This window comes from Streptosporangium sp. H16, from assembly GCF_051918855.1.
Taxonomy (GTDB): domain Bacteria; phylum Actinomycetota; class Actinomycetes; order Streptosporangiales; family Streptosporangiaceae; genus Streptosporangium.
On sequence record NZ_JBPXMD010000016.1, the window covers coordinates 1 to 56,929 of the forward strand.

50 protein-coding genes (1 of these 50 cut by a window edge) are annotated in these 56,929 nt (G+C 72.0%); 35 read left to right on the top strand and 15 right to left on the bottom strand.

Features of this window, described 5'->3' with window-relative positions; all coding sequences use genetic code 11:
* On the top strand, positions 1–873 hold an 873-nt coding region (locus ACTOQ2_RS25260; protein ID WP_440102735.1), incomplete at its 5' end, for an RNA-guided endonuclease TnpB family protein.
* A gap of 22 nt (positions 874–895) precedes the next feature.
* On the opposite strand, the gene ACTOQ2_RS25265 is transcribed toward ACTOQ2_RS25260, so the two are convergent.
* Both ACTOQ2_RS25265 and ACTOQ2_RS25270 read right to left on the bottom strand, forming a co-directional pair.
* Entirely contained in the window at positions 896–1,339 is a 444-nt protein-coding gene (locus ACTOQ2_RS25265; RefSeq protein ID WP_440102736.1) for a DUF5925 domain-containing protein, read from the bottom strand.
* A 108-nt stretch (positions 1,340–1,447) separates the two neighbouring features.
* Entirely contained in the window at positions 1,448–2,068 is a 621-nt protein-coding gene (locus ACTOQ2_RS25270) for a TIGR03086 family metal-binding protein (protein ID WP_440102737.1), read from the bottom strand.
* Positions 2,069–2,166: 98 nt separating this feature from the next.
* Here ACTOQ2_RS25270 and ACTOQ2_RS25275 point away from each other — a divergent pair, with 98 nt between their 5' ends.
* The gene (locus ACTOQ2_RS25275; protein ID WP_440102739.1) at positions 2,167–3,129 is read left to right on the top strand and encodes a helix-turn-helix transcriptional regulator; all 963 of its coding nucleotides are present in this window, start codon (positions 2,167–2,169) and stop codon (positions 3,127–3,129) included.
* Between the two features lie 130 nt (positions 3,130–3,259).
* Here ACTOQ2_RS25275 and ACTOQ2_RS25280 read toward each other — a convergent pair whose 3' ends face one another.
* Positions 3,260–4,153, bottom strand: coding sequence for a LysR family transcriptional regulator (locus ACTOQ2_RS25280; protein ID WP_440102740.1), 894 nt, complete (start codon positions 4,151–4,153; stop codon positions 3,260–3,262).
* A gap of 70 nt (positions 4,154–4,223) precedes the next feature.
* On the opposite strand from ACTOQ2_RS25280, the gene ACTOQ2_RS25285 reads away from it, so the two are divergent.
* Entirely contained in the window at positions 4,224–5,189 is a 966-nt protein-coding gene (locus tag ACTOQ2_RS25285; protein WP_440067165.1) for a DMT family transporter, read from the top strand.
* Here the strand turns inward: ACTOQ2_RS25285 and ACTOQ2_RS25290 are convergent.
* Positions 5,155–6,624, bottom strand: coding sequence for a serine/threonine-protein kinase (locus ACTOQ2_RS25290; protein WP_440102742.1), 1,470 nt, complete (start codon positions 6,622–6,624; stop codon positions 5,155–5,157). The genes ACTOQ2_RS25285 and ACTOQ2_RS25290 overlap by 35 nt on opposite strands.
* 227 nt (positions 6,625–6,851) lie before the next feature.
* Between ACTOQ2_RS25290 and ACTOQ2_RS25295 the strand changes: the two genes are divergently transcribed.
* The gene (locus ACTOQ2_RS25295) at positions 6,852–7,619 is read left to right on the top strand and encodes a peptidoglycan recognition protein family protein (RefSeq protein WP_440102743.1); all 768 of its coding nucleotides are present in this window, start codon (positions 6,852–6,854) and stop codon (positions 7,617–7,619) included.
* Positions 7,620–7,790: 171 nt separating this feature from the next.
* On the opposite strand, the gene ACTOQ2_RS25300 is transcribed toward ACTOQ2_RS25295, so the two are convergent.
* Genes ACTOQ2_RS25300 through ACTOQ2_RS25315 form a run of 4 tightly spaced genes read right to left on the bottom strand, consistent with a single transcriptional unit; the run spans position 7,791 to position 13,266 of the window.
* A complete protein-coding gene (locus ACTOQ2_RS25300) occupies positions 7,791–8,777 on the bottom strand; it encodes an ABC transporter ATP-binding protein (RefSeq protein WP_440102745.1) in 987 nt (328 codons plus the stop codon).
* Positions 8,767–10,665: a dipeptide/oligopeptide/nickel ABC transporter permease/ATP-binding protein gene (locus ACTOQ2_RS25305; RefSeq protein WP_440102747.1), complete on the bottom strand. Its 1,899-nt coding sequence runs from the start codon at positions 10,663–10,665 to the stop codon at positions 8,767–8,769. Before ACTOQ2_RS25305 ends, ACTOQ2_RS25300 begins: the two co-directional genes overlap by 11 nt.
* Positions 10,658–11,593 (bottom strand): ABC transporter permease, encoded by a 936-nt coding sequence (locus tag ACTOQ2_RS25310; protein WP_440102749.1) that lies wholly within the window; start codon positions 11,591–11,593, stop codon positions 10,658–10,660. Before ACTOQ2_RS25310 ends, ACTOQ2_RS25305 begins: the two co-directional genes overlap by 8 nt.
* Positions 11,590–13,266: an ABC transporter substrate-binding protein gene (locus ACTOQ2_RS25315; protein ID WP_440102750.1), complete on the bottom strand. Its 1,677-nt coding sequence runs from the start codon at positions 13,264–13,266 to the stop codon at positions 11,590–11,592. The genes ACTOQ2_RS25310 and ACTOQ2_RS25315 overlap by 4 nt, the downstream gene beginning before the upstream one ends.
* Positions 13,267–13,418: 152 nt before the next feature.
* Here ACTOQ2_RS25315 and ACTOQ2_RS25320 point away from each other — a divergent pair, with 152 nt between their 5' ends.
* From ACTOQ2_RS25320 to ACTOQ2_RS25395, 16 genes are all read left to right on the top strand, one after another.
* Entirely contained in the window at positions 13,419–14,174 is a 756-nt protein-coding gene (locus ACTOQ2_RS25320; RefSeq protein ID WP_440102751.1) for a TetR family transcriptional regulator, read from the top strand.
* Between the two features lie 10 nt (positions 14,175–14,184).
* On the top strand, positions 14,185–15,987 hold the full coding sequence (locus ACTOQ2_RS25325; protein ID WP_440102753.1) for a methylmalonyl-CoA mutase family protein: 1,803 nt from the start codon (positions 14,185–14,187) through the stop codon (positions 15,985–15,987).
* Entirely contained in the window at positions 15,984–18,167 is a 2,184-nt protein-coding gene (gene scpA / locus ACTOQ2_RS25330) for a methylmalonyl-CoA mutase (protein WP_440102755.1), read from the top strand. The genes ACTOQ2_RS25325 and scpA overlap by 4 nt, the downstream gene beginning before the upstream one ends.
* Positions 18,151–19,137, top strand: a complete 987-nt coding sequence (gene meaB, locus ACTOQ2_RS25335; protein ID WP_440067145.1) for a methylmalonyl Co-A mutase-associated GTPase MeaB — start codon at positions 18,151–18,153, stop codon at positions 19,135–19,137. Before scpA ends, meaB begins: the two co-directional genes overlap by 17 nt.
* Positions 19,138–19,611: 474 nt before the next feature.
* Positions 19,612–21,000 (top strand): cytochrome P450, encoded by a 1,389-nt coding sequence (locus ACTOQ2_RS25340; RefSeq protein ID WP_440102757.1) that lies wholly within the window; start codon positions 19,612–19,614, stop codon positions 20,998–21,000.
* Positions 20,997–21,917 carry a terpene synthase family protein gene (locus ACTOQ2_RS25345; protein WP_440102758.1) on the top strand — a complete coding sequence of 307 codons (921 nt, stop codon included), beginning with the start codon at positions 20,997–20,999 and terminating at the stop codon, positions 21,915–21,917. Before ACTOQ2_RS25340 ends, ACTOQ2_RS25345 begins: the two co-directional genes overlap by 4 nt.
* Positions 21,914–23,599 carry a prenyltransferase/squalene oxidase repeat-containing protein gene (locus tag ACTOQ2_RS25350; protein WP_440102760.1) on the top strand — a complete coding sequence of 562 codons (1,686 nt, stop codon included), beginning with the start codon at positions 21,914–21,916 and terminating at the stop codon, positions 23,597–23,599. The genes ACTOQ2_RS25345 and ACTOQ2_RS25350 overlap by 4 nt, the downstream gene beginning before the upstream one ends.
* A 212-nt stretch (positions 23,600–23,811) precedes the next feature.
* A complete protein-coding gene (locus ACTOQ2_RS25355; RefSeq protein WP_440102762.1) occupies positions 23,812–26,568 on the top strand; it encodes a nitrate- and nitrite sensing domain-containing protein in 2,757 nt (918 codons plus the stop codon).
* Between the two features lie 99 nt (positions 26,569–26,667).
* Positions 26,668–27,132: a roadblock/LC7 domain-containing protein gene (locus ACTOQ2_RS25360; RefSeq protein ID WP_440067137.1), complete on the top strand. Its 465-nt coding sequence runs from the start codon at positions 26,668–26,670 to the stop codon at positions 27,130–27,132.
* Positions 27,129–27,515 carry a DUF742 domain-containing protein gene (locus tag ACTOQ2_RS25365; RefSeq protein ID WP_440067136.1) on the top strand — a complete coding sequence of 129 codons (387 nt, stop codon included), beginning with the start codon at positions 27,129–27,131 and terminating at the stop codon, positions 27,513–27,515. Before ACTOQ2_RS25360 ends, ACTOQ2_RS25365 begins: the two co-directional genes overlap by 4 nt.
* A complete protein-coding gene (locus tag ACTOQ2_RS25370) occupies positions 27,496–28,107 on the top strand; it encodes a GTP-binding protein (RefSeq protein ID WP_440086601.1) in 612 nt (203 codons plus the stop codon). Before ACTOQ2_RS25365 ends, ACTOQ2_RS25370 begins: the two co-directional genes overlap by 20 nt.
* 190 nt (positions 28,108–28,297) lie before the next feature.
* On the top strand, positions 28,298–30,316 hold the full coding sequence (locus ACTOQ2_RS25375) for a CehA/McbA family metallohydrolase (protein WP_440102764.1): 2,019 nt from the start codon (positions 28,298–28,300) through the stop codon (positions 30,314–30,316).
* Positions 30,317–30,502: 186 nt separating this feature from the next.
* Positions 30,503–31,288: a polyphosphate kinase 2 family protein gene (locus tag ACTOQ2_RS25380; RefSeq protein WP_440102766.1), complete on the top strand. Its 786-nt coding sequence runs from the start codon at positions 30,503–30,505 to the stop codon at positions 31,286–31,288.
* A gap of 190 nt (positions 31,289–31,478) precedes the next feature.
* Entirely contained in the window at positions 31,479–32,930 is a 1,452-nt protein-coding gene (locus ACTOQ2_RS25385) for a bifunctional phosphatase PAP2/diacylglycerol kinase family protein (RefSeq protein ID WP_440102768.1), read from the top strand.
* A gap of 357 nt (positions 32,931–33,287) precedes the next feature.
* The gene (locus ACTOQ2_RS25390) at positions 33,288–34,919 is read left to right on the top strand and encodes an ABC-F family ATP-binding cassette domain-containing protein (protein ID WP_440102769.1); all 1,632 of its coding nucleotides are present in this window, start codon (positions 33,288–33,290) and stop codon (positions 34,917–34,919) included.
* Positions 34,920–34,942: 23 nt separating this feature from the next.
* Positions 34,943–35,920: a hypothetical protein gene (locus tag ACTOQ2_RS25395; protein ID WP_440102771.1), complete on the top strand. Its 978-nt coding sequence runs from the start codon at positions 34,943–34,945 to the stop codon at positions 35,918–35,920.
* Between the two features lie 83 nt (positions 35,921–36,003).
* Here ACTOQ2_RS25395 and ACTOQ2_RS25400 read toward each other — a convergent pair whose 3' ends face one another.
* Together ACTOQ2_RS25400 and ACTOQ2_RS25405 are read right to left on the bottom strand one after the other, a co-directional pair.
* On the bottom strand, positions 36,004–36,297 hold the full coding sequence (locus tag ACTOQ2_RS25400) for a zf-TFIIB domain-containing protein (protein WP_440102772.1): 294 nt from the start codon (positions 36,295–36,297) through the stop codon (positions 36,004–36,006).
* A gap of 45 nt (positions 36,298–36,342) precedes the next feature.
* Positions 36,343–37,308 carry a phosphotransferase family protein gene (locus ACTOQ2_RS25405; RefSeq protein WP_440102773.1) on the bottom strand — a complete coding sequence of 322 codons (966 nt, stop codon included), beginning with the start codon at positions 37,306–37,308 and terminating at the stop codon, positions 36,343–36,345.
* A gap of 57 nt (positions 37,309–37,365) precedes the next feature.
* Here ACTOQ2_RS25405 and ACTOQ2_RS25410 point away from each other — a divergent pair, with 57 nt between their 5' ends.
* The 10 genes from ACTOQ2_RS25410 (at position 37,366) to ACTOQ2_RS25455 (ending at position 46,314) form a co-directional block, all read left to right on the top strand.
* Positions 37,366–38,265: a TIGR03619 family F420-dependent LLM class oxidoreductase gene (locus ACTOQ2_RS25410; protein WP_440102774.1), complete on the top strand. Its 900-nt coding sequence runs from the start codon at positions 37,366–37,368 to the stop codon at positions 38,263–38,265.
* A 181-nt stretch (positions 38,266–38,446) separates the two neighbouring features.
* Positions 38,447–39,229 (top strand): HAD-IIA family hydrolase, encoded by a 783-nt coding sequence (locus tag ACTOQ2_RS25415; RefSeq protein ID WP_440086594.1) that lies wholly within the window; start codon positions 38,447–38,449, stop codon positions 39,227–39,229.
* A gap of 113 nt (positions 39,230–39,342) precedes the next feature.
* Positions 39,343–39,975: a hypothetical protein gene (locus ACTOQ2_RS25420; RefSeq protein ID WP_440102775.1), complete on the top strand. Its 633-nt coding sequence runs from the start codon at positions 39,343–39,345 to the stop codon at positions 39,973–39,975.
* A gap of 99 nt (positions 39,976–40,074) precedes the next feature.
* A complete protein-coding gene (gene uppS / locus ACTOQ2_RS25425) occupies positions 40,075–40,809 on the top strand; it encodes a polyprenyl diphosphate synthase (RefSeq protein ID WP_440102777.1) in 735 nt (244 codons plus the stop codon).
* Complete coding sequence (locus ACTOQ2_RS25430; RefSeq protein ID WP_440102779.1) at positions 40,806–42,224, top strand: oxygenase MpaB family protein; 1,419 nt, start codon at positions 40,806–40,808, stop codon at positions 42,222–42,224. Before uppS ends, ACTOQ2_RS25430 begins: the two co-directional genes overlap by 4 nt.
* 178 nt (positions 42,225–42,402) lie before the next feature.
* Positions 42,403–43,266, top strand: coding sequence for an MBL fold metallo-hydrolase (locus ACTOQ2_RS25435; RefSeq protein ID WP_440102781.1), 864 nt, complete (start codon positions 42,403–42,405; stop codon positions 43,264–43,266).
* A 154-nt stretch (positions 43,267–43,420) separates the two neighbouring features.
* Entirely contained in the window at positions 43,421–43,816 is a 396-nt protein-coding gene (locus ACTOQ2_RS25440; protein WP_440102783.1) for an ArsR/SmtB family transcription factor, read from the top strand.
* The gene (locus tag ACTOQ2_RS25445; protein WP_440067114.1) at positions 43,749–44,231 is read left to right on the top strand and encodes an SRPBCC domain-containing protein; all 483 of its coding nucleotides are present in this window, start codon (positions 43,749–43,751) and stop codon (positions 44,229–44,231) included. Before ACTOQ2_RS25440 ends, ACTOQ2_RS25445 begins: the two co-directional genes overlap by 68 nt.
* The gene (locus tag ACTOQ2_RS25450; protein WP_440102785.1) at positions 44,218–44,790 is read left to right on the top strand and encodes a TIGR03086 family metal-binding protein; all 573 of its coding nucleotides are present in this window, start codon (positions 44,218–44,220) and stop codon (positions 44,788–44,790) included. The genes ACTOQ2_RS25445 and ACTOQ2_RS25450 overlap by 14 nt, the downstream gene beginning before the upstream one ends.
* A 75-nt stretch (positions 44,791–44,865) precedes the next feature.
* Positions 44,866–46,314, top strand: coding sequence for a glycosyltransferase family 39 protein (locus ACTOQ2_RS25455; RefSeq protein ID WP_440102787.1), 1,449 nt, complete (start codon positions 44,866–44,868; stop codon positions 46,312–46,314).
* A gap of 28 nt (positions 46,315–46,342) precedes the next feature.
* Here ACTOQ2_RS25455 and ACTOQ2_RS25460 read toward each other — a convergent pair whose 3' ends face one another.
* Both ACTOQ2_RS25460 and arfB read right to left on the bottom strand, forming a co-directional pair.
* On the bottom strand, positions 46,343–46,786 hold the full coding sequence (locus tag ACTOQ2_RS25460; protein ID WP_440102789.1) for an NUDIX hydrolase: 444 nt from the start codon (positions 46,784–46,786) through the stop codon (positions 46,343–46,345).
* Positions 46,787–46,886: 100 nt separating this feature from the next.
* Positions 46,887–47,309, bottom strand: coding sequence for an alternative ribosome rescue aminoacyl-tRNA hydrolase ArfB (arfB, locus tag ACTOQ2_RS25465; protein ID WP_362683289.1), 423 nt, complete (start codon positions 47,307–47,309; stop codon positions 46,887–46,889).
* A gap of 249 nt (positions 47,310–47,558) precedes the next feature.
* On the opposite strand from arfB, the gene ACTOQ2_RS25470 reads away from it, so the two are divergent.
* From ACTOQ2_RS25470 to ACTOQ2_RS25480, 3 genes are all read left to right on the top strand, one after another.
* Positions 47,559–48,392 carry a hypothetical protein gene (locus tag ACTOQ2_RS25470; protein ID WP_440067107.1) on the top strand — a complete coding sequence of 278 codons (834 nt, stop codon included), beginning with the start codon at positions 47,559–47,561 and terminating at the stop codon, positions 48,390–48,392.
* Between the two features lie 200 nt (positions 48,393–48,592).
* Complete coding sequence (locus tag ACTOQ2_RS25475) at positions 48,593–50,140, top strand: alkaline phosphatase D family protein (RefSeq protein WP_440102790.1); 1,548 nt, start codon at positions 48,593–48,595, stop codon at positions 50,138–50,140.
* A 108-nt stretch (positions 50,141–50,248) separates the two neighbouring features.
* On the top strand, positions 50,249–50,794 hold the full coding sequence (locus ACTOQ2_RS25480; protein ID WP_440102792.1) for a hypothetical protein: 546 nt from the start codon (positions 50,249–50,251) through the stop codon (positions 50,792–50,794).
* 34 nt (positions 50,795–50,828) lie between these two features.
* Here ACTOQ2_RS25480 and ACTOQ2_RS25485 read toward each other — a convergent pair whose 3' ends face one another.
* Both ACTOQ2_RS25485 and ACTOQ2_RS25490 read right to left on the bottom strand, forming a co-directional pair.
* Positions 50,829–52,043 carry an ROK family protein gene (locus ACTOQ2_RS25485; protein WP_440067102.1) on the bottom strand — a complete coding sequence of 405 codons (1,215 nt, stop codon included), beginning with the start codon at positions 52,041–52,043 and terminating at the stop codon, positions 50,829–50,831.
* Between the two features lie 118 nt (positions 52,044–52,161).
* Positions 52,162–53,583 carry an FG-GAP repeat protein gene (locus tag ACTOQ2_RS25490; protein WP_440102793.1) on the bottom strand — a complete coding sequence of 474 codons (1,422 nt, stop codon included), beginning with the start codon at positions 53,581–53,583 and terminating at the stop codon, positions 52,162–52,164.
* A gap of 95 nt (positions 53,584–53,678) precedes the next feature.
* On the opposite strand from ACTOQ2_RS25490, the gene ACTOQ2_RS25495 reads away from it, so the two are divergent.
* Positions 53,679–54,908, top strand: a complete 1,230-nt coding sequence (locus tag ACTOQ2_RS25495) for a cytochrome P450 (RefSeq protein ID WP_440102794.1) — start codon at positions 53,679–53,681, stop codon at positions 54,906–54,908.
* A gap of 3 nt (positions 54,909–54,911) precedes the next feature.
* On the opposite strand, the gene ACTOQ2_RS25500 is transcribed toward ACTOQ2_RS25495, so the two are convergent.
* Positions 54,912–56,339: an MFS transporter gene (locus tag ACTOQ2_RS25500; protein ID WP_440102796.1), complete on the bottom strand. Its 1,428-nt coding sequence runs from the start codon at positions 56,337–56,339 to the stop codon at positions 54,912–54,914.
* A 229-nt stretch (positions 56,340–56,568) separates the two neighbouring features.
* On the opposite strand from ACTOQ2_RS25500, the gene ACTOQ2_RS25505 reads away from it, so the two are divergent.
* Positions 56,569–56,929 carry the 5' end (the start) of an STM4015 family protein gene (locus ACTOQ2_RS25505; RefSeq protein WP_440102797.1) on the top strand. It continues 596 nt past the right edge of the window, so 361 of the gene's 957 nt are visible here — the first part of the coding sequence; its start codon is at positions 56,569–56,571; its stop codon lies off the right edge, out of view.

The window sequence follows — 56,929 nt, forward strand, 5'->3', positions numbered from 1 at the left end:
CGTACGGGTGAGTCGACCCGGAAACTGGCCCGGCACGTGGAGCGCGGCACGGGGCGGATCCTGTCGGCCACCGTCCGATGCGAGGGGGGCCGGTGGTTTGTGGCGTTCACCTGCGAGCTCGACCGCGCCGACCGCGCCCCGGCCCGGCCGGGCGCCGTGGTCGGGGTGGATCTCGGGGTCAAGGATCTCGCGGTGCTGTCCACCGGCGAGGTCGTCGCCAACCCCAAACATCACCGCTCGGCGCTCAGGCGGCTACGCAGGCTGAACAAGCAGCTCGCCCGCCGCGTCGGCCCCCGCGCCCCGGACGGCGGCAAGCAAGAGCCCTCGGCCCGCTGGGCCAAAACCAAGGCCGCCCTGGGCAAAGCACATGCGCGGGTGGCCAACCAGCGGCGCGACGGCCTGCATAAGCTCACCAGCCGCCTGGCGGCCACCTGGGGCACGGTGGTGGTCGAAGACCTCAACGTGGCCGGGATGGTCCGTAACCGTCGCCTGGCCCGCGCCGTCTCCGACGTCGGCCTGGCCGAGGCACGGCGGCAACTGTCCTACAAAACCGCATGGAGCGGCGGCAGGCTCGTCGTCGCCGACCGGTGGTATCCCTCCAGTAAGACCTGTTCGGGTTGCGGCGCGGTGAAAGCCAAGCTCGCCCTGTCCGAACGCACCTACACCTGCGCCGAGTGCGGCCTTGCCCTGGGGCGGGATCTCAATGCCGCGCTGAATCTGGCCGCGCTCGCGGCCGACGTCGCCCAGAGTTGCGGGGAGACGCGAAACGCCCGTGGAGGAGCGGTAGGACCCGGCACCCGTGCCGGGCGCGCACCGGTGAAACGGGAACCCCGGACACGGGGAACGCTCCGGCGCAAGCCGGAAGCTGCCTGAGAGCGCGCTCACCACAGCACACTCACAAGCAACGGCTCTGCCACCAGAAGCCCATTTCCACGTGGTCGCTCTCGGGGGCGGGCTCCTCGGCGTCCCTGGTGATCTCCTCGATCACCGAGCGGGCCAGCCCCTCGTCGACCGCGGTCACGCTGACCGTGGCGGCGCGGTTGCGGTAGCGGACCACGCGCAGCGTCCAGCCCTCCCCGCACAGCAGCCGCGAGTCGCGGCCGTCCTTCTCCGAGGCCGCCCGGACGAGCGTCCCCGAGGCGGGGGCGAGGGAGGCGTCGGGACGGACCCGCTCCAGGCTCGCGGTGCGCGACCAGGGCTGGGCCCCGGTGGCGAACGGCGACAGCGCGAGCGCGTCGATCACGTCCACCGCCGCGTCGCCGTCGTCGAGCCAGATCTTCATCGGCAGCTCCACCGGGCGCGGCTCCGGCTGGAAGTCGACCTCCTTGAGTACGGACATGGCGCCAATGATCCTCGCGAGACGCCCGCCGGTCGAAGGGTTTTAGACCGCGACTCATCGGGGGATCGGCCGTGGACGCGTTCGATGAGGCCTCGCGGACCTCGATCGTCAGCGCGGGGTGCGGCCGAGGTAGCGGAGCAGGTCGTCGACGACCGGGGTGGAGGAGGGGCCGCCGGCGGTCTCGACCACCGGCGCGTAGGCGCCCCACTGGCGCAACGGTTCGACGATTCCCCGCGCCGCGGCGAGAAGGTGGCCGGCGAGCTCGTCGTCGAGCGGGGACGGCCGGCCCGTGGCGATCGCGATGTCCCACGCGTGCACGGCGGCGTCGAGCGCGCACATCACCGCGGCGACCGGAGTGGGCAGGTCGCCGTGCGGCAGCGGCGTCGGAACGGTCTCGGTGTCATCGGCGACCGTCGCCCACGCCGCGGCGGTCTGCTCGACGGCGTCCTTCACCAGCTCCGCGGCGGTGCCGTCGACGGCACCGGAAGGCGAGAAGGGGTCGTAGGCCGGGCCGTTTCCGATGCCGAGCATCTTCGCGTAGGCGAGCTGGTCGCCCGCGGCGTGCTGAACCACCTGGGCGACCGTCCATTCCGAGCACGGGGTGGCGTTGTCCCACTGGTCGTCCCGCACACCCGCGACGCTGTTCTCCAGCGCCAGGTAGGAGACGGCCAGCACCTCACGCCAGACCGGCCGCAGGGAGGTGACGGTGGCGGTGGTGATGGTGTTCATGATTTCGCCCTTCGATCTCTTCCTTGCCTGTGACACCAATCTATGGGTCCATTAGGCTACTTTCGTTCCTAATAATCACTCTGGACGAGAAGAAATCGATGGCTTCGACGACGACTCGAGTGCTGCGCCTGCTGTCCCTGCTGCAGGACCGGTCCCACACCGGCCGCGAGCTCGCCGAACGTCTCGGCGTCACCGACCGCACTCTGCGGCAGGACATCCAGCGCCTGCGCGAACTCGGCTATCCGGTGCACGCCGCGCGCGGCGCGGTGGGCGGGTACCGGCTCGGACAGGGCGCGAAGATGCCCCCGCTGCTGCTCGACGACGACGAGGCGGTGGCCGTGGCGCTGGCCGTCGGCCTGGCCGAGGACGGCTCCACCGGGATCACCGACATCGACGCCAGCCTCACCCGGGCGCTCGCCAAGCTCCAGCGGATCCTCCCGAAACGCCTGCAGCGCAAGGTGACCGCCCTGCGGTCGGCCACCGCGGTCGGGCCCGCCACGGTCGGCTCCCGCGAGCCGGACGCCCCGGTGCCCGCCGAGACCCTCACCGTCGTCGCGGGCGCGATCCGCGACGGCGCGACCCTGCTGGCGACCCGCGCCGGCACCGAGACCGAGGTGGAGCCCTACCGCCTGATCAGCTGGCGCCGCCGCTGGTTCCTGGTCGCCTACGACCTCGGCGCGCACGCCTGGCGGGCGCTGCCCGTCGCCGACCTGACCGGCGTCCGGCCCGCGTCCCGTCGCTTCGCGCCCCGTCCCCTGCCCGACGACGACCTGGTCGCCTTCGTCCTGCGCGAGGTCGCGCAGACCGGCTGGAAGGTGCAGGCTCGCGTCACCGTCCTCGCCCCCGCCGAGACCGTGATCGCCCGCATCAACCCCGCCGTCGGCGTCGTCGAGGCCGTCGACTCCCACACCAGCGTCCTCGTCACCGGTGCCGACGCCCTGGAGACCATCGCCATCTACCTCAGCATGCTGATGATGGACTTCCGCGTCGACGGCCCACCCGAGCTGGTCGCCCACATCCGCACCCTCGCCCGCCGCTACACCGAGGCCCTCGACGGGTAGGCCCGGCCGGCCTGCCCGTCGGTCTTCCGGTCGAGGCGGGCAAGGGTCCCGCCGCGACGGCGAGCGCGGCGGGACCGCCCGCGGTCAAGCGTCGACCGGCCCCATCGCGAACCGGGATCAGGGCAGTGGTTCACCGGGATCGGGGCGGCGGGACCGCCGCGGGGACCTCGGGGGCGGCGCGGAGGAGGGCGTCGACCAGCGGGCTCGGCGGCCGGGTCAGCGGGCCGGTGAGGACGAGAGCGCGTTCCAGGGACGGCTTCAGCGGGACCATGACGAGTTCGGGAGGCAGCAGGCCGCGGCCGAGGTCGGGAACCGTCGAGACGCCGATGCCCGCGGTGATCATGCCGATGAGCGTGCCGAGCTCGCGTACGTGCTGGGCGGGCGTGTAGGGGACGCCCGCCATGGAGCATAGGGCGCGGGTCTGGGGCTCGCAGCCTCCCTTGGAGACCAGTAGCGGATCCTCCACCAGCTCGGCCATCGTGATGTGTTCCTGACCGGCCAGCGGATGGTCGGCGCGGACCACCGCGTGGAAGGCGTCGCGGCCCACCACCACGTGCGCCGGCGGCGGGGGCGTCGGGTCGACGAGGATCGCGGCGTCGACGACCCCGGTTTCCAGCCAGGGGGACAGCTCGTCGTCGTCGCCCTCGAAGACCTGCACCTCGACGCCGGGAAGCTCCGCCCGCCACGTCCGCATGAGCTGGGGCAGCAGCCCGCAGCAGACCGTGGGCGGGGCGGCGACCCGGACGGTCCCCGCGTACTGTCCCAGGTGCGAGGAGACGACCTCGTCGATGGCGGTGACCGAGGCGAGCGCGGCCTGGGCGTGCGGCAGGATCGCCGCGCCCAGCGCGGTGGGGCGCACGCTGCCGTGCCGCAGCACCAGCGGGGCGCCGAGGGCGCGCTCCAGGGCGGCGAGCGCGTGGGAGACCGCCGACTGGGACATGCCCAGCTCCTCGGCGGCCACGCCGAAGCCGCCGTTCGCGATCACGGCGGTGAAGACCCGGAGTTGCGCGACCGTCGCACCCATGAGGACATCTCATCACATCCGGCGGGCAACTCATTGGACGCATGGCCCGGGCGGTGGCGAGACTGCTCCCGTGACCCGTGAAGGAACCGTCTCCACACCCCCGTTCCCGCCGATGACCGGCGCCGCGCCGTCCTCCGCGGGCCGGTCCGTCCTCGCCGCGTATCTCGCCCTGGCCCTGACGTGGGGGGCCAGCTTCCTGTTCATCAAGGTGGCCCTCACCGGTCTCTCGCCCGCCCAGACGGTGCTGGGACGCCTCGCGCTGGGGGCGCTCGCCCTCAACGTGATCATGCTGGTCACCCGCAGGAGATGGCCGAGACGGCCGGTGTTCTGGGCGCACATGGGGGTGATCGCCCTGATGTTGTGTGTGGTGCCGTTCCTGCTGTTCGCCTGGGCAGGGCAGTACATCCCCTCGGGGCTCTCCAGCATCTACAACGCGACGACGCCCCTGATGACGATGCTCGTGACCCTGGCCGCGCTCCGGCAGGAGCGCCTCGGCGCGGCCGGGGTGCTCGGCCTGCTGCTCGGCGCCGCCGGTGTCGTCGTCGTGCTGGCCCCGTGGAACCTGGGCGCGGAGACCGGTCCCTGGTGGGCGCAGGCCGCCTGCCTGGGAGCGACGTTCTGCTACGGGCTCTCCTTCGCCTACACGCGGCGCTTCGTCCTGGCGTACGGCCACGACGCGCCCACCATCGCCGCCGCCCAGGTCAGTGTGGCCGCCCTGGTCATGCTCGCGCTGAGCCCGCTGCTGGCCACCGGTCCGGTACGCCTGGACCTCCCCGTCGTGGCGAGCATGGCCGCCCTGGGCGTCTTCGGCACGGGTCTCGCCTACGTGTGGAACACCTCGGTCATCGCCCGCTGGGGGGCGGCGACCGCCTCGACGGTGACCTACCTGACCCCGCTGGTGGGCGTCGTCCTCGGGGTGGTCGTCCTGGGCGAGACGCTGGCGTGGAACCAGCCCGTGGGGGCGGTGATCGTCGTCCTCGGCATCATGACCGGCCAGGGCGTCATCGGTTCCTGGTCAGGTCGCCGGTCTCCGTGACCAGTTCGGGGCCGGGGACGTCCTTCCAGGTGTAGGTCAGGGCGTCGCCCCTGCGCTTGAGCCAGACGGTGCCGGGGACGCATCCGGTGCCGGAGCCGAGGGTGAAGGTCAGCTCGTTCGCGGTGACCTTGGTCAGGGCGATCCGTCCCTCGCAGCCGTTGACCGGTTCCGCCCACTCGGCTCCGTCGTCGCCCTCCCTGAGCGTGACCTCGATCCGCTTCTCGCCGGGGGAGAACGGGTTGGTGGAGGTGACGCCATCGCCTGCCCACGTTCCGGCGAAGGAGGCGGGGACCTTCCTGCCGCTGCCCGGCGAGGCCGACCCCTTCGTGCCGGAGGGTTCCGGAGTGGACGGTACGTCGCTCCCGGACGGGGACGAGGAGGACGAAGGGGTCGAGGGGGTCGAGGGGGACGGCCTCGCCCGGCCGGTGTCCCCGGCGACGGTCTCGGGGGTTCTCAGAACGAACCAGGCGGCGATGCCCGCGGCGACCAGCAGGGACACCGTGACGAGGGCCGCGCCGACGAGGATCCCCCGGGAGCCGCGACGGGATTCCTGGGTCGTGAGCGCCGACCGTCCCGGCGGGGCGGCGATCCGGCTGCCGATCCTGGCCAGATTCTCGATGGACTCGGCGGAGGGGCCGGCCGCGCCCGGGTCGACGAGGCCGACCATCAGCGCGCGAGCCGTCGGGCGGCGCGCGGGATCCTTGTCCAGGCAGGAGGCGATCAGCCCCGCGAACGCGGGGGGCAGGGCCGACAGGTCCGGGTGGTGGCTGACGATCCGGTTCAGCACGGCCGGCACGGTGTCGGCCCCGAAGGGGGACCTGCCGCTCGCCGCGCAGAGCATGGTGGCCGCCCAGCCGAACACGTCGGAGGCCGGCGAGGCGGGAGCCCCGTTGATCTGCTCGGGGGACAGGTAGGCGGGGGTGCCGATGAGGCCGGAGGCGGTCGTGGCCGCGCTCTCCGCCCTGGCGATGCCGAAGTCGACCACCCGGGGACCGTCGGGGCCGAGCAGCACGTTGGCGGGCTTGAAATCGCGGTGCACCACCCCGGCGGCGTGGATGGCCGCCAGCGCGGTCGCCGTACCGACCACCAGGCGCTCCAGCTCGCCGCCCCGCAGCGGGCCCCGCTCGCGGATCCGCTCCTCCAGCGAGGGGCCGTCGACGAACTCGCTGACCACGTACGGGAGGGGGCCGTCCACGGAGGCGGTCAGCACGCGCGCCGTGCAGAAGGGGGCGACGCTCTCCAGGGCGGACAGCTCGCGGGCGAGCCGCGCCCGCGACGCGGTGTCGCCGCGGAACAGCACCTTCACCGCCACCCGCTCGCCGCTGGGCGCGTGCGCGAGGTAGACGACGCCCTGGCCGCCCTCGCCGAGCCTGCCGGCCAGCCGGAACGCGCCGAGCCGGTCCGGATCGCCAGGGATGAGGGGGGTCGCGACCATGGAGGCAAGGCTATCCGTCTTGTCTGTGATGAGAGGTGTCCTGGACGAACGGTTTAGGGCGTCCGGCCGGGGTTAGGGGGACGGCTGTTCCGCTGCCCGACGATCATCAGGAGCGCTTCCCCGCCATACCGTGCCAAGGGACTCAATTGGTTTAACGGCCTCATACGGTGTCGTGTCAACCATTACGCTCCGGTAGGGCAATATCACTCAGACAGTGGAGACGTTTCGTGGCCATCGATCTCGTTACTCGCCGTGAGTGGGGTGCCCGCCAGCCGCGTGGTTCCTACAGCAGGCTCACCTCCACCAGGGGAGTGAAGGTCCATTACACGGGTGGCCAGGTCAGCCCGGACATCGTGAACGACCACGCCAAGTGCGTCGCGCTGGTGAAGTCCATCCAGAACCACCACATGGACGGCAACGGCTGGATTGATGTCGGATACTCCATGCTGGTTTGTCCGCATCGAAAGGTCTTCGAGGGGCGCGGCGCGCACCACGTTCCGGCCGCCAACGGCGCCGGGCTCAACAGCGACCACTACGCGGTGCTCGGCCTGGTCGGCTCCTCCGGTTTCACCAAGCCGACCGACAACGTCCTGCACGGCATCCTGGACGCCATCGAATACCTCAGGGACAAGGGCGGGGCGGGCAAGGAGATCAAGGGGCACCGCGACGGCTACTCGACCAGCTGCCCCGGCGAGCCCCTGTACGCCTGGGTCAAGCGCGGCGCCCCCCGTCCCGGCGGGGCTCCGACCCCGCCGGAGCCGCACCCCTCCTTTCCCGGCCGCACGCTCAAGCAGCCGCCGGTGATGAAGGGCGAGGACGTCCGCACCTGGCAGCGGCGGATGCGCGACCGGGGCTGGGCGATCGACGTCGACGGCCTGTACGGCCCCGGCTCCAGCGAGGTCTGCCGGAGGTTCCAGAAGGAGAAGGGGCTGCCCGTCACCGGCGCCGTCGACCGCGCCACCTGGGACGCCGCCTGGCAGGAGCCCGTCAGCTGACCTCCGTCCTCCGCCGGTGGTGACAGGCCTGCCACCCGGGACGCCCTCTGGCGAAAACCCGTCAGCCGGCCTCCGTCCGGGACGTCTCCCGGCAGGCCCCCGTCAGCCGGCCCTTGTTCGGGAGGCTCCCGTCAGCCGGCCACCGTCCTTGACGTCTTCCGGCAGGCCCCGTCAGCCGGCCGCCGTCCCCTGCGGGTGGTGGCAGGCCACCCACTGGTCGGGGCCGATCCTCCGCATGACCGGCTCCTCGGCGGCGCACCTCGGCGTCGCCGCCGGGCAGCGGGTCCTGAAGCGGCACCCGCTGGGCGGTGTGACCGGGGACGGGGGCTCCCCGCTGATGAGCCGGTCGGCAGGGGGGAGATCCAGGCCGCCGCGCGGGACGCAGGCGAGCAGCGCCCGTGTGTAGGGGTGGGCGGGCCGCCCGACCAGGGTGTCGCCCGAGGCCAGTTCGCAGGTCTTGCCGAGGTACATCACCAGGACGCGGTCGCTGACGTTCTTCACCACGGCCAGGTCGTGGGCGATGAACACCAGCGTCAGCCGGTAGCGCCTCTTGAGGTCCTCCAGCAGGCTCAGGATCTGGGCCTGCACCGACACGTCGAGCGCGGAGACCGGCTCGTCGCAGATCACCACCTCGGGGTCGAGCACCAGCGCCCGCGCGATGGAGATCCGCTGGCACTGCCCGCCGGAGAACTCGTGCGGGCGCCGGGTGGCGGCGGTGGCCGGGTCGAGCCCCACCGCCTCCAGTATCTCGTCGATCCTGTCCCGCCCCGTCCCCCAGACGCGCGGCCCCTCCGCGACGATGTCGCGAACCCGCCGCCGGGGGTTGAGCGACGAGATCGGATCCTGGAAGATCATCTGGAGTCGCCTGCGGGTCCTGCGCAGCGTCTCGCCCCGCAGGCCGGTGAGCTCCACGCCGTCCAGCCTGACCGATCCGCCGAGGGGCGCGGGCAGCTGCATCAGCGCCCGCGCGGCGGTGGACTTCCCGCAGCCGGACTCGCCCACGATGCCGAGCGTCTCTCCCCTGGCCACGTCGAAACTCACCCCGGAGACCGCGTGCACGCGCCGCCCGCGCCCCGCGGGGAACTCCACGACGAGGTCCTCGACGCGGAGCAGCACCTGCTCGGGGGGACGGAGATAGGCGCTTCCGCTACCTGCCACGGGTGTCCACCCTTTCGGTCCTCGTGTTCTCGACCCGCTCCGGGTACCAGCAGGCGTACAGGTGGCCCGGGGTCTCCGCCTCGGCCAGCGGGGGCGCCTCGGCCGCGCACCGCTCCCGCGCGTACGGGCACCGGGGGTGGAACGCGCACCCCGGGGGCAGGGCCGCCAGGTCGGGCGGGCGGCCGGGGATGAGGTGGAGCGGGTGGTGGGCGGGGTCGGTGAGCCGGGGCACCGCCTTCAGCAGGGCCTCGGTGTACGGCATGCGGGTGCGCTCGAACAGCGCCTCGGCGGGCCCGCGCTCGACCACCCTGCCCGCGTACATGACGACGACCTCGTCCGCCCACCGCGCCACCACGGCCAGGTCGTGGCTGACCAGCACCATGGCCATGTCGCGTTCCTCGCGCTGCCGGTGGATCAGCCGCAGCACCTGGTCCTGGACGGTGACGTCGAGCGCGGTGGTCGGCTCGTCGGCGAACAGCACGTCGGGGCCGCAGGACAGCGCCATCGCGATCGTCACCCGCTGCCGCATGCCGCCGGAGAGCTGGTGCGGGTAGCGGCGCAGCGCCCGCGCGGGCTCGGGGATGCCGACCGAGGCGAGCAGCTCGACGGCCGCCGCCCGTGCCCGCCTCCGGCTCAGGCCCAGGTGCACCCTGAGCGGCTCCATCACCTGGGTGCCCACGGTCCTGACCGGGTTGAGCGCCGTCATCGGGTCCTGGAAGACGGCCGCCAGCCGGGTGCCGAGCACCCCGCGCAGCTCCTTCGGGGACAGGGTGGTGAGGTCGCGGCCCTCCAGGCGCACCTGCCCGCCGCGCAGCACGCCCGCGCCGGGCAGCAGGCCCAGCACCGAGCGGATCAGCATGGTCTTGCCGGAGCCCGACTCGCCCACCACGGCGAGCGTACGGCCGCGCTCCAGGGTGAAGGAGACGCCGTCGACCGCCCGCACGACGCCCCGCCCGGTCACGAAGTGCGTGCGCAGGTCGCGGACCCGCAGCAGCACTCCCTCCTCCTCTTCCGCGGTGCCCTCCGCGGCGGGGGGACCCTCCGTGATCGCGCCGCCGCGGCGCGCGGGCTCCAGGCCGCTCTGCCGTACGTCGGTCAGCGCCCTGAGCCGGTCGCCGACGACGTTGAACGACAGCACGGTCAGGAACATGACGAGCGAGGGGGCGAGCACGACGTGCGGGGCGCCGTCCATCACCGCGCGGCCCTCGTTGATCAGCCCTCCCCAGGTCGGGGTGGGCGCCTGGACCGACAGCCCGAGGAAGGCGAGGCTGCCCTCGGCCACCACGGCGATCGCCATGCCGACGAAGGCGTAGGAGGCGGCCGGCACGGCCACGTTGGGGGTGATCTCCCGCAGCAGGATCCGCCGGTCCCGCGCGCCCAGGGCGCGGGCCGCGAGCACGAACTCCCGGCCGGAGAACGACAGGGTGGCGCCGCGGATCAGCCTGGTCCAGGCGGGCACGCCCAGCACGCCCAGCACGATCAGCACGTTGGTCAGGCTCGCCCCGGCGAAGGCGACCACGGCCAGCGCGAACACCAGCGCGGGGAAGGCGAGCGCGATGTCGTTGACCGCCATGATCACGGCGTCCGTCGCCCGCCCCCGGTATCCGGCGACGATGCCGAGCGGCGCGCCGACCAGCAGGCCGAGCAGCACCGCGCCGACGCCGACGCCGAGCGAGACCCGCGCGCCGTACACGACCCTGCTGAGCATGTCGCGGCCCAGGCCGTCGGTGCCGAACGGGTGCGCGGGACTCGGCCCCGCCTGGGGCGGCCCTGCCAGGGTCGCGTCGTAGCGCGGCAGCGGCAGCACGTCGGCGGCGAGGGCCGCGGCGAGCACCAGGGCGATCCAGGCCGCCGAGATCCAGAATCCCCGGCCCAGCCGCCTAGGCACGCCGGATCCTGGGGTCGACGGCCACGTAGACCAGGTCGACCGCGACGTTGACCAGCACGTAGCCGATGGAGATCAGCACGACGCCCCCCTGCACTGTCAGGTAGTCGCGGGAGAAGATGGACTCGACGATGAGCCGCCCGACGCCGGGCAGCCCGAAGAGCGTCTCGACGATCACCGTTCCGCCGATGAGCGCGCCGAGGTTGAGCCCGACGGCGGTGACCAGGGAGATCGCGGACGGCCGCAGCGCGTGCCGCCACAGGATGCGCCGGGGCGACAGGCCCCGCGCGCGGGCCAGGGTGATGTAGTCCTCCTGGAGGGTGGCGATGAGGTCGGTCCGCAGCAGCCGCGCGTAGACGGCCATCTGCCCGCAGCCCAGGGTGACGGCGGGCAGCAGCACCGAGGTGAGGTTCCAGCCAAGGTCGAGCGAGATCGGGGTCCAGCCGGTCGCGGGAAGCAGCCGGAGCTCGACGGCGAACACCAGGATCAGCACCACGCCCAGGACGAACACCGGGGTCGACAGCAGGCCGAAGCTCAGCGCGGTGAGCGCCTGGTCGAGCGCCCGGCCCGCCCGGCGGGCCGCCGCGACCCCGACGGGCACGGCGAGCCCGAGCGCGATCAGTTGCGCGGCCACCAGCAGCTCCAGGGTGACGGGGAGCCGCTCGGCGAGGGCCTCGGCGACCGGGACGCTCGTGATGGGGGAGGTCCCCATGTCGCCGGTGACCAGGCCGCCGAGCCAGTCCAGGTAGCGGACCACCAGCGGCTCGTCGAGGCTCAGCTCCGCCCGGAGCCGCTCCCGGGCCTCCTCGCTCGCCGACAGGCCCAGGATCTGGGTGGTCGGGTCGCCCGGCAGCAGGTCGAGCAGCGCGTACGACAGGAAGGTGACGACGAGCAGTACCAGTGCCAGCCGGGCCGCCCGTGCCAGGATCACGGGTTGCCGACCCAGACCTGGGAGAACGGGTGGTAGGGGATGGGGGCGCCGGTCAGCGGCACGCCCTTGTCGCCGTCGGGCAGGAGGTGGTCGCCGATGCCGCCGACCCTGGTCTTCGCGATCACCGCCCCGGTGTCGAGGTGGTCGACGAAGACGTAGGGGACGAGCTCGCGCAATCGCTGCTGGACCGTGGCATAGGCCTGCTTGCGGACGTCGTCCTGGGGATTGCTCCTGCCGGTGTCGAGGGCCTGGCTGAGCCGGAGGTCCTTGAGGCGGCTGAAGTTCAGGGAGATGCTGCCGACGGGCCCGGCGTGGTTCTGGTGCATCCAGACGTACTCGCCGTCGGGGTCGGAGGCGGAGAACTGCGTCCACACGGTGGCCTGGAAGTCGCCGGTCACGGCCCGGTTCACCAGGTCGGCCTGGTCGACCTGCCTGATCCGCACCTCCACCCCGGCCTTGCGCCACATGTCCTGGGCCAGCTCTATGCCCTGCATGGTGTTGGGGTCGGGCGGTGTGATCACCTCGAAGGAGATCTGCCCCTTCTCGGCCTCGACCTCGGCGATCAGGGCCTTCGCCCTGTCCAGGTCGTAGGCGGGGTAGTCGCCCCCGGGGGCGTACCACGGGGAGTCCTTCGACCAGGGGCCGTCGGCCTCCTTGGTCAGCCCGCCGCGCAGCGTGGAGATGACCGCCGCCCGGTCGGTGGCGTGGGCCAGCGCCCGGCGCAGGCGCAGGTCGTCGAAGGGCGGCGCGGCGGTGTTCAGCATGAACATGTACTCGGGCACCGACATGCCCGAGGCCCGCCTGACCGTGTACGCGTCCTTGAGGGCGCCGAACTTGAGGATGTCGTCGTCGCGGGTGGTGCCCATCGCGTCGATCCCGCCCGCCTCCAGGGTCTGCGCCCGGGTCTGGGTGTCGGGCAGGACGCGGAACTCGATCTCGTCGAGGTAGGGCAGCCCCTTGCGCCAGTAGGCGGGGTTCCTGGTGACGACCATGCGGCTGCCCGGCGTGTACTCCTTGAACACGAACGGCCCGGTCCCCACCGGCCTGCGGCTGGCCGCCTCGGGGTCGGCCAGGGAGGACGCGGGGACCACCATCCCGATCTGCGCGGCGAGGTGGTAGGGGAAGGCCACCCAGGGGCCCGTCAGCCTCACCTTCACCGTCATGGGGTCGACCAGCTCGAAGGAGTCGACGGGCGTGAACGCCGCTCTGGTCAGCGGGGACGCCTTCTGCGCCTCCAGATTGGCCTTGACCGTCTTGCCGTCCAGAGGTTCGCCGGTGGAGAAGGTGATCCCCGGACGCACCTTGATCGTCCACTCGTCGGCGTTCCTGCTGGGGGTGAGCGACTCGGCCAGCACGGGTCTCCACTCGCCGGTGGCGGTCACCCCCACCAGGGTCTCGATGATCGTCCCGGCCATGCTGTAGCTCACGGCCGCGAACTGGTCGGTCACGGGGTTGAAGCCCGCCGCGTCGGCGCCGAGGCCGTAGACCAGGCGCCCGCCGCGTACCGGCGAGGGCCCGCCGGCCGCCCCGTTCGAGGTCCCGGCGGCACCGGCTGCACCGGCGGCACCGTCGGAGGGCGCGACGGGCCGCTCGCCGCTGCACCCGGCCAGCGCCAGGGCAGGCCCCAGCGCCAGCGAGGTGAGCAACGCCGTGGAAACCGTCAGACGCTTCACGTACGTCTCCTCCCGGTAGAGCCCCCCGAGAGCAATTTCACCGATAGTACTATCGGCGAAAAATCGCACAAGTCCTTCGAGGCGATTGTTCGTGCCGGATGTCCGTGGAAGCTCGCCGGTAGGCTTATCGGTGAACGGGAAGCGAGGCGGCAGTGACGAGCACACCCCTGACCAGGAGCGAGGCCAAGGACCTGACCAGGCGCCGCCTCATGCGCGCCGCGTTCGCCATCCTCGACGAGGAGGGGGAGGCGGGCCTGACCACGGTCAAGGTCGCCCGGGCGGCGGGGATCGCCCAGTCCAGTTTCTACGTGCACTTCAAGGACAGGCAGGAGCTGCTGCGGGCACTCGGCGACCGGGTGGGGGAGCGCCTGCGGGGGGCGATGCGCGAGGCGCGGCGCCGGGCGCGCGAGGCCCCCAGCGACAGGGAGCGCCACCGCGAGACCTTCCGGATACCGCTGGAGGCCATCTGCCGGCACCCCGCGCTGTTCCGCCTGGGCCTGCGCGCCCGGCACGACCCCTCGTCGCCGTTCCACGAGTTCGCCGTCGAGAGCGCGGCCGCCTACCGGGCGCACCTGGTCGCGGACCTGGCCTCGTTCGGCTTCCCTGCCGGCCGCGAGAGCGACCGGCGCCGCCTGGAGATGGTCGCCGACGGGATCGGCGCGCTGAGCGACGCGATGGCGATCGGCCACATCGACGGGCGCTACCCCGACCTGGAGGAGGTGGTCGACGTGCTCGTCGCCTTCTCGTACGGATACCTCAGGCTGCTCGGCAAGGGCGCCCCGGCGTCGCCCGCCGGCCCCTCCCTCCCGCGTGACCCCGTTCGGAACGATCCACGAACTCCCCCTATCGACCCCACAATCGGTGTCCGCCACGAACCCGGGGGAGGCGGCCGGCGGGACGGCGCCTAGTATCCGGTGCATGACGGTGCCGCCTGAGGAACCTCGATCGGCCGCCGAGTTCCCACCGGTCACCCGTGACCGGTGGCGGGAGCTGGCGCTCGGGGTGTTGCGTAAGTCCGGTGTCGAGACCGGCTCCCCTGAGGAGGAGCTGGCCTTCACCACCTATGACGGTGTGAAGATCGCACCGATCTACGACGCGTCCGACCTGCCCGGCGACCCGGGCCTTCCCGGAGCCGCCCCCTACGTGCGCGGTTCCCGCCCCGAGGGTGGCTGGGAGGTGCGGCAGCGCCACGAGGTGCCCGATCCGGAGGCGATCCTGGCGGATCTGGAGAACGGCGTCACCTCGCTGTGGCTCGCCCTCGCCCCCGAGGACCTGCCCCGCGCCCTGGAGCGGGTCTACCTGGATCTGATCTCGGTCACGCTCGACGCGGGCAAGCGGACCCGCGAGGCGGCCGAGGTGCTCTTCGCGCTGGCCGGTGAGCGGAGGGTCTCAGCGCCCGGCGGCGGATCGGTGGCGCTCACCGGGAACCTGGGCGCCGACGCCCTCGCCGACGCGCGGACCGCGATAGAGCTGGCCCGCCGCTGCGTCAGGGACCACCCGGGGCTGCGGGCGGTCGTCGTGGACGCCGCCCCGTACCACGAGTCGGGGGGCGGCGACGCGGAGGAGCTCGGCTGCTCCGTCGCCGCCGGGGTCGCCGCGCTGCGGACCCTGGTCGGCGCCGGCCTGACGATGGAGCAGGCGTTCGGGCAGCTGGAGTTCCGGTACGCCGCCACCGCCGACCAGTTCCTCACCATCGCCAAGCTCAGGGCCGCCCGCAGGCTCTGGGCCCGCGTCGCCGAGGTGTGCGGTATCTCCGGCGTCTCCGGCGTCTCCGGTGTCTCCGGGGCGGCGCAGCGGCAGCACGCGGTGACCAGCTCGGCCATGATGACCGCCCGCGACCCGTGGGTGAACATGCTCCGCACCACGCTCGCCTGCTTCGCGGCCGGGACCGGCGGGGCCGACGCGGTGACCGTGCAGCCCTTCGACGCCCGGCTCGGCCTGCCGGACGCCTTCGCCCGCCGCATCGCGCGCAACACCCAGTCGCTGCTCGTGGAGGAGGCCGGGGTGGCCCGGGTGATCGACCCGGCCGGGGGCTCCTTCTACGTGGAGCGGCTCACCGAGGACCTCGCGGGCCGGGCCTGGACGTGGTTCCAGGAGATCGAGCGCGCCGGGGGTATGGCCGACGCCCTCGCCTCCGGGTTCGTAGCGGGACGGCTCGCCGCCACCTGGGAGCGGCACGCGGCCGGCATCGCCAGGCGCCGCGACCCGATCACCGGCGTCAGCGAGTTCCCCGACCTGGCGGAGAAGCCCCTGAGCAGGCGGCCCAGGCCCGAAGAGGCGGCCGCCGGGAGCGCCGGGGTGCACTACGCGCAGGAGTTCGAGGCGCTGCGCGACCTGGCCGACGCCCAGAAGACCCGCCCGAAGGTCTTCCTGGCGACCATCGGGCCGGTGGCCGCGCACACCGCGAGGGCGTCGTTCGCGGCCAACCTGTTCCAGGCGGGCGGCATCGCCACCGTGACCGGCGGCGCCGTCACGGATCCTGGCGAGATCGCCGCCGCGTTCGCCGCCGGCGGCGCGAAGGTCGCGTGCCTGTGCTCCAGCGACCGGCTGTACGCCGGGCACGCCGAGGCGGTGGCCGCGGCGCTGAGGGGCGCGGGGGCGGTAAAGGTCTGGCTGGCGGGGAAGGGAGAGTTCGAGGGCGTGGACGCCAACCTCTACGCGGGGTGTGACGCGCTCGGCGTGCTCCGGACGACTTTCGAGGACCTGGGGGTGGCCCGATGATTCCCGACTTCTCCGGCATCGAGCTCGGCACCCGGCCTGTGGCCCCGGATCCCGGCCTGGAGGCCTGGGCGCGATCGGTGCGGGAGGCCACCGGGAGCGATCCCGGGGAGCTGGTGTGGGAGACGCCGGAGGGTATCGGCGTCAAGCCGCTCTACACCGCCGCCGACCTGGCCGGGCTCGACTCCCTGGACACCTACCCCGGCGCGGCCCCCTTCCTGCGCGGCCCGTACCCGACCATGTACGTCAACCAGCCGTGGACCATCCGCCAGTACGCCGGATTCTCCACCGCGGCCGAGTCCAACGCCTTCTACCGGCGCAACCTGGCCGCCGGGCAGAAGGGCCTGTCGGTCGCCTTCGACCTGGCCACCCACCGGGGCTACGACTCCGACCACCCGAGGGTGGCCGGGGACGTCGGCATGGCGGGCGTGGCCATCGACTCCATCTACGACATGCGGCAGCTGTTCGACGGGATCCCCCTCGACAGGATGAGCGTATCGATGACCATGAACGGCGCGGTGCTCCCGGTGCTCGCGCTCTACGTCGTGGCCGCCGAGGAGCAGGGGGTGGCCCCCGAGCAGCTCGCCGGGACCATCCAGAACGACATCCTCAAGGAGTTCATGGTCCGTAACACCTACATCTACCCGCCGGGCCCCTCGATGCGGATCATCTCCGACATCTTCGCGTACACCAGCGAGAGGATGCCGAAGTTCAACTCGATCTCGATCTCCGGGTACCACATCCAGGAGGCCGGGGCCACCTGCGACCTCGAGCTCGCCTACACCCTCGCCGACGGGGTGGAGTACCTGCGGGCGGGCGTCGAGACGGGCCTGGACATCGACGCCTTCGCGCCACGCCTGTCGTTCTTCTGGTGCATCGGCATGAACTTCTTCATGGAGGTCGCCAAGCTGCGGGCGGCGCGGCTGCTCTGGGCGCGGCTGGTGTCCGGGTTCGGGGCGAAGAACCCCAAGTCGCTCTCGCTGCGGACCCACTCGCAGACCTCCGGCTGGTCGCTCACCGCCCAGGACGTCTACAACAACGTCGTCCGCACCTGCGTCGAGGCGATGGCCGCCACCCAGGGCCACACCCAGTCGCTGCACACCAACGCCCTCGACGAGGCCCTTGCCCTGCCCACCGACTTCTCCGCGCGGATCGCCCGCAACACCCAGCTGCTGCTCCAGCAGGAGTCGGGCACCTGCCGGGTGATCGACCCCTGGGGCGGCTCCTACTACGTCGAGCGGCTCACCCACGAGCTGGCGACCAGGGCCTGGGGCCACATCGAGGAGGTCGAGGCCGCCGGGGGCATGGCCAGGGCGATCGACCAGGGACTGCCGAAGCTGCGCATCGAGGAGGCCGCCGCCCGCACCCAGGCGCGCATCGACTCCGGGCGCCAGCCGGTCATCGGGATCAACAAGTACCGGCTGGACACCGACGAGCCCATCGACGTGCTGAAGGTCGACAACACCTCGGTACGCGCCCAGCAGCTGGAGAAGCTGCGCCGCCTGCGCGAGGAGCGCGACCCCGACCGGGTAGAGGAAGCGCTCACAGCGTTGACAAAGGGCGCCGCGGGCGACGGGAACCTCCTCGCGCTGTCGATCGAGGCGGCCCGCGCGATGGCCACGGTCGGGGAGATCTCCGACGCGCTGGAGCGGGTGTTCGGGCGGCACGCGGCGCAGATCCGTACGATCACCGGGGTCTATCGCGAGGAGGTGGGATCGAGCGTGGACGCGGTCCGCGCGGCCTGCGCCGAGTTCGAGCGCCTGGAGGGCCGCCGCCCCCGCATCCTGGTGGCGAAGATGGGACAGGACGGCCACGACCGGGGCCAGAAGGTGATCGCCACGGCCTTCGCCGACCTCGGCTTCGACGTGGACGTCGGTCCGCTGTTCCAGACGCCCGACGAGGTCGCCCGCCAGGCGGTCGAGGCCGACGTGCACGTGGTCGGCGTGAACTCGCTGGCCGCCGGGCACCTCACGCTCGTGCCCGCGCTCCGCGAGGCGCTGGCCGCGCTGGGCGCGGACGACATCATGATCGTGGTCGGCGGGGTCATCCCGCCGGGCGACTTCGACGCGCTGCGCGCGGCGGGCGCGAGCGCGATCTTCCCACCCGGCACCGTGATCGCCGACGCCGCCCGGGGGTTGCTGGCGGACCTGCTCACCCGGCTGGGCCATGACGCGCACTCTTGACGACTACGTCCAGGGGGTGAAGGAGGGGTCCGTGGCGTGGATCGCGCGGGCGATCACGCTGGTGGAGTCCTCCCGAGCCGACCACAGGGACCTGGCCCAGCGGCTGCTGGCCGAGCTGACCCCGCTCGGCGGCGCGGCGCGCAGGGTCGGTATCACCGGCGTGCCCGGCGTCGGGAAGTCCACGTTCATCGACGCCCTCGGCACCCGGCTGACCGGGCAGGGCCACCGGGTGGCGGTGCTGGCCGTCGACCCGTCCTCGACGCGTACGGGCGGGAGCATCCTGGGCGACAAGACCAGGATGGCCCGCCTGGCGGTCGATCCGAACGCCTTCATCCGCCCCTCGCCCACCTCGGGCACCCTGGGCGGGGTCACCAGGGCGACCCGCGAGGCGATGGTCGTGGTGGAGGCGGCCGGGTACGACGTCGTCCTGGTGGAGACCGTCGGCGTCGGCCAGTCCGAGACAGCGGTGGCCGACATGGTCGACACCTTCCTGCTGCTCACCCTGGCCAGGACGGGCGACCAGCTCCAGGGCATCAAGAAGGGCGTGCTGGAGCTGGCCGACGTGATCGCGATCAACAAGGCCGACGGGTCCGAGGGCAGCCCTCACGAGCTGGACGCGCGCAAGGCCGCCAGGGAGCTCGCCGGAGCGCTCCGCCTGCTGGGCGCGGAGCGGACGCCCCCGGTGCTCACCTGCAGCGGGCTGACCGGCAACGGGCTGGACGAGCTCTGGCGGGAGGTCGTCCGGCACCGCGACGCCCTGGAGGCCTCGGGGGAACTCGCCGAGCGCCGCCGCCGCCAGCAGGTCCGCTGGACCTGGGCCCTGATCACCGACAGGCTGCTCACCCGGTTGCGCGAGCACCCCGAGGTCGCGGCGATCGTCGCCGAGGTGGAGCGCGAGGTCCAGGAGGGTGCCCTCACCCCGTCGCTGGCCGCCGACCGCGTCCTCGCGGCCTTCGCCAAGGACGGCTGACGGCTCCGGGCCTTCGCCAAGGACGGCCTGACGGCTCCGAGCGCGAGCCCGCCGTCACTCTGGGTGACTCCCGATCGTCGCGCGGCAGTTGCCTGATCCGCCGTTAAAGCGCCGGTGTTAAGCGCATGTTAACAAGGCGTGTGTCCGAAAGTGGCAAGATTTATATTCTATATGACCTTGATCACTTCTAGCGGGTCATGTGATACTTCGTGCGAAGATTAACTAATGTTGTGATGTGATGCGCTTTAGCGTGTAAAACACAGAATGAGACAGGCGAGGAGGTCCGGAGCGTCCCTGGATTGCCGGCCGATCGGTCTCTGACCTGTCGGTTGACCAGTCCTTATCACGCCCCGGGCGGGCGCGGGACAGGTGGGATGTCCCGTTTCCGAACACCGCCGCACTCACCCGTGCGGGCGGTTGTCTTGTGCTGCGCGAATTCACGTCACGCGAGGTGGGAGACGTTTACCTATGTCCATGGACGTGCGCGCCCGTACCGGCCGCCGGGCGAGATCCGTTCCGATGCACCGGGCCCTGCCGAAGCTGCTTCGCGAACCGGCGGGCGCGCTCGCCGAGTTCGCGCGCGAGTCCCGGGGGGAGGTCCTCCGGCTGGAGCTGGGGCCCTTCCGCCCCTACCTGGTCACCCATCCCGACCACGTTCAGAAGGTGATGCGTCTCGAATGGACCAAGCACCAGCGCCTGGGCATGTTCTGGCGCCCCCTGGAGCGGCTCTTCGGGCACAGCATCATGAGCGACGGCGAGCACTGGCAGAACAGCCGGAAGGTCCTGCAGCCGCTGTTCACCACGCGGTACATCGCCACGATCGCCGACGAGGTGTCCAGGCGCGTCGCCGGGCGTGTCGAGGAATGGGACGAGTACGTCCGGTCGGGACGCGACTTCGACGCGGCCACGGAGATGTCCCGGATCCTCAGCTACATCGTCAACCGGGTGCTGTTCGGGGACAAGCTGAACCGGGAGGACGGGGAACGCATCATCCCCGCCTTCGAACAGGCGTCCTATTCGCTCGTCTATCGGATTCTCCTGCCGTTCATGCCGTATTTCATGCGGATCCCCGGCGACCGGACCTTTCTGAAGGCCGTCGAATCGATCGACGACGTGGTGTTCCCCATTGTGAGAAAGGCGATGGCGAACCCCGACGACAACGTCGACGTCATCTCCGTGCTCTGCCGGTCCGTGGACGAGAACGGTGACAGGCTCACCGAGAAGCAGATCCGCGACGCGCTGGTGAGCGTGTACGCCGCGTCCTCGGAGACCACCGCGATGGTCCTCACCTGGCTGTGGCTGCTGCTGGAGGAGCACCCGGACGTGGCGGCCAGGCTCCAGGCGGAGATCGACGAGGTGGTCGGCGAGGGGCCGGCCGTGCCCGAGGACATCCCCCGCCTCGTCTACACGCGCATGGTCCTGCAGGAGACCCTCCGCCTGTACCCGGCGGGCTGGTTCCTGCCCCGCAGGGTGATGGAGGACGCGGAGATCGGCGGCGTGCGGATCAAGGCCGGATCCTCGGTGCTGGTCACCCCGTACGCCACCCAGCGGCTGGAGGAGTTCTGGGAGCGCCCGGACGAGTTTGACCCCGAGCGGTTCGCGCCCGGGCGGTCGGAGAGCGAGGAGCGCAGGCACCGGTACTCCTACTTCCCCTTCGGCGGCGGCCCGCACAGGTGCCTGGGCGAGCCCCTGTTCTACGTCGAGGCGCCGCTCGTGGTCGCGAGCATCCTCAGCCGGTTCCGGATGTCGGTGCGCACCCCCGGGCCGTTCGACACCGGCTGGGCCGCCTCGCTGCGCCCCCGGCAGAAGGTCGCGCTGGGCGTGTCCTTCAACGGCCGCGACCGGAGCGGGGCCCTGCGATGACGCGCCGGCCCGATCCCGGTACCCGGCCCGGTTCGGACGTCCGGCCCGATCCCGGTGCCCGGCCGGACGCCAGGGAGGCCGGGGCGATCTGCGCCCGTGCCGGGCGGTCCCAGCGGGACATGCGGGAGTGGGCGGAGACATATCCCGGCCTGTTCTCCGCCAAGCCGTTCGACGCGGCCCTGTACAGCACGCTCTCGCTCGCCATGGCGTTCGGCGGCCCCTGGTTCGACGCCGGACAGCTGCGGATGGCGAACAAGGTCTCCCTGTGGGCGTTCGGCCTGGACTGGCTCGTCGACTACGTCGCCACCACGTCGCCCGAGGTGGAGGAGGTCGCCCGGCGCTGCCTGGACGTGGCCGGCGGCGCCCCGCCTGTCCCCGGCGACGACCTCACCCGCATGCTCGGCGACATCCGCGACGAGCTCGCGTCCTCGCCCGCGTTCCCCGAGCTCGGCCCGGTCTGGCGCGACGAGCTGAAGCGCATGCTGGACGGGATGCTCACGGAGTGGCGCTGGAAGACCGACAAGGTCACGCCGACCTATGAGGAGTATCTCGGCAACGCCGACAACCTCGGCTTCTCCTACGTGTTCGCCGCCCACTGGATCCACGTCACGGGCTCCGGCGCGGTCGCGGACATCGGCGCGCTGCGCGAGGCGGGCTGGGCCGTGCAACGGGTCATCCGCCTCCTGAACGACCTGGGCACCTACGAGCGGGACGTCGCCTGGGGAGATCTCAACGTCCTGCTGCTCGGCCTGGACCGCGCCGAGGTGGAGCGGCGGATCGCCGGGCTCGCGGCCCGGAGCCGGGAACTGGTCGCCCCCCTGCGGGCCGCCCATCCGGAGCTGGCGGGCTACATGGAACGACAGATGGACTTCTGTGCGGGCTTCTACCAGGTCGGTGACTACTGGGGGGATTTGTGAGTGTCGACGGCCTGCTCGCCACCACGGAACCCGGCACGAGAGCCGGCGCCGGGATCGGCGTGGAGGACCACGCCGGGATCGACGCGGCCGCCGAGGCGCGCGAACTGGTCGCCGGGCTGCTGGCCGAGCCCTGGGGCCAGGTGTCCGCCTCGCCGTACGAGACCGGCCGGGTGGTGAGCCTGGCGCCCTGGCTGGCCGGGCACGCCGAGCGGGTCGGGTACCTGCTCGCCACCCAGCGGCCGGACGGCCGCTGGTCCTCGTCGGGTGACCACGCGCTCGTCCCCACCCTGAGCGCGGTGGAGGCGCTGCTGGCCGAGCTCGGCCGCGACACCACCGCCGATCCCGCGCTCCTGGCCAAGGCCGCCGACCGCGGGCTGGAGGCCGTCCGGAACTGGTCCTTCCCGGCCACCTGGCCGCCGGACACGCCCGCGATCGAGCTCATCGTGTCGTCCCTGCTCGCCCTGATCGACGGGCACCTCGGCGGGGAGGGCCCGGAACCGCCCCCGGGCATGGGCGGCGCCAAGCTGGCGGCCGTCAGGGCGTGGCTGATGTCGGGCGCGGCGATCCCGCAGAAACTGGTCCACGCCCTCGAGGTCGCGGGCCCGGAGGCGACGGCCGCCTCCGGGATCCTCCCCACGCCGATGCCCGGCGGGATGGCGGCCGCCGGTGCCTCCCCAGGGGCGAGCGCTGCCTGGCTGGCCGCGCTTTCCCGGCCCGGAGCGGGGGACGCCTCCGGGGGCGCCGTCCCCGAAACCGTGGACGCCTCCGCCTTCGGGGACCGCGCCGCGAGGTCCGGGGACGAGGCCGCCGTACGGCGGTACCTGGAGGCCGTGGTGGCCTCCACGGGCGGGCCGGTACCGTGCACCCTCCCCGTCACCGTGTTCGAGCGCGGCTGGACGCTGAGCTGGCTGCGGCGTGCGGGAATCCCGGTGGACGCACCGCCGGAGCTGGTCGCGAGCCTGCGGGACGGGCTCGGCCCCGACGGGGTCGCCACGGGTCCGGGCCTGCCCGCCGACGCGGACACCACCTCCGTCGCCCTGTACGCGCTGGCGCTGCTCGGCGAGCCGCGCGAGCCGGAGGGGCTGTGGCCGTTCGAGCTGGAGACCCACTTCTGCACCTGGCGCGGGGAGGAGGGGATGTCCCCGACGACCAACGCGCACGTGCTCGACGCCTTCGGCGAGTACCTGCGCCAGTGCGGGGGAGAGCCCCGCCACGCGGCCGTCGTCGCCAAGCTGGCGGCCTGGTTGCGTGACCGCCAGGAGGCGGACGGCAGCTGGACGGACCGCTGGCACGTCTCGCCGTACTATGCCACGGCCTGCTGCGCGATCGCGCTGCGCGAGTTCGGCGGCGGGAGGTCGGCGGGCGCGGTGGGCGGTGCCGTGGACTGGGTGCTCGGCACCCAGCGCGGGGACGGGTCGTGGGGCCGGTGGGGAGGCACCGCGGAGGAAACCGCCTACGCGCTGCAGACCCTGCTGCTGGCCGGCACGGCGCGGGAGGGGCGGTGGCGGGAGGCCGTGGAGCGCGGGTACCGCCACCTACTGGCCACCCGTGACGACGAGGCGCCGTCGCTCTGGGTGGACAAGGACCTGTATCTGCCGGTCGCGATCGTCAGGGCGGCCGTTCTGGGCGCGCTGCACCTGGCGCGAGGCGCGCTCGCCATTCCCGAGGATGACCCGTATTGAGAATTGACCGTGAATTCAAAACAGGACACAAGGGCGTATCCACTCTGTCCGCCTTGAGGGTTTTTAGTGATATTGCTATGGTTCGGCGGGTGTGATGTGGGGTGTCCCGCCGACCCCCGCGATGTGGCGACCGTTTGACCTGTTTGACCGGTATGTGTCAACCGCCATGAAAAATGCCGGCTATTTTCTTTCTCCTTCCCGGGGTGGATACCATGCGCTTGCGTAACGCGAGCTTGCGGACCAAGGTCACGGCACTTCTGGTGTCGCTCACCGCGCTCTGGGCGTTCACGGCATGGGTGACGGTCCGTGACGGTCTGAACATGCTGGGCGTGGCGACCCTCAACACCGAGGTCGCCGACCCGAGCGAGCGGCTCATCGTCGAACTGCAGGCCGAGCGGCGGCTGACCGCGATCACCCTGGGATCGGCCGGCGCGGAACGCCAGCGGCGCGAGGCGCTGGCCGCCCAGCGCAAGCGCACCGACGCCGCCGACGCGCACTTCCGGGAGCTCACCGGCGGCAGCGGGGTGCGGCTGCTGGGAAGTCCCGCCCTTGAGCGCCGGCTCGGCGAGACCCGCGAGCTGATGGACGACCTGCCCGCCGCGCGCAAGGCGATCGACGCCGGCCGGGTCAACCGGACCTGGGCGGCCACCGAGTTCACCGCCATCGTCGACTCGATCTTCCGCGTCTACGACTCGCTGGCGACGCTGGACGATGAGGAACTCGCCAAGGACACCCGCACGCTCATCGGGATGAACCGGGCCCGGGACATGCTGGCCCAGGAGGACGCCCTGGTGATGGGCGCCCTGACGGCGGGCCGGTTCGCCGACGGCGAGCAGGTCAGGCTCACGCAGATGGTCGGCACGCGGCGCTTCGTCACCGACCAGGCGGTGGCCGAGCTGCCCGCCGCCGACCAGGAGGCCTACCGGCGGCTGGTCGCCGGCGACCAGTTCGTCCGGCTGCGCGCCATGGAGGACCAGCTGATCGAGGACCCGAACGTGGTGCAGGCCGGGGTGATCGACGTCACGCGGTGGAGCTCCGACGCCCAGCCCGCGCAGACCAAATTCACGCAGGCCGTGCTCACGGCCGGCAGCGGAGTGGTCGAGCGGTCGGGCCCGGTCGCCGCCGGCGTCATCGTACGGCTCGCGCTGGCCGGCGGCCTGGGGCTCGTGGCCGTCATCGCCTCGGTCGTCCTGGCCATCACCACGGCCCGCGCCCTGGTCCAGCAGCTGGAGAAGCTGCGGGCCGCCGCCTGGGAGCTCGCCAACGAGCGGCTGCCCGCCGTGGTCGAGCGGATCGGTCACGGGCAGGTGGTGGACGTCGCGGCGGAGGCGCCTCCCCTCAAGTTCGGAGACGACCAGATCGGGCAGGTCGGCCAGGCGTTCAACGCCGTGCAGCGGACCGCCATCAAGGTCGCCGCGGAGCAGGCCCAGCTGCGCCGCGACATCGCCGACATCCTGCGCAACCTCGCCCGCCGCACCCAGTCGCTCGTGCACCGCCAGCTGAGCGTGCTCGACGTCATGGAGCGGCGCGAGAACGATCCGCAGGAGCTGCGCGACCTGTTCCGGCTCGACCACCTGGCGACCCGCATGCGGCGCTACGCGGAGAACCTCCTCGTGCTCTCCGGCGCCGCGCCGGGCCGCGCCTGGCGCGACGCGGTCCCGATGATCGACGTGGTCCGCGGCTCCCTCGCCGAGATCGAGGACTACACCCGGGTCGACGTGATGCCCCTGGGGGAGGTCTCGCTGGACGGCCGGGCGGTGAGCGACGTCATCCACCTGATCGCCGAGCTCGTCGAGAACGCCGCCTCCTTCTCCCCGCCCTACACGACGGTGCAGGTCGGCGGATACCTGGTGGCACACGGCTACGCGCTGGAGATCGAGGACCGCGGCCTGGGCATGAGTCCCGCGGACATCGCGGACGCCAACGAGCGGATCGCCAACCCCCCGGAGCTCAAGCTCTCCGGCAACGCCCGCCTCGGCCTGTACGTCGTCAGCCGCCTGGCCGAACGGCACGACATCCGGGTGACCTTCAAGTCCTCCCCGTACGGGGGCACGACCGTCGTCGTCCTCATCCCGCAGGAACTGATCAGCGAGGAGGACCCGGGCCCCTCCGTCGGGGTCGGCGTGCCGCAGGCACGCCCGGCGAGCGGCAAGGAGATGAACGGCGCCACCTCCGCGGTCGCCGCGGTCCGCGGCAGGGTGGGCGACCCGTTGGGCATCACCGGCGGCCCCGTGCGGGCCGCCGGGGCGGAGGGAGAGGTCATCAGCGAGCACGTTCCCGGCACCGGGGCCGAGGCGTGGGAGCCGGCGCCGCCCGCCAACGGCAGGTCGCATCGGGCGGGCCCCGCGCCCTCCGGCCTTCTCGCCGACCAGGCGTCCTCCGGCGGCTTCGCCGATCCCGGCAGTCTCTTCACCCCGCCGCACACCGGCCGTTCCACGGATCCGGGCCTTCCGGCCGGCCGCGCCGACCAGACCCCCTCCGGACGGCATTCCGCGGGTCCGGCGCCCGCGGAGGGTTTCACCGACCCGACGTTTCCCGGCCGCTTCGCCGATCCCTCGGCACTCAGGCAGATGCCCGAGACCGGGGCACCCGGCAGGCTGCCCGATTTCACGAGCCCCGGATCCCACGCCTCGCCGGGTGCTCCCGGCGCGGGGCCCGACGACTCCGGCGCCCACGGGCGTCCGGGCGGCTCCGGGACGTCGCTGCCGCCCGTGCTGCCCCCGCCCGACAGCAGTCACACCCCGGGTGGCCTGCCGAGGCGCGTTCCGCAGACCCACCTCGCCGCCCCCCTGCAGGAGGACGAGCCCGCGCCGCCGCCCCCGGCCGACGACGCCGACGAGCGTTCGCCGGAGATGATCCGCGCGGCCATGTCGTCCTTCCAGGCCGGTACGCGCCGAGGCCGCGACGACGCCGCCCAGTTGCTCGATCGCGACGACGATCCCGCGGACGAGGGCGGGCCCGCCGTGTGACCCCAGTGAACGATCTCAAATCGCGCGTGCCAGGCAGGCGCCGATGAGCCGCCGGCAACCGGCGGCGTGACGTCGGAAGGCAGAAGGAGAGGACAACGAGTGGTGCAGGGAACAGGATCCTTCACGGACCTGGCCTGGTTGCTGGACGACCTGGTCTCGCGGGTGGAGGAAGCTCAGCACGGAATCGTGTTCTCCACCGACGGCCTGTTGCTGGCCGCGTCGGCGGGATTCTCCCCGGCCGACGCCGAGCACCTGGCCGCCGTCGGGTCGGCGATCCAGAGCCTGGGCCGCGGGGTGAGCGACCGGGTCGGTGGCGGGCCGATGCGCCAGACCATCATCGAGATGCGGACGGCGTACCTGATCGTCACCGCCGCCGGGCAGGGAGCCTGCCTGGCGGTGTTCTGCGGCGCCGAGGCCGACGTCGGCCTGGTGGCCTACGAGATGGCCATGCTCGTCACCCGCGTGGGGCAGTACCTCACCTCGCCCACCAGGACGGCCGAGTCCTCCTTCAGGGGTGACTCCTCCCTCAGGGCCGACGCTTTCAGAGGCGACGGCACACGATGAGCATCTTCGACGAGCAGCCCGACACCCAGTGGGTCGGCGACGAGGCGGGGCCGATCGTCAGGCCGTACGTCCTGACGCGGGGCAGGACCGAACCGAGCCGCGGCCGGTTCGACCTCATCACCCTGGTGGTGACCATCCGGCAGGTCTCGTCGAGGGAACCGGGGCTGGACCCGGAGTGCCTGGCCATCGTCCGGCTCTGCCGGCAGGCCCAGTCGGTCGCGGAGATCGCGGCCCACACGAACCTTCCGGCAGGCACGGTCCGTGTCCTGCTCAGCGACCTGCTCGACCAGGGATTCATCGCCATGCAAGAACCGCATTCGGAGACGGACATGCACGACGAGAGGCTGTACAGGGCGGTGCTCGATGGACTCCGTGCGCTCTAGTCGCGACGCCGGGCGCGTGAAGCTGCCCAAGGCGATCAAGATCCTGGTCGCCGGTGGGTTCGGCGCGGGCAAGACCACGCTGGTCGGCGCGGTCTCGGAGATAGAGCCGCTGCGCACCGAGGAGACCCTGAGCGACCGGGGTATCGGCGTCGACGACCTGTCGGGCGTGGAGACCAAGAAGACCACCACGGTCGCGATGGACTTCGGCCGCATCACCATCGGCGACGACTACCGCCTCTACCTGTTCGGCACGCCCGGCCAGGAGCGCTTCTGGTTTCTCTGGGACGAGCTGGCGCTGGGCGCGCTGGGCGCGGTGGTCCTCGCCGACACCCGGAGGCTGGCCGACTGCTTTCCCTCGCTCGACTACTTCGAGCGGCGTGAGACGCCCTTCATCGTCGCGGTCAACTGCTTCGACGGGGCCCGCCGCTACGAGCTCGACGAGGTCAGGCTCGGGCTGACCCTGCACGAGGACATCCCGATCGTGTTGTGCGACGCCAGGCAGCGGGAGTCGGGCAAGGAGGTGCTCATCACCCTCGTCGAGCACGCGATGCGGATGCGGCTGGGCACGACGTCCCAGCCGTCGGGCGCCTGACCTCCTGCGGGACGGGCCGCGGCACGAGGACGCGACGGGCCCTTCCGGGGCGGGTCATCACCGCCCCGGGAGCGTTTTTACCCCTCCGGTAGGGACGAATCCCTCACCGCCGGACGCCCTGCAACAACACCCCGTATCCGGCGTGTCACGATAGCGGCGATCACCTGCGTCCTACCGTGCGGGGAGACCTATGTGTGACGATCCGACTATTCCTCTCACCGTCGCGCGGGCGCTCGGAGAGTACCGGGCGCTGCTGGACGAGCACGGTGTCACCTGGGGCGAGGATCCCATCTTCTACGTCAGGTCCATGGCCACCGACGCCTACCTGATGGGCACGACGAGCTTCTGGGAAGTCTGTTACGGCATGCTCGGCACCCGCTATCCCGAGGTGCCGTTCGAGGAGCTCAGGGACCGTCTCGACGAGCTGGACATGGACGAGGTCGTCCGCGGCGTCCTCGCGGGCCGGGTGCTCGGCAACCTCGCCGCGCTCCGCCTCACCGACGGGGGAGTCGCGCTGCGGGCACGGGCGCAGGCCGTGCTGGACGGCAGGCACCTGCGCACGACGCTGCTGCTCGACTCCAGCAGGTCCGGGCCGGCCACCGTGCTGGCGGACGGGCGGGCGCACGTGGTCGGACCCGGCGGCGCCCGGCTCATCAAGATCACGAGCCGGAGCGAGGTGGTCGCCGACGGCGTACCGGTCGACCTGTCGCCGCTGACCCGCCCCGCCCCCGCGGCCCGCCTCCGGGTGCGCGCGGGCTTCCCGTGCAAGTGGAGCGTGTACGGCGAGCACGGCCAGGGCTGGTACCCCGAAGGGGCCCCCGACCGGCACGACTACCACGTGATGCCCTACTTCCACGGGGACGACCTGGTCCTGGACGTCCCGGCAGAGACGCTGACCGTGCGGGTGTCCAGGGGCATGGAGTACGGCTCGGCGCAGGTCACGGTCACCCCGGCACCGGACGGGGAGACCCTCGTCGAGCTGACCCCGGGGCGGCTCTACGACGCGGCCGCCCTGGGCTGGTACGGCGGGGACATGCACGTCCACCTCAACTGGGCGGGCGACATGGTCGGCACGCCCGGGCTCGCGGGGATCATGCAGCACGGCGAGGACCTGCACGTCCTCAACCTGGTCGCCGGGAACGTCTCCTCCGAGCGGGTCTACGACCTCGAGGCGCTCGAGCACTGGGCCGGGCGGGACCTGCCCTGGTCCGACGCCTCCCACGTGGCGAGGATCGGCGTCGAGTACCGCAACGACCTGCTCGGCCACCTCTACGCGTTCGGCGTCTCGGCCCCGCCCTCGCGCTTCCACACCGGTTTCCTCGGCACCGCCGACTGGCCGCCCAACAGCGTCGCCTGCGAGGAACTCCGCGGCCTGGGGGCCGTCACCGGCTACAGCCACCCCTTCCACAATCCGTTCACCGACATGGACGGACCCGACAAGGCGCTGCGGTGGGGGCGCAACTGCTCCTCCCGGGAGATCGTCGCCGACGCGGCGCTCGGCCTCGTCGACACCCTGGACGTGCTCAGCCAGACCTCGATCACCGCGACCGCCGCCGTCTACCGGCGCCTGATCGGAGCGGGCAACCGCGTCGCGGTCACCGCGGGCACCGACGCGATGATCTCCTTCGCCCGGCGGAGGAACCAGTCCAACCCGCCCGGCTGGGCGCGTGTCTACGCCAGGGTGGACGGGCCGCTGACCGCCGCGTCGTTCGCCGAGGCGGTCAGGCGGGGCCGTACCTTCGGCACCACGGGGCCCTGGCTGGAGCTGTCGGTCGCGGGCCACGGCCCCGGGGCCACCCTGGAGCTGTCACCGGGGGAGCGGGTCACGATCACCGTCCGGTCGGTCGGCCCTGAGGTGGAACGGCTGGAGATCCGCACCGCGGACGGCGTGCTGGCCGAGGGGCCGCCCGGCGAGTTGACCGCAGAACTGGTCGCCGGCGACCCCACCTACGTCGTCGCCCTCGCCACCGGCGGACCGCACGAGCGGTCGTTCACCGGCGAGGTGTACGCCCACACCAGCCCGGTCTACCTCGACGTGGGCGGCCGTCACGTGGCCAGGGCCGAGGACGTCGGCTGGTGCCTGGAATGGCTGGACGCCCTGGAGACGCTCCTGCGGAAGGAGGGCACCTTCGAGACCGGCGGGCAGCTCACCGACCACCTCGCCCTGATCGGCCGGGCCAGGGAGGTCTACCGGGACCGCCTGGCCTGACGGCGCGCGGCGGCCGCTCCCGTACCCGCCCGGCTCGGCACCGTGGCGCCGGAACCCACGCCGGAACCCACGCCGGGACCTGGCCCGGGGCCCGGGCCGGGGACGCCCGGCCGGGACCGCGCGGCGGCGGGACACGGACCGTTCGCCCGGACCGTTCGCGGGCCGGGACATGCGAGGCTTGTCGGCATGAACCGCCTGTCTGATGTCGACCTGTCGCAGAAGCTCACCAAGAAGGACGCCTCCGAGCGTCTCGACGCCGCCCTGGATCGCCTGCTCCGCCTGCGGCTCACGCTCGGCGGCCAGGTCGGCGAGCAGCGCATCGGCCCGCCGCTGTGTGTGGTCTTCGAGGGCTGGGACGCCTCGGGCAAGGGAGGGGCGATCAAGCGGCTGGCGCGCCCGCTGGACCCGCGCCACGTCCGCGTCGCCCAGTTCGCCGCGCCGACCTACGACGAGAAGCGCCACCACTTCCTGTGGCGGTTCTGGCCGGTCCTGCCCGGCTGGGGCGGGATGGCCGTGCTCGACCGCTCCTGGTACGGCCGGGTGCTGGTGGAGCGGGTCGAGGGCTTCGCCACCGAGGAGCAGTGGTCCCGCGCGTACGGGGAGATCGTGGAGTTCGAGCGGACCCTCGCCGCCGAGGGCATGATCATGGTCAAGTTCTGGATGCACGTCTCCGAGGAGGAGCAGCTCAGGCGTTTCCGGGATCGGGCCGGCGACCCGCTGCGGGCGTGGAAGCTCACCGACGAGGACTGGCGCAACCGCGAGAAGCGCCCGCAGTACGAGGTCGCGGTGGAGGAGATGCTCGCCCGCACCGACCACCCGAAGGCGCCCTGGCACGTGGTCCCCGGTGACGACAAGCGCCTGGCCCGCGTCACGGTCGCGGAGACCGTCTGCGCCGCGGTCGAGGCCGAACTCGCCGCCAGGGGCCACAAGCCGGTGATCTCCTCCCCGACGGGCGGCGCCGCCGACGAGTAGCGAGGCCGCCGTCGCCGCCTTCGCTGTCGCCGGTGTCGTCCGCGCCGTTGCTTCGAGAAGTATGGGAGCGGCGGAAACGCCCCGGGCACGGGGGCGCGCGGCAGAATCGAATGGCTGTCCTTTCGTTCGTCGTGAGCGGTTCGTCGTGGCAGTTGGTCGTTGCTGTTCGTCATGCAGGAAGGTGCGGCGCATGCGGTTGGGCTCGCGGCTGAGCAGGCTGGACCGGCGGGTGTTCGCCATGGTGGCGGGCGCCAGGTTGCCCGGTCTCGAACGCGTCGTACCCGCGCTGTCGCGCGCGGCCGACAACTCGCTCCTGTGGGCCGGGGTGGCGGGGGCACTGGCGGTCAGCGGGCGGCGGCCGCTGCGCCGGGCCGCGACCAGGGGGCTGCTCGCGGTCAGCCTCGCCAGCCCGCTGGTCAACCTGGTCGGCAAGCAGGCCTTCCGCAGGAACAGGCCATCGGCCGAGGGGCTCCCGCTCGCCCGGCTGATCAAGATGCCCGCGTCGGCGTCGTTCCCCTCGGGCCACTCCGCCACGGCCGGCGCCTTCGCCGCGGCCGTGGCGCTGGAGGCGCCCCGCGTGGTCGCGGTCCCCGTCGCGCTCCTCGCGGCGGCCGTCTGCTTCTCCCGCGTCTACACCGGCGTGCACTATCCCGGTGACGTGCTCGCCGGAGCCGGGATCGGCGTGGCGGCGGGGCTGATCACCCGTCGCATCTGGCCCGACGCCGGCGAGGCGGGGCAGGCGCGCGCCGCCCTCACGGCGCCGTCCGCGCGGCTCGACCCGGAGGGCGAGGGGACGGTCGCCGTGGTCGACGGCTCCGCCGACGCCGTCGCGGGAACGGCCGAGGCGCTGCGCGAGGCCCTCCCACGGGCCGAGGTCGTCGAGGTGGCGCCGGGCGCCGACCTCGGGGCCGCCGTGCGGGACGCCGCCTCGCGGGCCAAGGTGCTCGCGGTCGCCGGGGGAGACACCGTGGTCAACCTGGCGGCCCAGGAGACGGCGGGCGGGGCGACCCCGCTGCTTGTCGTTCCCGCGAGCGCCCACGACCGGTTCGCCCGCGCGCTCGGGGTGGAGACCCCCGAGGAGGCCGTGACGGCCTACCACAGCGGCGACCTCGTGGCCGTCGACGTCGGCGAGGTCGCGGGCCGGACGTTCGTCAACACCGCCAGCGTGGGCGTCTACCCGGCGCTGGTGGAGCGCAGGGAGCGGCGGCAGGGCCGGATCGGCAAGTGGCCCGCGCTGTTCTGGGCCATGGCCGAGGTGCTCGGCCCGGGGGGAGCGCAACCCGTGGATCTCGTCGTGGACGGGGTGCCCCGGCGCGTCTGGATGGTGTTCGTGGGCAACTGCCGCTACGAGGCGCGCGGCGGAGCCCCCTCCAGACGGCAGCGCCTGGAGGACGGCCTGCTGGACATCCGCGTGCTCGCCGCCGCCGACCGGCTGCCCCGGCTGCGGGTGTTCCTCAGCCTCCTGGCGGGACGGGTGAAGCTGTCACGCCACTACCAGCAGTGGCAGGCCGACACGCTGCGCGTCTCCGCGCCCTCGGGAAGGCTGCGGCTGGCACGCGACGGCGAGACGTTCACGGTCACGGGCGAGGTGGAGTTCACCAAGCGCCCGCGGTCGCTCCTCGTGATCCGGCCGGCCGGCTGAGCTCCGGACGGCGTCCCGGTCATGGCCGGTCATGGCCCGGCCGTGACCGCGCCGCCGTCGCGGGGTGACCGCGCGCACCGGCCTGGGAAACGGGGCGCGGAAAAAGGTTTGGTGCGGCCCGCGGCGCGTCGGGTAGGTTTTCAACCGTATCGTCACCGTCCGTGGGAGAGTCCGTTGAAGTTCTGAGGTCCGGACACCGCGCCCCCGAGCCGTCCTTTCGGCCCGGCGCGCGTCTGACCTCGGCGGATCTCGTCATCGTCGTGATGACGCTTTCCCGGTGAATCCCTGCTGAGCGCGTGCGCGCCCGCGGTGTCCCCCGTGTCCTGTTCCATCTCGACACCTTGTGGGAGCCGCCCCATGTCTTCTTCGATAGTCGTCGACGGCCTGTCGTTCGCCTGGCCGGACGGCACCGTCGTCCTCCACGATCTCGACGCAGCCTTTCCCGCCGGGCGCACCGGTCTGATCGGCGTCAACGGCTCGGGCAAGTCGACCCTACTCAGGCTCATCGCGGGGGATCTCACCCCGCTCTCGGGCTCGGTCGGCGTCGCCGGGCAGGTGGGCTACCTGCCGCAGGGCCTGCCGCTCGACACCGGCCGTACCGTTGAGCGGCTGCTGGGCGTCGCCGAGCGCAGGGCCGCGCTGCTCGCCATCGAGCGCGGCGAGGTCTCCGAGGAGAACCTCGCCGCCGTCGGCGACGACTGGGACGTCGAGGAGCGCGCCCGCGCCGAACTCGACCGGCTCGGCCTGGCACACGTCGGCCTCGACCGTACGGTGGCGACGCTGTCGGGTGGCGAGGTCGTCATGGTCGGGCTGGCGGCGCTCTTCCTGCGCGGGCCCGACGTCCTGCTGCTGGACGAGCCGACCAACAACCTCGATCTCGACGCCCGGCGCAGGCTCTACGCCGCGGTGGAGTCGTGGCCGGGGGTGCTGGTGGTCGTCAGCCACGACCAGACCCTGCTGGAACTGGTGGACAACGTGGCCGACCTCACCGGAGGCACCGTGCGGATGTACGGGGGGAACCTCTCCGGCTACGAGGAGACGCTCGCCGCCGAGCGGGAGGTCGCGGAGCGGATGGTCAGGGTCGCCGGTGCCGACGTGCGCAGGCAGAAACGCGAATGGGAGGAGGCCCAGGTCAAGCTGGCCCGCCGGGTGCGCTACGGCAACACGATGTACGAGCGGAAACGCGAGCCGAAGATCACTATGCAGGCGCGCAGGCGGCAGGCCCAGGTGGCGGCCGGCAAGCACCGCACCATGCACGCCGGCAAGCTCGCCGAGGCCCGCGAGCGGCTCTCCGAGGCCGAGGACGCCGTCCGCGACGACGCCGTGATCCGCGTCGAGCTTCCCGAGACGGCCGTCCCCGCCGGGCGGACCGTGCTGATCGCCGACGGCCTGCGCACGGTGGGCGGGGCGGCACCCACGGACCTCGTGGTCAGGGGACCCGAGCGGATCGCCCTGGTCGGCCCGAACGGCTCGGGCAAGACCACGTTCCTGCGTACCGTCGTCGGGGAGCTCGAACCGGCCGAGGGCTCGGTCACGGTGTTCGTGCCCGGCGTGCGATACCTGCCGCAGCGGCTCGACCTGCTGGACGACGCGCTCAGTGTGGTCGGCAACGTCCGCCGCTTCGCGCCGTCGGTCCCGGTCAACGAGATCAGGGCCAGGCTCGCCAGGTTCCTGTTCCGCGGCGCCCGCGCCGACCGGGCGGCGGGCACCCTGTCGGGCGGTGAGCGGTTCCGCGCGGTGCTCGCCGCGCTGCTGTCGGCGGAGCCGCCGCCACAACTCCTGCTGCTGGACGAGCCGACCAACAACCTGGACATGGCCAGCGTCCGGCAGCTCGCCCAGGCCCTGGAGGCCTACCGGGGCGCGCTCGTCGTCGCAGGCCACGACCTGCCGTTCCTGGGGTCGATCGGCATCACCCGGTGGCTGTCCGTGGACCGGGAGGGGACGCTGTCAGAGATTGCCGATTCCCGGGCACTGTTTGACGCCCAGTGATCGATCCGGCGATAGTTGTGCAGGTGACTACCCCCCGATTGCTCGCCTGTGCCGTGGTCACCCTGGTGGCCCTCACCGCCTGCACCCCGTCTCCGGGCGACCCCGTGGTCGGCCCGGCCACCGCGGGCGGCACGGTGGGAACGGGACAGGGATCCGGTGGCCGGATCTCCGCGCCTCCCACCGGCTCGCCCGCCGCCGTGACGCTGACGCCCGACGAGTACCGGGCCGAGCTGGAGGAGGCGCGCGGCCCGGTGCGCGACGCGGTGAAGAAGCTGGCCGCGACCGGCGGGCTGAAGACCCTCGGCAAGCAGCTGCAGAAGACCTCCGGCGCGGTGGAGGGCGCGGTGACCCGGCTGTCCGCGCTGGCACCTCCCGCGGAGGTGAAGGCCCAGCACGACAGCTACGTCGAGGCCCTGGGACGGCTGCGGACCTCTTTCGACACCGCCCGCCAGGACGCCGAGGAGCAGCGGGTGTGCACCGGCCCGGCCGTGCTGACCGGCATGGCCGAGGCGGACCAGCTGTCCGACGTGGAAGACGTCGCCAAGACGCTGAGCGGGTATCCGGCGAGCGTCATCCCGGTCAAGGCGGCCAAGAAACGCGATCGCCGGCTGTCCAACGGCAGGTTCATCGCCTCCGAGGGGCGGACGGGCCGCGCCTACCTCGAACTGCGCAACGGCACCAAGCAGGACGCCGTCGTCGTCCTGGTGCGCGGCAAGAAGAAGGCCGTCACCGTGTACGTCCGCAGGAAGTCGAACTTCAAGATCCGGGGGGTGCGGGACGGCAGCTACAAGATCTACTACACCCTCGGCCAGGACTGGGACGCGAAGGCGCGCACCTTCACCCGCTCGTGCGCCTTCGAGCAGTTCGGCAAGTCCGTGCGGTTCAGGACCGTCCACACCGCGACCCAGATCCGCTGGACCGACTGGACGATCACCCTGCACGCCGTGACCGGCGGCACCGTGAAGCCCAAGAAGGTCAAGCCGGGCGACTTCCCCACCTGACGCGCCGCCTTTCCAGGGGGCGCCGGGAACGCGAAGACCGCGACCTCGTCACGAGGTCGCGGTCCCGGTGTCACCTCGGCCGATCAGGTCGAGAAGAGCATCCCGACCCAGCTGCGCTGGCGGTGGTGGCCGTAGTGGCCGCCGCGGTGCTGTGCACCCCAGGCGGGAGCGCCGTAGCCGGGAGCGCCGTGCACGGGCGGCGGGGGCGGCGGCGGCGGAGCTGCGTGGGACTGCTGCGACCACTGGCTCTCCATGCGGGTCAGCGTCTCGAGCTCGCCGTAGTCCAGGAAGATTCCGCGACAGCTCTCACACTGGTCGATGTGAACGCCGTTGCGCTCATAGGTGCGCATGGCGCCCCGACACTTGGGACACTGCATCTGGCTGGTCTCCTTGTTCTGGCGTGGTAACCGAGTAACCACAACCTACTGCGTGGGCACACTATGGCAGGCGCTTCGATGCCGGACAATCCTCAGGCAGGACTCGACCAGGACCTCCTCCACCTCGTCCAGCGGACGCCCCTCCCGTCCCGCGGCCGCCACCGCCGCCGCCGCGAGCTGCACGGTCATCGCCTGCGCCGGGACCTCCAGCCGTCCCCACGGATCGCCGTCCGGCGGGACGGCGACCCCGCCCGCGGCGCGGTAGGCCCCCAGGAAGCGGTGCCACACCTCGGGCTCCAGCAGTCCGGCCGCGAACCAGGCGGCGGGCCTGGACAGGTCCCAGGCCTGGTCGCCGACGCCCAGGTCGTCGATGTCGATGAGGATCCACTCGTCCGGCGCGCGGACCATCTGGCCCATGTGCCAGTCGCCGTGGGTCAGGCCGCCGGGAGCGGCACCGGAGGAGCCGCCGGGAGCCGTACCGGAGGAGCCGCCGGGAGCCGCGCCGGGCGGGTTCACGCCGGGTGCGGAGGGGGCGGGCAGGCAGGTGAAGGCCCGGCGCACCGCCAGCTCGGCGGCGGAGCGGTCACCCAGGCGGGCGACGGTCGAGGCCACCCGCGCCGGTCCCCCCGCGGCCCGCAGCGGGGGCAGCGCCCGCACCGGTACGGCGTGCAGCCGCGCGAGCAGCCGCCCGGCCGCCTCCCAGGGCGCCGCGTCCGGATCCGCGTGGTCCACCGGCGTCCCGGCCGGCCAGACGGTGACCAACCGATCCCCGGCGGTCATGACCTCCTCGGTCACCGGTTCGAGCATGATCCCGCGCAGGGCCGGGTGCGCGGTGGCCCGCATCCGCTCCACCAGCGGTTCCCGCTCCGCCCCCGGCGCGTGCGCCTTGACCACGACGGAACCGGCCCGCACGATGATCACGTCCGGCCTGGTCGGCAGCACCGTGCCGGGCGCGCCGCCGTATCGGGCGCCGATCCGGCGCAGTTCGTCGATCAGGTCCTCGCTGTCCATCCGGCAAGTGAACCACCGGTCGCCCGTCCCGCCGACCGGCGGCCTAAAGTGCGAGGTATGAGGATCGGTTTCGCGGTGCCGGTGTCGGGGTCCTGGGCAACGCCGGAGAACATGGCGCGGGTCGCCCGGGGCGCCGAGGAACTCGGCTACCACGAGCTGTGGACCTTCCAGCGCCTGCTCCACCCGCGGGGCCACGCCATGGGCCCGACCTACCGCAGCGTGCACGACCCGGTGGTCACGCTCGCCTACCTGGCGGGCCTGACGAGCCGCGTCCGGCTGGGGGTGGCGGTGCTCAACATGCCGTTCGCCTCGCCCGCGCTGATGGCCAAGCAGCTCGCGAGCCTGCAGGCGGTCTCCGGCGGGCGGCTGGACGCGGGTCTCGGCCTGGGGTGGCTGCCCGAGGAGTTCGCCGCCTCAGGGGTGTCGTTCGAGCGGCGCGGGCGGCGTGCGGAGGAGTACGTCCCGCTGCTGCGGCGCCTGTGGACGGAGGAGACCGTGGAGCACGAGGGCGAGTTCTACGAGCTGCCCCCGGTGCAGCAGGATCCCAAACCGCCCGTCGTGCCGCCGATCCTGCTGGGCGGTTCCGCCGAGGTGGCGCTCAGACGCGCGGGGCGGCTGGCGGACGGCTGGATCAGTTCGAGCCGCGAGGACCTCGACGGCATCGGCGAGAAGATCTCCGTCGTCAAGGAGGCGGCTCGTGCCGCCGGGCGCGACCCCGAGGCGCTGCGCTTCGTCACCCGGGGCGTCACCCGCGTCCGCCCCCCGGGAGTGGCCGGGCGCGAACCGCTGACCGGTTCGTTCGAGGAGATCCGGCGCGACGTCGGCGAGCTCGCGGCCAGGGGGGTCACCGACGTCTTCCACGACCTCAACTTCGACCCGGAGATCGGATCGCCCGACGCCGACCCCGGGGAGTCGATGCGCAGGGCGGAGGCGGCACTGGAGGCGCTCGCGCCCTGATCGGCATGCGGTTCTCGGCGTACCGGGAGCCGGGCGGCGACCGGAGCCCGGCGGGCTGTGCGGTGCGGCGGAGGTCCCGCGTGACCGGCCTTCCCCGTGGATGTACGGGTCTGATGGCACGTGAGCGAACCGGTCCTGTCATCCTTGTTCGGTACGTACCCGGCGGGAACAGAGGAGAACGGTGGACGAGCGCAAGCCGATCGAGTGCTGGCTGTCGGACATGGACGGGGTTCTCGTCCACGAGGGACACCCGGTGCCCGGTGCCGACGAGTTCATCCGACGCCTGCGCGAGTCGGGCAAGCGGTTCCTGGTGCTGACCAACAACTCGATATACACCCCGCGCGACCTGGCCGTACGGCTGCGCGCGGCCGGACTGGAGATCCCGCCGGAGTCGATCTGGACCTCCGCGCTGGCCACGGCCAGGTTCCTGGACGGCCAGCGTCCCGGCGGCTCGGCGTACGTGGTGGGGGAGGCGGGGCTGACCACCGCCCTGCACGAGATCGGCTACGTCCTGACCGACATCGCCCCCGACTACGTGGTCCTCGGCGAGACCCGCACGTACAGCTTCACCCAGATCACCCGGGCGATCCGGCTCATCGAGGGCGGTGCCCGGTTCATCGCCACCAACCCCGACCCGGTCGGCCCGTCGAACGAGGGGTCGCTGCCCGCCTGCGGCGCGGTCGCCGCGATGATCACCAAGGCGACCGGGGTGGAACCCTACTTCGTGGGCAAGCCCAACCCGATGATGATGCGCAGCGCGCTGCGGGCCATCGACGGCCACAGCGAGAGCACCGCGATGATCGGTGACCGGATGGACACCGACATCGTCTCCGGCATGGAGGCCGGGCTGCACACGATCCTGGTGCTCAGCGGGGTCGTCAGCAGGGACCAGATCGATCGCTACCCGTTCCGCCCGTCCATGGTGGTCGACTCGGTCGCCGACCTGATCGATCTGATCGACTAGGGCATGTCCCGCCTGGCGGGAGGTATCACCTCAAGGCCTTGGCGGTACGTTCCCGGGTTCCCCGGGAACGTACCTGCCGTGGGCTGTCAGGTACGGGTGCCATGCTGTCGCCCATGACGCGTGTTTACCTGGAAATCGGCCAGAAGAAGGTCTTCGCCTGCTCGGTGGAGTGGCCGGGGTGGTGCCGGATCGGCGGATCCGAGGAGGCGGCGATCGAGGCGCTGATGACGTACGCGCCGCGCTACCGGGTGGTCGCGGAGCGGGCCGGACTGGCCTTCGAGCCGCGGGACCCGGTGGTGGTGGAGCAGGCCAAGGGCGGCACCACCACGGACTTCGGGGCCATCGAGGCGATTCCCTCGCTCGACGCCGAGCCGGTGGACGAGACCGAGGCGGGCCGGACCGTCGCGCTGCTCGAGGCGGCCTGGGAGCTCTTCGCCGAGACCACCGCCACCTCGCCCGAGGAGCTGCGCAAGGGCCCGCGCGGCGGTGGCAGGGACCGCGACAAGATGGCCGCCCACGTCGTCAACGCCGAGCGCGCTTACGCTCGCAAGATCGGGGTTCGCTACAAGCCCATCCGCGAGCCCTCGGCCCTGGTGGCGATGCGCGCCGACCTCGTCGAGGTGCTGTCCCGGCCCTCCGACGGCAGTCCGCCGGTACCCGGCGGCTGGCCCGTCCGCTACGCCGCCCGCCGGATCGCCTGGCACGTCGTCGACCACCTGTGGGAGATGGAGGATCGCCGCGCCTAGTGCCGCGTTCCTTTGAAAATCCACGCTTCGTCGTTGTCCGGCGGTCACGGTCCGCGACACCCGCCAATACTCTCGGTAATGCTATAGTCACGCTTCGCTATGGAAATTATCAGCGGAGTGCCGCGTCACCTGGCTTGTGTGATGGACGGGAACGGGCGGTGGGCCACGCGGCGATCGCTGCCGCGCACCGCGGGCCACGAGGCGGCGGAGACGGCCGTGATCGACACCATCGAGGCGGCACGCTCGGCCGGTGTCGAGTGGCTGAGCCTGTACGCCTTCTCCACCGAGAACTGGCGGAGGCCGGCGGGCGAGGTAGACATCCTGATGAGACTCGTGCGCCGGGCCATCCGTAAACACGCACCGGCGTTACACGCGCGAGGTGTCCGGTGCAGGTTCCTCGGCATGACCGATCCGCGGATCCCACCCCTGCTGGCTCAAGACATCACCGATCTGATGACTCTTACCAGTGACAACAGGCAGATGACGCTGACGATCGCCTTCGATCACGGGGGACGCCACGACATCGTGGAAGCCGCCCGCTCGCTGATCCGCGCCGCCGTACCCGCCGAGCAGGTCACCGAGGCCACCTTCGCCCGGCATCTCCCGTACTCCGACACGCCGGATGTGGATCTGGTCATTCGCACCTCCGGAGAGCAACGGATCTCCAACTTCATGCTCTGGCAGGTGGCCTACGCCGAATGGGTCTTCCCGCAGGTGCTATGGCCCGACTTTCGCGCGACCCACCTCTGGGAATGCCTTGACGCCTACCGGCGGCGCCGGCGCCGGTTCGGCGATGTCCGCCGGCCGATCACCACGACGGGAGAGGGACTTTGACGAACCAGCCCACCGCGGAGGAGACCGCCGACGTCTTCGGCCCGAACTCGATGCTGCACCGCCTCGTCAACGAGGCGCGCTGGGGCCTTGCGGTGACCCGCGCCACGGTTCTGGAAGCCGCGCACCCGCAGATCGGCGCGGCGCTCATCAGCAACTCGACATTCGTGACGCATCCGTGGCGGCGTCTGCGCAACACCGTGATGAGCACGCAACGGCTGCTCGATCCGGATCGGCATGTTCGCAGCCGGGAGGCGGCTCGCCTCAACCGTCTGCACGCCCGCATCTCGGGCACCGATCCGCAGGGCCGCGGCTACGACGCGATGGACGCCGAAGCACGCGCCTGGGTGGTGGCGACCTTGTTCGAGTCGGCGGTGACGATGTACCGGCTGAGCGGTGAGTCGCTCGACGGGCCCGCCGTGGAACGGCTCTACACCGAGTTCCGAACGCTTCTGACCCTGATCGAGGGCGACAGCGACCAGCTCCCCGCGACGTCGCAGGATTTCTGGCACTACTACGACGACATGATCGACCATCGTCTGGAGAGCACCGAGGCGGTGCGCGTCATCCTCTACCGGCTCTTCGCCAACGTGCCCGCACCGCCCCTGCTGCGCGGCCATCCCGCGGTGTGGGCCGCGGGCCGGGCCGTGGCAGGCCCTGTGGCCGCCGCGGTCACCATCGCCTCGCTGCCGGAATCCTTCTGCCGGCGTGTCGCCCTGCCTGACCTCCCAGGGGCGCGGGCGCTCATGCACGGGGCCTACCTGACCGCCGGACTGGCTACTCGCCTGCTTCCGGACGGCTGGATGCACACCAGCTCGTTCATGAGTCTGCTGGATCCCCATCACGGCGATGGGGCCGGGCCGTGGGCGGACCTGCGCCGCAAGGCCGGCCAGGCCGCGGCCATGCTCAGACTCATCACCCCCGCTCCCGAGGAGGCCAATCAAGCCACACGCTCGGCTGACCGGTTCTTCACCGAGGTTCTGGACCAGACCGGCGACGGCTACCTCGCCTGGCCCGACCTGGCCGCCATGGCCAGAGAGGTCGCCACTCGGCTCGACCTGGAGGAACGGGACGAGGAACGGCTTTACAGCGCCTACGCCGCCTGGTGGGGGGAGTTGCGGGCCGATCTCGACGCCGACGGCGACGGGCGTGTCACGCGCCGGGAATACGCCGCCTCGGCCGCCTGCCTGCCCAGCTCCGGGCTGGTCAGGATCGCCGAGGTGCTGTTCGATGTCACCGACGTCGACGACGACCAGATGATCGACGTCCAGGAGTATCAGGCATTGTTCCGCACGGCCTTCCACCGCGATCTGACCGGCAGGGGCGACAGCTACTCGCGCGGCGCCTTCGTCAGGCAGTTCCTGTCCTTCATGTCCGGGCAGCAGCACTCGGTCGCCTACACCTCCCTCCTGTCCTAGACCTACGACCGCCTCCGGCCCCACCAGGCTCCAGCGATCGCCGCATCCCTCGATGGTGGCGTTGATCGGGCACCCCGACCGCGGCTCATGCGCCTCGCCCATAGTGCTTGCAATCTGCCACCACCGGGTACTACGGTCTCGACAAGCGGTTGCAAACCACAAGCGGAAGGAGCCACTCGTGCTGAGGCAGGTCGCGGAGGGTGTGCTGGTCCACGAGAGCGAGTTCTGCCAGAGCAACGCCGTTGTCGTGCACGGCCGGGCAGGCGTGTTGCTCATCGACCCCGGGGTGCAGGACCACGAAATGGCCTGCCTCGCGAACGACCTGTCCGATTCGGGTCAGGCCGTTGTGGCGGGCTTCTCGACGCATCCGGACTGGGATCACCTGCTCTGGCACCCCCGGCTCGGCGCGGCCCCTCGTTACGGCACGGCCCGCTGCGCGGCAGCTGTCCGGGATCAGCTGTCCGACCCGAACGCGAAGGCCGACATCACCGACCACCTGCTCGAGACGGGCATCGCCGAGCGGGTCCCGCTGGACCTGTACGGCCTCATCACCGCCCTGCCCGCCGAGACCGCGCAGATTCCGTGGGACGGCCCTCACGTCCGGATCATCGAGCATCAGGCGCACGCACCGGGCCACGCGGCGCTGTTCATCGAAGAACGCGGGGTTCTCGTCGCCGGCGACATGCTCTCCGATGTCCTGGTTCCGATGCTCGACCTGAACGGCACCGCCGACCCGATCGAGGACTACCTCGCGGCGCTGCGGTTGCTGGAGGGCGTGGCGGGCGACGTCGATGTCGTCGTCCCCGGCCACGGGTCGGTCGGCGGAGCCGATCAGGTACACGAACGGATCGAGCGGGATCGGGCGTACGTGCTCGCCCTGCGCGAGGGCCGTGTTCTCGGTGTTCCCGGTGTTCCCGGTGTTCTCGGTGACCCTCGGGTCGGCCCGTCGGCCAGGCCCGGCTGGGAGTGGGTGAGCGATGTGCACGACGGGCAGGCCCAGCGCCTCGCCCGAAGAGGCGAGCGCGACGGGACGCCCGGCTAGGTCCCCGTGCCCGCACCCGGGCCGCCGCGTTCGCCTTGGCGTAGGAGGCGTCGCACAGGTAGCTGGTGAGCAGCGCTTTCAACCAGGAGGTTGACGAGGGGGTGATCTACGGTCTACCGTTCTTTCAACCATTGGGTTGAAAGCGGGAGGATCGATGACCACGGACGCGCTGTCCCAGGTCTTCGCCGCCCTCGCGGATCCGACCCGGCGCGACATGGTGGCCCGGCTCTCGGAGGGCGACGCGACCGTGAGCCAGCTGGCCGAGCCCTACCAGATGACGCTGCAGGCCGTCTACAAGCACCTGCGGGTGCTCGAGGACGCCGGGCTCGTCAGCCGGCCGCGGGGGCCACAGCCCCGGCCGGTGCACCTGGAGGCCCAGGTCTTCGACCTGATGGACACCTGGATCGAGCGCTACCGGGCCCGCGCCGAGCGGCGCTACCGCCGCCTTGACGCCGTCCTGGAGGCGATGAGGGGAGACGAGCATGAACAGGACCGCACAGACGGTCATCGAAGCCGACCCGAGGCTGCCGGTCATCCGGATGACGCGTGACTTCGTGGCGACGCCCGGGCAGCTCTTCCGCGCCCACACCGACCCCGTGGCGTTCGCCCAGTGGGTGGGGCCCGACGCCACGGCCGTCCGGATCGAGCACTGGGACGCCTCCACCGGCGGCAGCTGGCGGTACGTCTCGACGCACGGCGGCGCGGAGTACGGGTTCCACGGCTGCTTCCACGAGGTGCGGCCGGACCGTATCGTGCAGACCTTCACGTTCGAGGGCGACCCCGACGGAGTCATGCTGACGACGTTGTGGCTGGAGGACCTGGGCGACGGCCGTACGCGGCTGCGGACACAGTCGCTGGTCGACAGCTTCGAGGGCCGCGACGCTTGGCTGCGCTCCGGCATGGAGGTCGGTGTCGAGGAAGGGTACGCGAAGCTGGAGAGGATGGCCGTCGATGGCGCTGTCTGACCGCCCGGCGGAGCGGCACCGGCAGGTCGCCGGGCTGTTCACGGACCGGGTCCGCGGTACCAAGTCCTGGGACGCGCCGTCCCCGGTCGACGGCTGGACCGCTCGCGACGTCGTGCGGCACCTGACCGGATGGTTCCCCGGGTTTCTCGCCTCCGGTGCCGGCGTCGACCTGCCCCGCGGACCGTCGGTGGACGAGAACCCGGTCCTCGCGTGGCAGGTTCACTGCGACGGCGTGCAGGCGGTGCTGGACGATCCGGAGACGGCGTACCGGGAGCTCACCGACCGGCACATCGGCCGCCTGCCTCTGGAGAGCGCGATCGACCGGTTCTACACCGCCGACGTGTTCATGCACACCTGGGATCTTTCCCGGGCCACCGGCCAGGACGACCGGCTGGACCCCGATCTCTGCGCCCGGCTCCTCGGCGAGATGGAGCAGATGGAGCAGGCCATCCGCTCCTCCGGCCAGTACGGCGCCCGCGTCGAGGTGCCCGGCGACGCGGACGTCCAGACCAGGCTGCTGGGTTTCATCGGCCGGGACCCGTTCTGGTCGGCGCGGTGAGATCGGGCCGGTGGCGCTGACGTCGCGCCGGACCGTCGCGTCGGTCGCGTTCATGGTATGAAATAGCGCGATGTGATGGGTGTTGCGGAAAAGGGCCGGGTCCGGCCCCGTGAGCGGTCCCGCCTGCCGGAGGCGATACCGGCGGTGGCGGCGATGCTGATCGGGCTCTGGGGCATCACCACGCCCTCGTTCTGGCGCGACGAGTCGGTCAGCACGCTGGCCGCCGCGATGCCCCTCGGCGACCTGTGGCACCTGCTCGACAGCATCGACCGGGTGCACGCGCTCTACTACCTCCTGCTCCGGCCGGTCGCCGCGTTCTCGACCGGCGAGCTGGCCATGCGCCTGCCCTCGGTCGTCGCCACGGCCGCCGCCGCGTACGGCGTCACGGTCCTGGGCAGGAGGCTCGCCACCCCGGGAGCGGGCCTTCTCGCCGGACTGCTCTACGTCGCGCTGCCGATGGTGAGCCGGTACGCCCAGGAGGCGCGCAGCTACGCGATCGTGACGGCGGTGGCCGTCCTGGCCACCTGGGTGCTGGTCGAGGCGACGCGGCGATCGGGTCGCCGGTGGTATCTGGCCTACGGGGCCTGCCTGGTGCTGCTCGGCTGGTTCCACGTCTACGCGCTGCTCCTGGTCCTCGCGCACGTGGTGACGGTGCTGTGGTGGCGCCGCGCGCCGTCGCCGTCGTCATCGCCGTCGCCGTCCCGGCCCGATGTGGTGTGGTTCGCCGGGGCGCTGGCCGTGGCCGTGGCCGGGATCGCCCCGCTCGCGCTCCTGGCGGCCGGTCAGCGCGAGGCGCAGCTGTCGTGGTTGGAGCCGTCGAAGCTCACCGACGTCGCCTGGTTCGGCGAGGAGCTGGCGGGCACCGTGGCGGTGGCGCTGCTCCTGGTCGCCCTCATGCTCCTCGGGACGTCCGCCGGTGGGCGGCTGGCGGCGGTCGCGCTGCCCTGGGCGCTGCTGCCGTTCGTGTCCATGGCGATCTCCATCGTCCATCCCATCTTCAACCCGAGATACGTGCTCTTCGCCGTCCCCGCGATGGCGCTGCTGGCGGGAGCGGGCCTGAACGCCGTGCGGCCCAGGGTCCTGGGCTGGATCGGGCTGGTCCTCGTCGCGGCGCTGACCGTCCCGACGCACCTGACGATCCGCGAGCCGGACAGGCGGCCCGACAACCTGCGTGCCATGGCGGCCACGCTGCTGGACAGGCAGCGCCCCGGCGACGCCGTGCTCTACGTGGGGGAGAACCGGCGCCTGTTCGCCGCCGTGTACGAGGACGCGTACCGGAACCTGCGCGACCTCACCCACGCTCCCGGCCGGCGCACACCGAGGACCGCCGCGCAGTTCACGGCCGCCCTGGAAGGTGTCGAGCGCGTCTGGCTGGTCACCGGCGGCAGGAAGCACAAGAGCAGGGACTTCGTGGAGGACGACGAGCGCTATCTGGCCCTGATGGCCAACCGCGACTTCACCCTGAAGTCCACCGAGGACTTCGGCTACTCGTGGTTCGGTCTCTACGTCCGCGAGCGGCGCTGATCCCTCCAGAGCCTCCGGGCGCGGGAGGTCAGGCGATCAGGCCGGGCAGGCGGGTGGCCGCGCCGGCGAGGTAGGCGCCGAGCTCCGGGGGGACGATGTTGATGGCGGAGATCTCGGCCGGGTCGAGCGGGAGCCGCACCACCTCGTACTCGCCGCGGGCCGGGTCGTCGAACTCCGGGCCGCAGCGCAGCGCGGGGTCCATCGAGACCAGGCGGCAGCCGTAGACGTGCTGGGTCTTGACCCCCTCGTCGCGCAGGCACTCCAGGGTGGTCAGCGGGGTGACACCGGAGACCACGGCGCCCAGCTCCTCCATGACCTCGCGGTGCAGGGTGTGCTCCAGGGAGGCGTCCTCGGGCTCGACGTGGCCGCCGGGAATGGACCAGTAGAGCTCCTTGCCGGGAACCGTGCGCCGGAACACCACCAGCTGGTCGTCGTCGAGAAGGACGGCGCGGACGCTCGGCACGGCAGACATGGGGCCATTGTGTCACCGCTCGGGCGGCACGACCCTCATCCGGGTCCGGGGATCCGGGATTTCCGTACGGCACAGGCCCCGGTGAGGGGGAGACGAGGCTCTAGTGGTGGTCCCTGCGTAGCCGCTTGAGGTCCGAACGCTGCTTCTTGGCGGCGATCCGCCGCTCGACCGCGCCCCTGCTCGGCTTGGTCGGACGGCGCTTCTTGGGCGGCGGGGCGATCGCCTCGCGCAGGATCTGGGCCAGGCGCATCTCGGCGGCCTCGCGGTTGCGCAGCTGGGAGCGGAACTCCGAGGCGGCGATGGTGATCACCCCGTTCACCAGGCGGGGGCCGAGGCGTTCGAGGGCTCTGGCCTTGAAGACGGGGCCCAGCGTCTCGGTGGCGGCCAGGTCGAAGCTGAGCTCGACCCGGCTGTCGGTGGTGTTGACCCCCTGGCCGCCGGGGCCGGAGGAGCGGGAGAACCGCCAGCCGAGCTCGGCCTCGGGGACCGAGACCGAGCCGCTGATCTGGAGCGGACCGGGCATGGCGGTGACTTCCTTCTCACGGGGGTGTGCGTGTCTCCAGGGTACCGAGGAGCTATAAGCGTGGATCAAATGGTTTTATGCCCAGTTTGGTGTCAACTGACGATTTTCGAGTCGTGGCCGAAGTCGTATCGGCCTTGTGGCGCGGGGTTCCCTTCCGCCACAGTTGCCCGGGGGGCACACATCTGCCCGAAGGCACATGTGGTCAAACATTCGCGATGGCAGGGCATCCGAAGCAGGAGGCGGGGGCGCATGGACACGATCGTCGGCGTGCACGGGATCGGCAAGTACCGCTACTACCGCGACGCGGGTAACTCGGTCAGCGGCGCCGCCCTCGCGATGCGCGACAAGTGGGACCGCTACCTGCACAAGGGCCTGACCGGCGGCAGGCCGCACGCCAAGGAGCGCTACGTCACCGAGATCGCCTACTACGCCCACCTGCTGGGCGAGAGCAAGAACGACTCCGTGCGCGCCGTGCGGAGCATGGACGTCGGCGCCCAGGAGGTCTTCGTCGCCTGGGCCAAGCAGCTCGACGCGGTGGGGGAGGGGCTGACCGGCGCCCTGCACCGGATGACCGGCTGGCTGCTGGATCGGCTGGAGGTCAACGCCGCCGACTTCGCCGCGTTCTTCTGCCCCGAGGTCGCCGCCTACCTGGCCGCCGGGGGTGAGACGCGCGCGAAGTGCCGGGCGGCCGTGGCCGAGGTGATCAGGCGGAACCGCCCCAAGGTGGTGATCGCGCACTCGCTGGGCAGCGTGGTGACGTACGAGACGCTCTGGGCCAACCCCGACCTGGAGGTCGACCTGCTGATCACCCTCGGCAGCCCGCTCGGCATGCGCAACGTGATCTTCGAGCGCCTGATGCCCGCTCCGGTCAACGGCTGGGGCGAGCGCCCCCGCAAGGTCAGGCGGTGGGTCAACATCGCCGACAAGGACGACATCGCGGCGATCCCGCCGGGCCTGAGGTCCTGCTTCACCGGGGTGGACCAGGAGGCCCTGGTCGATCTCGACTGGATCGACTTCCACACCGTGGAGAAATACCTGGGCTGCGGCGCCCTCACCCCGCACCTCAAGCCCTACCTGAGCTGACCCCGCCTCCCTGCCACGCGGTCACCGGCGGGAGGCCGGTCCTTCGCCGTGATGTCGCCCGGAGGTCGGCCGCTGTTCAATCACCGTGGGTAAGGAACGCGTCTGTGCGGCGGCTGTTCATCTCGCCTTGATTCGCAGGCCACGGCGAGGAAAGCTGGAGCGGATGCACTGATGGCGTGGAGCAGAAGCCGTCACGCAGAGTGTTCCTTTCCGTCGCCGCCGCGGGTGCGGGCGGCCTGTTGCTGACCGGGGCGGGGCTCGGCCCCTCCCGGATTCCCTCCCGGACCCTCGCCCGTGACCCGTTCACCCTCGGCATCGCCTCCGGCGACCCGTCACAGGACGGCTTCGTGCTGTGGACCAGGCTCGCCCTCGACCCGCTCGGCCCGAACGGCAGGGGTGGCATGCCGGTCAGGGACGTGGACGTCGAATGGCAGCTCGCCACCGACGAGCGGTTCTCCAAGGTGGTCCGCGAGGGCACCGAGACCGCGCGCTGGAAGCGGGCGCACAGCGTCCACGTCGAGATCGACGGGCTGGAGCCCGGCCGGGAGTACTTCTACCGCTTCCGCGCCGAAGGACACCTGTCGCCGGCCGGACGCACCCGTACGGCCCCGTCCGCCGTGTCCGCCCTGTCCTCGGCGGCCTCGCTGACCTTCGCCGTCGCCGCCTGCGCCCACTACGAGCACGGCTTCTACACGGCGTACCGGAGGCTGGCCGAGCAGGACCCGGAGCTGGTCGTGCACCTGGGCGACTACATGTACGAGTACGGCCCCCAGGGATACACGGCGCTGGGCGGGAGCGTCCGGCAGCACACCTGGGGCAAGTGCGCCACGCTGGCCGACTACCGGATGCGCCACGCGCAGTACAAGAGCGACCCCGACCTGCAGGCGGCACATGCGGTCGCACCGTGGCTGGTGGCCTTCGACGACCACGAGATCGAGAACAACTGGGCCGGGGAGGTCTCCAGCTCCGGCGCCCCGGCGTTCGCCCGGCGCAGGGCCAACGCCTTCCAGGCGTACTACGAGAACATGCCGCTGCGCAGGACGAGCGTGCCCGGCGGGGCGTCGATGCGAGTCCACCGCCGGGTCGACTGGGGACCGCTGGCCCGCTTCCACCTGCTCGACACCCGGCAGTTCCGCGACGACCAGGCGTGCGAGGACGGGCTCAGGTCCGGTTGCGACGACCGGCTCGCGACCGGCCGTACCCTGCTCGGCGAGGACCAGCGGCGCTGGCTGCTGAACGGCCTCGCGAGCTCGGACGCCCACTGGAACCTGGTCGGCCAGCAGATCCTGATGGCCCAGCGCGACTCCAAGGTCGGGCCGGGCACCGAGGTCAACATGGACTCCTGGGACGGCTACGCCGCCGAGCGAACCCGCCTGCTGACCGGTTTCCGCGACTCGGGCGCGGCCAATCCGGTCGTGCTGACCGGCGACGCGCACATGCACCACGCGGCGGATCTGAGGCTCGACTTCGACGACCCCGACTCGCCCCGCGTGGCGGTGGAACTCGTCACCTCCTCGATCGCCAGCGACGGCGACGGCTACCGGGACGAGGGCCGGATCGCCGAGACGGTCGCGGAGAACCCGCACATCTCCTACCTCGACCAGCGGCGCGGCTACATCGTCTGCAGGGTCACCCAGGAGGAGCTGCGCGCGGACTTCCGCACGCTCGACTACATCAGCAGGCGCGGCGCCCCCGCCAAGACCGGCGCCCGGTTCACCGTGCCGTCAGGGCAGGCGGCCCTGACCTGAAACGAGTCGCCGGGGCACGCGGCCCTGACCTGAAGCGTCCCGGCGGACAGGCGGCCCTGACCCGAAACGTGAGAGGAATTCTGGAAAATTTATTGCATGATGCCGCTTATGAGTCCCCTCGCCACGAGGCTCACCGCCGCGGCACTCGCCGCGGCGCTGGGCGGCACCCTCCTCTCCCCGACCCCTGCGACAGCCGCAGGATCCGCCTTATCCGCTTCGTCCGCTTTATCCGCCGCACCCGCGGTCGCGCCCGCCGCGGCGCCCTCCGACTTCGGGTACGTGATCACTTTCCCCAAGCACGTCCACCGGGGCGGATCCCTTGTCTACTCCGTCAAGGTCCGCAACAGGAAGGCCCGCGGCCAGCACTACGTGGCGCTCGTCGGGGACTTCTCGAAACGCTTCCGCAAGATCCGGGTGATCTCCAAGCCGCGCAGCGTCAAGTGCTCCGTCAAGGGCCGCAGCCTGTCCTGCTGGATCACCTCCCTCGACAAGGGCGACTCGACGACCGTGCGGATCCGTGCCTGGGCCGGCTCGCGCCGGGGCACCGCCACCGCCACGTTCGGCGTGATCGCCACGTCCGACGCGGACGCCGACATCCGCAAGCTCCGCAAGGAGATCGGCCGCAAGATCAAGGCCAGTACGCGCATCCGCTGACCCCGGCCCCGCCCCCTGTTCCGGGAGCCGGGGATCAGATCCCGGCCCGGTTCCGGGGGCGCGGGGAGACGCCGTTCGGCCTCGCGACCGGGTTCGCCTGCAGGAGATCCTCGATCACGAGGGTGGCGGCGCCCAGCGCCACCGAGTCGACGCCGAGGCGGCCCAGGCCGATGGAGACCGTCTTGTACGGCTGCGCCAGGCAGTTGTCCGCGACGACCTTCCTGATCCTCGTCAGCAGGTGCTCGCCGAGCAGCACGCCGGCCCAGCCGCCGATGATGATCCGCTCGGGGTTGAACAGGTTGATCAGGTTGGCCAGCCCCACGCCCAGGTAGGTGACGGTCTCGTCGATGATCGGGGAGCCCGCGGCCACCAGCGCGGCCAGCTCGGCCTGCTCGTCGACGGTCTCCGTCCAGACCCCGGCACGTTCCAGGATGCCCCTGGCCCCCACGTACGCCTCCAGGCAGCCCTCCCCGCCGCAGCGGCACCGGTGCCCGCCGATCATGATCTTCGTGTGGCCCCACTCGCCGGCGCTGCTGTTGGCCCCCAGGTAGGTGGCCCCGTCGGTGATGATGCTCGCCCCGACTCCCGAGCCGATCAGCACCACCACGGCGTGCCTGGCCCTGCGCCCGACGCCGAACCACAACTCGGCCTGTCCCATCGACGTGGCGCCGTTGTCCACGAAGAGCGGCAGGTCGGTGCCCGCCCGCAGCAGCCTGCCGAGCGGGACCGCGTCCCACCCGAAGGTCGGGGCGTGGATCAGGGCGTCGGGCCCCGTCTCGACGACTCCCGGAACCCCCACCCCCACGCCGAGCACCCGCTCCCTGGGCACGCCGCTCTCGCCGAGGACCACGTCGATGCCCGCGAGGATGTGGCGGACGACCTGGTCGACGTCGTGCCCGGCCGGGCGCAGCGGGTACTCGGCCTTGGCCTGCCGGTTCATGTCCAGGTCGAAGAGTTCGACGCGCACGTGCGTCTCGCCGACGTCGACGCCGACGGCGTAGCCGTGGGTGGTGTTGACCCGCAGCAGCACCCGGGGCCTGCCCCCGTCGGAGTCCGCCAGACCGGCCTCGACGATGATCCCGCTCGCGAGCAGGTCTCCCGTCACGTTGCTCACGGTGGCGGGGCTGAGCCCGATGGTCTCGCTGAGCTCCTGGCGGCTGGCGGGTCCCTCGAAGTAGAGGGCGCGCAGCACGATCGCCCGATTCCCCCGGCGTAGATCGCGGACGGTCCTCTGCTGTGCGTCGAACATGCCCCTCATCTTAGGTAGCGACGTGAATCAAGCGGCCGGCATTCTCCTCCCGCCGCCTCTCCTCGGCCGTGGGGTCGGCCGGGGGAGGGCCGGTCCTCACCGCTGGAGGGGCCGGTCCCTACCGCGGGGAGGGCGGGCCCGCGAAGGCGTAGCCGAACAGGGTCTCCTTGGGGGCGCCGGCCAGGGACCGCGCCGACGACGGGCGGACGCCCGGGTAGGAGCCCTTCCGCACGGTCCCGCGCAGCAGGGTGAGCCTGCCGTCGCCCGGGGCGGCGACGACCAGGCCGCGGCCCGCGACCGTGGCCAGGGCCGCGCCGAAGTCGCCGCCCTCGCCGGTGAGCAGCAGGTTGTGGTTCCGGGTCAGGCCGCCGGAGCGGGTGCCCGCGAGCACCTGGACGGCGTTCTCGCCCGGCACCCCGATCGCCAGCTCGTCGTCGCCGTCGCCGTTGAGATCCCCTGCGGCGAGGGCGGCGCCGAAGTGGTCGAAGTAGCGCGGCTCTCCCTTCAGGGAGCGCTGTGACCAGGCCTCGGAGCCCGCCGTACGCAGTCCCGAGCCGGAGCCGTAGACGACGTGCACGGTGCCGTCGCCGTAGTCCATCGCCCGCTGGTTGGCGCTGAGCCCCTCGCCCGGCACGCCGATCGCCAGGTCGTCGCGGCCGTCGGCGTCGAAGTCGCCGGTGGCCAGGGCGGTGCCGAAGAAGTCCCAGGCCTCGGCGAGGCCGCTGATCCCTGGGCTGTCCTGGGTGAGCACGGTCGCCCTGCGGCGCCGGACGTCGAGGACGGTGACCGAGCCCTGGCCGTTCTTCAGCACCGTGTCCGCGGGCGCGCCCACGGCGATCTCGGCCCGGCCGTTCCCGTCGAAGTCCCCGGTGGCGAGCACCGCGCCGAACTGGTCGGTCTCGCGCTCGCGCTGCCCCACCCAGCCCGTCTCCTGCGTGATCATGTACGGCCTGCGCCCTTTGAGCCCGTACACCCCGACCGCGCCGCCGCCCAGCCCGGGAGCGCCGATCACCAGCTCGTCGTCGCCGTCGCCGTCCAGGTCCCCCGCCGCGAGCGCGGCACCGAACCGGCCGGGCTCGCGCTCGCGGCCCAGGTCCGCGGCGTCGATCGTCTTGCCGGGCCGCAGGCCGCCGGGCGAGCCGTGGAACAGCTGCACGGCGCCGTCGCCGTCCTCTCCCGGCCGGGAGCGGTCCTCCTCGGAGACGCCCACGGCCAGGTCGGCGCAGCGGTCGCCGTCGAAGTCGCCGGTCGCCAGCGCCGAGCCGAACGCGTCCCCGGTCTCGGCCTCGCCGGGCACCCCGGGGTCGTCCTGGGTCAGCTTCCCCTCGGTACGCATGCCGTACAGCACGGTGACCGCCCCCGCGCGGGCGTGGCCGCCGGTGCGGGTGTAGGGAGCGGCGACCGCGAGATCGGCCCGTCCGTCGCCGTCGAAGTCGGAGGGGACGCCGGAGCACGCGGCGGCCGAGGCGTGGGCCGGGAAGGGGGAGGCGGGGACCAGCAGGAACGCGAGGACCGCGGAGGTGAGGAGCGAGGCTCTCATACCTGTCATGGTTCCCGGTGATTCGGACACGCGGCCCACCGGGACATGAAATCCACGTGGCCGGTACGCATAAAGAGCATGCCAGGATTGACGACATGGAAATCGACCTGGCCGACCTGGGATTCTGGCGGCGGCCGCTCAAGGAGCGGCATGAGGCGTTCGCGCGGCTTCGGGATCTCGACAAGCCGGTGTTCTTCGAGGAGAAGCGGGTCCCGCTGCTCCGCTCGGGCAAGGGTTTCTACGCGCTGGTCCGGCACGCCGACGTGGTGGAGGCCAGCCGCAACGCCAAGGTGTTCTCCAGCGAGCCCGGCGTGACCAGTCCCGAGCCGCCCGGCTGGGTCAAACACGTGTTCGGCGAGTCCATGGTCAACATGGACGACCCCCGGCACGCCCGGCTGCGCCGCATCGTCTCCCGCGCGTTCAGCCCGAAGATGCTGGCCAACCTGCAGGGCGACATCGACGCCGCGTGCGCGCGGATCGTCGACGACGTGCTCGCCTCGGGGCCCGGCGACTTCGTCGGCCAGGTGGCCGCCAAGCTGCCCATCCACGTCATCTGCGACATGATGGGCGTCCCCGACGACGTGCGGGCCAAGGTCCACCAGCACGTCGACATCTCCACCGCCTACTCCGGCGTGCGGCCCAGCCTGGCGCACACCGTCAGGATGGCCGCCCAGAACACGCTCGCGCTGCTCGCCCTGCAGCGCCTGGTGATCAACCTGGGCAAGGATCGCGCGCGGGAGCCGCAGGGGGACCTCGTCTCGGCGCTCGTCACCGCCAACGTCGACGGCGAGAGGCTGACCGACCGCGAGCTGGGGTCGTTCTTCACGCTGCTGCTCGTGGCGGGCAACGAGACGGCCCGCAACACCATGGCGCACGGCATCAAGCTGCTGACCGACAACCCCGAGCAGCGGAGCCTGCTGGCCGGCGACTTCGACGCGCACATCGGCGGCGCGATCGAGGAGATGGTCCGCTACGTCTCGCCCATCATGCAGTTCCGCCGCACCGTCACCGAGGACTACGACCTGCGCGGCCTGCACCTGAAGGCGGGCGACAAGGTCGTGCTCTTCTACGGCTCGGCCAACCGCGACGAGACGGTCTTCCCCGACGCCGACCGGTTCGACATCACCCGCGACACCAAGCCCCACGTGGGCTTCGGCGGCCCCGGGCCGCACTTCTGCCTGGGCGCCAACCTCGCCAGGCAGGAGATCAGGGCGATGTTCCGCGCGCTGTTCACCCGGCTGCCGGAGATCCGCTCGGTCGGCGAGCCCGAGCTGCTGGTGTCCAACTTCGACAACAGCGTCCGGAGCCAGGCGTTCACCTTCTGAGGTTCACCTGCCCGGCTGGGGGGCCGTCACCGGGCAGCCCAGCTTCGTCTCCTCCTGGATCAGCACGTTCTCCCGGATGGTGAGGAAGGTGATCAGCGCCGCGACGCCCAGCATCGCCGCGCTGATCAGCATCGTCGTGTGGAACCCGGCGGTGAAGATCTCGGGGGAGCCGAAGGCGTCGCCGGTCAGCCCGGCCAGCGGGGGGATCGCGGCCACCGCGAGCAGCCCGCCGGTCCTGGCGACGGCGTTGTTGACGCCGCTGGCCACCCCCGCGTGGCGCTCGGCGGCGGTGGCCAGCACCGTCGCGGTGAGCGGCGCGACCGCCGCCGACAGGCCCAGCCCGAACAGGGTCGCCGGAAGCAGCACGTCCACCACGTACGACGAGCCGGGGCCGATCCGCGACATCAGCAGCAGGGCCCCGGCGCAGACCAGGATGCCGCCCGTCATCGGCAGCCGGGGCCCGAGGCGCTTGGCCAGCTCGCCCGCGCGCGACGACAGCAGCAACATCAGGATCGTCACCGGGATCATCGAGGTCCCGGCCACCAGCGGGGAGAAGCCCGCCGACACCTGCAGCTGGACGACCAGGAGGAAGAACACCACGCCCATCGCGGCGTACATGATGAAGGTGACGACGTTGACCGCGGTGAACACCCTGGAGGAGAAGACCTCGACCGGTACGAGCGCCTCGGGCGAGCGCCTGATCTCCAGCCAGACGAACGCGGCGCCCAGCAGCACGCCCGCCGCGACCGGGACGATCTCCAGGTCGATCAGGCCATAGGTGATCCCGGCCAGCGCCAGCGCCGCCAGCACCGCGCCCAGGACGTCGAACCGGCCGCCTGCCGAGGAGTTCCTGCTCTCCGGGACGTGCCGTACGGCGACCGCCACGACGAGCGCCGCGAGCGGCAGGTTGATCAGGAACACCCAGCGCCATCCGGCCGTCTCCACCAGCCACCCGCCGAGCAGCGGGCCGATGGCCGCGGCCACCCCGCCCAGGCCCGACCACGCCCCGATCGCCCTGGGCCGGTCCCCGCGGTCGAAGGAGGCCTGGATGATGGCGAGGGATCCCGGGGTGAGCAGCGCACCGCCGACGCCCTGCAGGGCACGGGCCGCGATCAGCGTCTCCACGTTGGGCGCCAGGCCGCACAGGGCCGACGCGAGGGCGAACCAGACGACGCCGACCAGGAAGACCCTGCGCCTGCCGTAGCGGTCGCCGAGCGATCCGCCGAGCAGGATCAGGCCCGCCAGGGTGAGGGTGTAGGCGTTGACCGTCCACTGCAGGCCGGCCATGTCGGCGCCGAGATCGGCGCCGAGCGCGGGCAGGGCCACATTGACGACCGTGCCGTCCAGCATGGCCATGCCCGAGCCGAGCACGGTGGTGAGGAGAACCCAGCGGCCCTTCGCGGAGGCGAAACGGATGTGACCATTGTCCATGCCGTTCATCATCGCCGACCTCGCGGACCGGTCCGACCGGCGTCCGGCCTCACGGGGCGCTCCCGGAAGTATCCCGTGATCGATTCTGGAAGCGCTTTCAGAATGATCACGGAGGATCGGGGAAGCGCTCTGGGAAGGATCGGGGAGCGATTCCTGGAGTGCGGCCGGAAGTGTCGCGCGCCTCTGGTAGGACGGTCCTGCCACAGCCGAGCCTGACGGGGAGCCTCCGATGGACCACACCGAGTTCAACGACGACGTCGACGGCCTCTACCGCGGAGACTACGCGGGCCTGCCCATCGTGAGCCTGCGTCCCCCCGGCGCCCCCCATCCCCCGGCCGGCGAGGCGGCGTGGCGCGTCTCGGTCCGCGTCTACGACGCCAAGGAGACCTTCGAGGAGCACTTCGCGCGCTTCGCCGAGACCGTCGACACCACCGAGGTCAGGGCGCTCATCGTCGGAGGGTGGGGCGAGGCCTACGAGAAGGACGCGTCGGGTCCCGTCCGGCTGCTGGCGGAGAGCGCGACGCGCTTCCCCGCCCTGCGCTCGCTCTTCTTCGCCGCGATGCCGCAGGAGGAGTGCGAGATCTCCTGGA

Bases quoted from the DNA above. Each gene is read 5' to 3' on its own strand.
- ACTOQ2_RS25385 (WP_440102768.1), top strand. From the start codon at position 31,479: ATGCGGTTGGGCTCGCGGCTGAGCAGGCTGGACCGGCGGGTGTTCGCC.
- ACTOQ2_RS25500 (WP_440102796.1), bottom strand. From the start codon at position 56,339: ATGGACAATGGTCACATCCGTTTCGCCTCCGCGAAGGGCCGCTGGGTT.
- ACTOQ2_RS25405 (WP_440102773.1), bottom strand. From the start codon at position 37,308: ATGGACAGCGAGGACCTGATCGACGAACTGCGCCGGATCGGCGCCCGA.
- ACTOQ2_RS25275 (WP_440102739.1), top strand. From the start codon at position 2,167: ATGGCTTCGACGACGACTCGAGTGCTGCGCCTGCTGTCCCTGCTGCAG.
- ACTOQ2_RS25370 (WP_440086601.1), top strand. From the start codon at position 27,496: ATGGACTCCGTGCGCTCTAGTCGCGACGCCGGGCGCGTGAAGCTGCCC.
- ACTOQ2_RS25325 (WP_440102753.1), top strand. From the start codon at position 14,185: ATGACGGTGCCGCCTGAGGAACCTCGATCGGCCGCCGAGTTCCCACCG.
- ACTOQ2_RS25440 (WP_440102783.1), top strand. From the start codon at position 43,421: ATGACCACGGACGCGCTGTCCCAGGTCTTCGCCGCCCTCGCGGATCCG.
- ACTOQ2_RS25355 (WP_440102762.1), top strand. From the start codon at position 23,812: ATGCGCTTGCGTAACGCGAGCTTGCGGACCAAGGTCACGGCACTTCTG.
- ACTOQ2_RS25375 (WP_440102764.1), top strand. From the start codon at position 28,298: ATGTGTGACGATCCGACTATTCCTCTCACCGTCGCGCGGGCGCTCGGA.
- meaB (WP_440067145.1), top strand. From the start codon at position 18,151: ATGACGCGCACTCTTGACGACTACGTCCAGGGGGTGAAGGAGGGGTCC.
- arfB (WP_362683289.1), bottom strand. From the start codon at position 47,309: ATGCCCGGTCCGCTCCAGATCAGCGGCTCGGTCTCGGTCCCCGAGGCC.
- ACTOQ2_RS25420 (WP_440102775.1), top strand. From the start codon at position 39,343: ATGACGCGTGTTTACCTGGAAATCGGCCAGAAGAAGGTCTTCGCCTGC.
- ACTOQ2_RS25495 (WP_440102794.1), top strand. From the start codon at position 53,679: ATGGAAATCGACCTGGCCGACCTGGGATTCTGGCGGCGGCCGCTCAAG.
- ACTOQ2_RS25345 (WP_440102758.1), top strand. From the start codon at position 20,997: ATGACGCGCCGGCCCGATCCCGGTACCCGGCCCGGTTCGGACGTCCGG.
- ACTOQ2_RS25460 (WP_440102789.1), bottom strand. From the start codon at position 46,786: ATGTCTGCCGTGCCGAGCGTCCGCGCCGTCCTTCTCGACGACGACCAG.
- ACTOQ2_RS25365 (WP_440067136.1), top strand. From the start codon at position 27,129: ATGAGCATCTTCGACGAGCAGCCCGACACCCAGTGGGTCGGCGACGAG.
- ACTOQ2_RS25265 (WP_440102736.1), bottom strand. From the start codon at position 1,339: ATGTCCGTACTCAAGGAGGTCGACTTCCAGCCGGAGCCGCGCCCGGTG.
- ACTOQ2_RS25290 (WP_440102742.1), bottom strand. From the start codon at position 6,624: ATGGTCGCGACCCCCCTCATCCCTGGCGATCCGGACCGGCTCGGCGCG.
- ACTOQ2_RS25445 (WP_440067114.1), top strand. From the start codon at position 43,749: ATGAACAGGACCGCACAGACGGTCATCGAAGCCGACCCGAGGCTGCCG.
- ACTOQ2_RS25390 (WP_440102769.1), top strand. From the start codon at position 33,288: ATGTCTTCTTCGATAGTCGTCGACGGCCTGTCGTTCGCCTGGCCGGAC.
- ACTOQ2_RS25340 (WP_440102757.1), top strand. From the start codon at position 19,612: ATGGACGTGCGCGCCCGTACCGGCCGCCGGGCGAGATCCGTTCCGATG.
- ACTOQ2_RS25490 (WP_440102793.1), bottom strand. From the start codon at position 53,583: ATGAGAGCCTCGCTCCTCACCTCCGCGGTCCTCGCGTTCCTGCTGGTC.
- ACTOQ2_RS25480 (WP_440102792.1), top strand. From the start codon at position 50,249: ATGAGTCCCCTCGCCACGAGGCTCACCGCCGCGGCACTCGCCGCGGCG.
- ACTOQ2_RS25410 (WP_440102774.1), top strand. From the start codon at position 37,366: ATGAGGATCGGTTTCGCGGTGCCGGTGTCGGGGTCCTGGGCAACGCCG.
- ACTOQ2_RS25450 (WP_440102785.1), top strand. From the start codon at position 44,218: ATGGCGCTGTCTGACCGCCCGGCGGAGCGGCACCGGCAGGTCGCCGGG.
- ACTOQ2_RS25280 (WP_440102740.1), bottom strand. From the start codon at position 4,153: ATGGGTGCGACGGTCGCGCAACTCCGGGTCTTCACCGCCGTGATCGCG.
- ACTOQ2_RS25455 (WP_440102787.1), top strand. From the start codon at position 44,866: ATGGGTGTTGCGGAAAAGGGCCGGGTCCGGCCCCGTGAGCGGTCCCGC.
- ACTOQ2_RS25470 (WP_440067107.1), top strand. From the start codon at position 47,559: ATGGACACGATCGTCGGCGTGCACGGGATCGGCAAGTACCGCTACTAC.
- scpA (WP_440102755.1), top strand. From the start codon at position 15,984: ATGATTCCCGACTTCTCCGGCATCGAGCTCGGCACCCGGCCTGTGGCC.
- ACTOQ2_RS25400 (WP_440102772.1), bottom strand. From the start codon at position 36,297: ATGCAGTGTCCCAAGTGTCGGGGCGCCATGCGCACCTATGAGCGCAAC.
- ACTOQ2_RS25485 (WP_440067102.1), bottom strand. From the start codon at position 52,043: ATGTTCGACGCACAGCAGAGGACCGTCCGCGATCTACGCCGGGGGAAT.
- uppS (WP_440102777.1), top strand. From the start codon at position 40,075: ATGGAAATTATCAGCGGAGTGCCGCGTCACCTGGCTTGTGTGATGGAC.
- ACTOQ2_RS25270 (WP_440102737.1), bottom strand. From the start codon at position 2,068: ATGAACACCATCACCACCGCCACCGTCACCTCCCTGCGGCCGGTCTGG.
- ACTOQ2_RS25380 (WP_440102766.1), top strand. From the start codon at position 30,503: ATGAACCGCCTGTCTGATGTCGACCTGTCGCAGAAGCTCACCAAGAAG.